Source organism: Mucilaginibacter psychrotolerans (assembly GCF_004519315.1).
Lineage (GTDB): Bacteria > Bacteroidota > Bacteroidia > Sphingobacteriales > Sphingobacteriaceae > Mucilaginibacter > Mucilaginibacter psychrotolerans.
In genome coordinates, this window is the sequence record NZ_SOZE01000018.1 from 55761 (window position 1) to 113431 (window position 57671).

The 57671-nt window shown below is 45.7% G+C and carries 56 protein-coding genes (1 of these 56 only partly in view); 27 read left to right on the forward strand and 29 right to left on the reverse strand.

The annotated features are described in order from the left end of the window. Window positions 1-548: the final stretch of a DNA-processing protein DprA gene (gene dprA / locus E2R66_RS17185; protein ID WP_133232790.1), read on the forward strand. Its footprint begins 553 nt before the window's first position; 548 of the gene's 1101 nt are visible here — the last part of the coding sequence; its start codon lies off the left edge, out of view; its stop codon occupies window positions 546-548. On the opposite strand, the gene E2R66_RS17190 is transcribed toward dprA, so the two are convergent. The 5 genes from E2R66_RS17190 to E2R66_RS17210 form a co-directional block, all read right to left on the reverse strand. Next, on the reverse strand, window positions 545-1021 hold the full coding sequence (locus E2R66_RS17190; protein WP_133232788.1) for a SixA phosphatase family protein: 477 nt from the start codon (window positions 1019-1021) through the stop codon (window positions 545-547). The two genes, dprA and E2R66_RS17190, sit on opposite strands and share 4 nt — an antisense overlap. Before the next feature lie 173 nt (window positions 1022-1194). Then, on the reverse strand, window positions 1195-1815 hold the full coding sequence (locus E2R66_RS17195; RefSeq protein ID WP_133232786.1) for a porin family protein: 621 nt from the start codon (window positions 1813-1815) through the stop codon (window positions 1195-1197). An 85-nt stretch (window positions 1816-1900) separates the two neighbouring features. Next, complete coding sequence (locus E2R66_RS17200) at window positions 1901-2872, reverse strand: glycosyltransferase family 9 protein (RefSeq protein ID WP_133232784.1); 972 nt, start codon at window positions 2870-2872, stop codon at window positions 1901-1903. A 10-nt stretch (window positions 2873-2882) separates the two neighbouring features. Beyond that, window positions 2883-3392: a D-glycero-beta-D-manno-heptose 1-phosphate adenylyltransferase gene (gene rfaE2 / locus E2R66_RS17205; protein WP_133232782.1), complete on the reverse strand. Its 510-nt coding sequence runs from the start codon at window positions 3390-3392 to the stop codon at window positions 2883-2885. A gap of 106 nt (window positions 3393-3498) precedes the next feature. Further along, window positions 3499-5175, reverse strand: coding sequence for a DNA polymerase/3'-5' exonuclease PolX (locus tag E2R66_RS17210; protein ID WP_133232780.1), 1677 nt, complete (start codon window positions 5173-5175; stop codon window positions 3499-3501). 310 nt (window positions 5176-5485) lie between these two features. Here E2R66_RS17210 and E2R66_RS17215 point away from each other — a divergent pair, with 310 nt between their 5' ends. Together E2R66_RS17215 and E2R66_RS17220 are read left to right on the forward strand one after the other, a co-directional pair. Continuing rightward, on the forward strand, window positions 5486-6049 hold the full coding sequence (locus E2R66_RS17215) for a hypothetical protein (protein ID WP_133232778.1): 564 nt from the start codon (window positions 5486-5488) through the stop codon (window positions 6047-6049). A 5-nt stretch (window positions 6050-6054) separates the two neighbouring features. Beyond that, window positions 6055-6627 carry a hypothetical protein gene (locus tag E2R66_RS17220; RefSeq protein ID WP_133232776.1) on the forward strand — a complete coding sequence of 191 codons (573 nt, stop codon included), beginning with the start codon at window positions 6055-6057 and terminating at the stop codon, window positions 6625-6627. A 48-nt stretch (window positions 6628-6675) separates the two neighbouring features. On the opposite strand, the gene sppA is transcribed toward E2R66_RS17220, so the two are convergent. Next, window positions 6676-8475 (reverse strand): signal peptide peptidase SppA, encoded by a 1800-nt coding sequence (gene sppA, locus E2R66_RS17225; RefSeq protein ID WP_133232774.1) that lies wholly within the window; start codon window positions 8473-8475, stop codon window positions 6676-6678. Between the two features lie 90 nt (window positions 8476-8565). Here sppA and folK point away from each other — a divergent pair, with 90 nt between their 5' ends. Next, entirely contained in the window at window positions 8566-9051 is a 486-nt protein-coding gene (gene folK, locus E2R66_RS17230) for a 2-amino-4-hydroxy-6-hydroxymethyldihydropteridine diphosphokinase (protein WP_133232772.1), read from the forward strand. A gap of 16 nt (window positions 9052-9067) precedes the next feature. Next, on the forward strand, window positions 9068-9445 hold the full coding sequence (locus E2R66_RS17235) for an Hpt domain-containing protein (RefSeq protein WP_133232770.1): 378 nt from the start codon (window positions 9068-9070) through the stop codon (window positions 9443-9445). Window positions 9446-9624: 179 nt separating this feature from the next. On the opposite strand, the gene purS is transcribed toward E2R66_RS17235, so the two are convergent. The 3 genes from purS to rho all read right to left on the reverse strand — a co-directional run bounded on the left by purS (window position 9625) and on the right by rho (window position 12381). Continuing rightward, complete coding sequence (purS, locus tag E2R66_RS17240; RefSeq protein WP_133232768.1) at window positions 9625-9882, reverse strand: phosphoribosylformylglycinamidine synthase subunit PurS; 258 nt, start codon at window positions 9880-9882, stop codon at window positions 9625-9627. Window positions 9883-9911: 29 nt separating this feature from the next. Next, window positions 9912-10649, reverse strand: coding sequence for a CDP-diacylglycerol--serine O-phosphatidyltransferase (gene pssA, locus E2R66_RS17245; RefSeq protein WP_133232766.1), 738 nt, complete (start codon window positions 10647-10649; stop codon window positions 9912-9914). Window positions 10650-10740: 91 nt separating this feature from the next. Further along, complete coding sequence (gene rho, locus E2R66_RS17250) at window positions 10741-12381, reverse strand: transcription termination factor Rho (protein ID WP_133232764.1); 1641 nt, start codon at window positions 12379-12381, stop codon at window positions 10741-10743. A gap of 250 nt (window positions 12382-12631) precedes the next feature. Between rho and pyrF the strand changes: the two genes are divergently transcribed. From pyrF to E2R66_RS17280, 6 genes are all read left to right on the forward strand, one after another. Next, window positions 12632-13462 (forward strand): orotidine-5'-phosphate decarboxylase, encoded by an 831-nt coding sequence (gene pyrF / locus E2R66_RS17255; protein ID WP_133232902.1) that lies wholly within the window; start codon window positions 12632-12634, stop codon window positions 13460-13462. A 717-nt stretch (window positions 13463-14179) separates the two neighbouring features. After that, window positions 14180-14623: a hypothetical protein gene (locus E2R66_RS17260; protein ID WP_133232762.1), complete on the forward strand. Its 444-nt coding sequence runs from the start codon at window positions 14180-14182 to the stop codon at window positions 14621-14623. Window positions 14624-14748: 125 nt separating this feature from the next. Beyond that, window positions 14749-15291: a lipocalin family protein gene (locus E2R66_RS17265; RefSeq protein ID WP_133232760.1), complete on the forward strand. Its 543-nt coding sequence runs from the start codon at window positions 14749-14751 to the stop codon at window positions 15289-15291. Window positions 15292-15513: 222 nt separating this feature from the next. Further along, complete coding sequence (locus tag E2R66_RS17270) at window positions 15514-17490, forward strand: alpha/beta hydrolase family protein (RefSeq protein WP_133232758.1); 1977 nt, start codon at window positions 15514-15516, stop codon at window positions 17488-17490. 390 nt (window positions 17491-17880) lie between these two features. Continuing rightward, window positions 17881-18300 carry a hypothetical protein gene (locus tag E2R66_RS17275; RefSeq protein WP_133232756.1) on the forward strand — a complete coding sequence of 140 codons (420 nt, stop codon included), beginning with the start codon at window positions 17881-17883 and terminating at the stop codon, window positions 18298-18300. Between the two features lie 5 nt (window positions 18301-18305). Then, complete coding sequence (locus E2R66_RS17280; RefSeq protein WP_133232754.1) at window positions 18306-19283, forward strand: MBOAT family protein; 978 nt, start codon at window positions 18306-18308, stop codon at window positions 19281-19283. Window positions 19284-19420: 137 nt separating this feature from the next. Here the strand turns inward: E2R66_RS17280 and E2R66_RS17285 are convergent, their stop codons facing one another. The 6 genes from E2R66_RS17285 to E2R66_RS17310 all read right to left on the reverse strand — a co-directional run bounded on the left by E2R66_RS17285 (window position 19421) and on the right by E2R66_RS17310 (window position 27438). Further along, entirely contained in the window at window positions 19421-19954 is a 534-nt protein-coding gene (locus E2R66_RS17285) for a pyridoxamine 5'-phosphate oxidase family protein (RefSeq protein WP_133232752.1), read from the reverse strand. Between the two features lie 332 nt (window positions 19955-20286). Then, window positions 20287-21651, reverse strand: a complete 1365-nt coding sequence (locus E2R66_RS17290; RefSeq protein WP_133232750.1) for an exonuclease domain-containing protein — start codon at window positions 21649-21651, stop codon at window positions 20287-20289. A gap of 117 nt (window positions 21652-21768) precedes the next feature. Continuing rightward, entirely contained in the window at window positions 21769-22347 is a 579-nt protein-coding gene (locus E2R66_RS17295; RefSeq protein ID WP_133232748.1) for a hypothetical protein, read from the reverse strand. Window positions 22348-22448: 101 nt separating this feature from the next. Beyond that, entirely contained in the window at window positions 22449-24269 is a 1821-nt protein-coding gene (gene yidC / locus E2R66_RS17300; RefSeq protein WP_133232746.1) for a membrane protein insertase YidC, read from the reverse strand. Window positions 24270-24345: 76 nt separating this feature from the next. Then, complete coding sequence (locus tag E2R66_RS17305) at window positions 24346-25956, reverse strand: CTP synthase (RefSeq protein ID WP_133232744.1); 1611 nt, start codon at window positions 25954-25956, stop codon at window positions 24346-24348. A gap of 294 nt (window positions 25957-26250) precedes the next feature. Beyond that, window positions 26251-27438: an ATP-binding protein gene (locus E2R66_RS17310; protein WP_133232742.1), complete on the reverse strand. Its 1188-nt coding sequence runs from the start codon at window positions 27436-27438 to the stop codon at window positions 26251-26253. Between the two features lie 220 nt (window positions 27439-27658). Here E2R66_RS17310 and E2R66_RS17315 point away from each other — a divergent pair, with 220 nt between their 5' ends. Continuing rightward, complete coding sequence (locus E2R66_RS17315; RefSeq protein WP_133232740.1) at window positions 27659-28201, forward strand: 3'-5' exonuclease; 543 nt, start codon at window positions 27659-27661, stop codon at window positions 28199-28201. 298 nt (window positions 28202-28499) lie between these two features. Continuing rightward, window positions 28500-30935 (forward strand): outer membrane beta-barrel family protein, encoded by a 2436-nt coding sequence (locus E2R66_RS17320; RefSeq protein ID WP_133232738.1) that lies wholly within the window; start codon window positions 28500-28502, stop codon window positions 30933-30935. A 4-nt stretch (window positions 30936-30939) separates the two neighbouring features. Here the strand turns inward: E2R66_RS17320 and E2R66_RS17325 are convergent, their stop codons facing one another. The 4 genes from E2R66_RS17325 to trpS form a co-directional block, all read right to left on the reverse strand. Beyond that, the gene (locus E2R66_RS17325; protein ID WP_133232736.1) at window positions 30940-32262 is read right to left on the reverse strand and encodes a M23 family metallopeptidase; all 1323 of its coding nucleotides are present in this window, start codon (window positions 32260-32262) and stop codon (window positions 30940-30942) included. Between the two features lie 90 nt (window positions 32263-32352). Next, a complete protein-coding gene (locus E2R66_RS17330) occupies window positions 32353-33054 on the reverse strand; it encodes a hypothetical protein (protein WP_133232734.1) in 702 nt (233 codons plus the stop codon). Between the two features lie 45 nt (window positions 33055-33099). Beyond that, window positions 33100-33714, reverse strand: a complete 615-nt coding sequence (locus E2R66_RS17335; RefSeq protein WP_133232732.1) for a deoxynucleoside kinase — start codon at window positions 33712-33714, stop codon at window positions 33100-33102. Between the two features lie 115 nt (window positions 33715-33829). Further along, window positions 33830-34825 carry a tryptophan--tRNA ligase gene (trpS, locus tag E2R66_RS17340; RefSeq protein WP_133232730.1) on the reverse strand — a complete coding sequence of 332 codons (996 nt, stop codon included), beginning with the start codon at window positions 34823-34825 and terminating at the stop codon, window positions 33830-33832. A 41-nt stretch (window positions 34826-34866) separates the two neighbouring features. On the opposite strand from trpS, the gene E2R66_RS17345 reads away from it, so the two are divergent. The 7 genes from E2R66_RS17345 (at window position 34867) to E2R66_RS17375 (ending at window position 40040) form a co-directional block, all read left to right on the forward strand. Continuing rightward, window positions 34867-35622 carry a lysophospholipid acyltransferase family protein gene (locus E2R66_RS17345; RefSeq protein WP_133232728.1) on the forward strand — a complete coding sequence of 252 codons (756 nt, stop codon included), beginning with the start codon at window positions 34867-34869 and terminating at the stop codon, window positions 35620-35622. Further along, window positions 35597-35884, forward strand: a complete 288-nt coding sequence (gene gatC, locus E2R66_RS17350; RefSeq protein WP_133232726.1) for an Asp-tRNA(Asn)/Glu-tRNA(Gln) amidotransferase subunit GatC — start codon at window positions 35597-35599, stop codon at window positions 35882-35884. The genes E2R66_RS17345 and gatC overlap by 26 nt, the downstream gene beginning before the upstream one ends. An 86-nt stretch (window positions 35885-35970) precedes the next feature. Beyond that, a complete protein-coding gene (locus tag E2R66_RS17355) occupies window positions 35971-36207 on the forward strand; it encodes a hypothetical protein (RefSeq protein WP_133232724.1) in 237 nt (78 codons plus the stop codon). Further along, window positions 36197-36529 carry a type II toxin-antitoxin system RelE/ParE family toxin gene (locus E2R66_RS17360; RefSeq protein WP_133232722.1) on the forward strand — a complete coding sequence of 111 codons (333 nt, stop codon included), beginning with the start codon at window positions 36197-36199 and terminating at the stop codon, window positions 36527-36529. The genes E2R66_RS17355 and E2R66_RS17360 overlap by 11 nt, the downstream gene beginning before the upstream one ends. Window positions 36530-36626: 97 nt before the next feature. Next, entirely contained in the window at window positions 36627-37391 is a 765-nt protein-coding gene (locus E2R66_RS17365) for an ABC transporter ATP-binding protein (protein ID WP_133232720.1), read from the forward strand. A gap of 113 nt (window positions 37392-37504) precedes the next feature. Continuing rightward, a complete protein-coding gene (locus E2R66_RS17370; protein ID WP_133232718.1) occupies window positions 37505-38320 on the forward strand; it encodes a helix-turn-helix domain-containing protein in 816 nt (271 codons plus the stop codon). Window positions 38321-38384: 64 nt separating this feature from the next. Then, window positions 38385-40040, forward strand: coding sequence for a serine hydrolase domain-containing protein (locus E2R66_RS17375; RefSeq protein ID WP_204985944.1), 1656 nt, complete (start codon window positions 38385-38387; stop codon window positions 40038-40040). A gap of 158 nt (window positions 40041-40198) precedes the next feature. Here E2R66_RS17375 and E2R66_RS17380 read toward each other — a convergent pair whose 3' ends face one another. The 4 genes from E2R66_RS17380 to E2R66_RS17395 form a co-directional block, all read right to left on the reverse strand. Beyond that, the gene (locus tag E2R66_RS17380) at window positions 40199-40816 is read right to left on the reverse strand and encodes a hypothetical protein (RefSeq protein ID WP_133232716.1); all 618 of its coding nucleotides are present in this window, start codon (window positions 40814-40816) and stop codon (window positions 40199-40201) included. A gap of 289 nt (window positions 40817-41105) precedes the next feature. Further along, window positions 41106-41717 carry a hypothetical protein gene (locus E2R66_RS17385; RefSeq protein ID WP_133232715.1) on the reverse strand — a complete coding sequence of 204 codons (612 nt, stop codon included), beginning with the start codon at window positions 41715-41717 and terminating at the stop codon, window positions 41106-41108. 28 nt (window positions 41718-41745) lie between these two features. Next, window positions 41746-42780: a cyanophycinase gene (locus tag E2R66_RS17390; RefSeq protein WP_133232713.1), complete on the reverse strand. Its 1035-nt coding sequence runs from the start codon at window positions 42778-42780 to the stop codon at window positions 41746-41748. Window positions 42781-42918: 138 nt separating this feature from the next. Beyond that, window positions 42919-43917, reverse strand: coding sequence for a chitinase (locus tag E2R66_RS17395; protein WP_133232711.1), 999 nt, complete (start codon window positions 43915-43917; stop codon window positions 42919-42921). Window positions 43918-44118: 201 nt separating this feature from the next. Here E2R66_RS17395 and E2R66_RS17400 point away from each other — a divergent pair, with 201 nt between their 5' ends. From E2R66_RS17400 to E2R66_RS17410, 3 genes are all read left to right on the forward strand, one after another. Then, window positions 44119-44667, forward strand: a complete 549-nt coding sequence (locus E2R66_RS17400) for a cob(I)yrinic acid a,c-diamide adenosyltransferase (protein ID WP_133232709.1) — start codon at window positions 44119-44121, stop codon at window positions 44665-44667. A gap of 85 nt (window positions 44668-44752) precedes the next feature. Then, window positions 44753-44974 (forward strand): DUF2795 domain-containing protein, encoded by a 222-nt coding sequence (locus E2R66_RS17405; RefSeq protein ID WP_002996718.1) that lies wholly within the window; start codon window positions 44753-44755, stop codon window positions 44972-44974. A 326-nt stretch (window positions 44975-45300) separates the two neighbouring features. After that, window positions 45301-45450, forward strand: coding sequence for a lmo0937 family membrane protein (locus E2R66_RS17410; RefSeq protein WP_133232707.1), 150 nt, complete (start codon window positions 45301-45303; stop codon window positions 45448-45450). A 36-nt stretch (window positions 45451-45486) separates the two neighbouring features. On the opposite strand, the gene E2R66_RS17415 is transcribed toward E2R66_RS17410, so the two are convergent. The 3 genes from E2R66_RS17415 to queA form a co-directional block, all read right to left on the reverse strand. After that, window positions 45487-46209, reverse strand: a complete 723-nt coding sequence (locus E2R66_RS17415) for a 2-C-methyl-D-erythritol 4-phosphate cytidylyltransferase (RefSeq protein ID WP_133232705.1) — start codon at window positions 46207-46209, stop codon at window positions 45487-45489. A gap of 49 nt (window positions 46210-46258) precedes the next feature. Further along, the gene (locus E2R66_RS17420; protein ID WP_133232703.1) at window positions 46259-46690 is read right to left on the reverse strand and encodes a hypothetical protein; all 432 of its coding nucleotides are present in this window, start codon (window positions 46688-46690) and stop codon (window positions 46259-46261) included. 117 nt (window positions 46691-46807) lie between these two features. After that, window positions 46808-47857 (reverse strand): tRNA preQ1(34) S-adenosylmethionine ribosyltransferase-isomerase QueA, encoded by a 1050-nt coding sequence (gene queA, locus E2R66_RS17425; RefSeq protein ID WP_133232701.1) that lies wholly within the window; start codon window positions 47855-47857, stop codon window positions 46808-46810. Window positions 47858-48062: 205 nt separating this feature from the next. Here queA and E2R66_RS17430 point away from each other — a divergent pair, with 205 nt between their 5' ends. Together E2R66_RS17430 and E2R66_RS17435 are read left to right on the forward strand one after the other, a co-directional pair. Beyond that, a complete protein-coding gene (locus tag E2R66_RS17430) occupies window positions 48063-49310 on the forward strand; it encodes an ABC transporter permease (protein ID WP_133232699.1) in 1248 nt (415 codons plus the stop codon). 142 nt (window positions 49311-49452) lie between these two features. Then, window positions 49453-49662 (forward strand): hypothetical protein, encoded by a 210-nt coding sequence (locus E2R66_RS17435; protein ID WP_133232697.1) that lies wholly within the window; start codon window positions 49453-49455, stop codon window positions 49660-49662. A 313-nt stretch (window positions 49663-49975) separates the two neighbouring features. Here the strand turns inward: E2R66_RS17435 and E2R66_RS17440 are convergent, their stop codons facing one another. Next, the gene (locus E2R66_RS17440) at window positions 49976-53233 is read right to left on the reverse strand and encodes a PAS domain-containing hybrid sensor histidine kinase/response regulator (protein WP_133232695.1); all 3258 of its coding nucleotides are present in this window, start codon (window positions 53231-53233) and stop codon (window positions 49976-49978) included. A gap of 145 nt (window positions 53234-53378) precedes the next feature. Between E2R66_RS17440 and E2R66_RS17445 the strand changes: the two genes are divergently transcribed. Both E2R66_RS17445 and E2R66_RS17450 read left to right on the forward strand, forming a co-directional pair. Continuing rightward, the gene (locus E2R66_RS17445) at window positions 53379-54665 is read left to right on the forward strand and encodes a citrate synthase (protein ID WP_133232693.1); all 1287 of its coding nucleotides are present in this window, start codon (window positions 53379-53381) and stop codon (window positions 54663-54665) included. Window positions 54666-54925: 260 nt separating this feature from the next. Then, entirely contained in the window at window positions 54926-56821 is a 1896-nt protein-coding gene (locus tag E2R66_RS17450) for a RecQ family ATP-dependent DNA helicase (RefSeq protein ID WP_133232691.1), read from the forward strand. An 8-nt stretch (window positions 56822-56829) separates the two neighbouring features. Here E2R66_RS17450 and E2R66_RS17455 read toward each other — a convergent pair whose 3' ends face one another. Next, a complete protein-coding gene (locus E2R66_RS17455; RefSeq protein ID WP_133232689.1) occupies window positions 56830-57102 on the reverse strand; it encodes a hypothetical protein in 273 nt (90 codons plus the stop codon). A gap of 87 nt (window positions 57103-57189) precedes the next feature. Beyond that, on the reverse strand, window positions 57190-57591 hold the full coding sequence (locus E2R66_RS17460; RefSeq protein WP_133232687.1) for a DUF6932 family protein: 402 nt from the start codon (window positions 57589-57591) through the stop codon (window positions 57190-57192). Between the last annotated feature and the right edge of the window lie 80 nt (window positions 57592-57671).

Genomic DNA, 57671 nt, shown 5'->3' on the forward strand with positions numbered 1-57671 from the left:
CCACTGCCGATAAGATGCTGGAGAATGGCGGCCTGCTCACAGAATATCCGTCGGGAACCAATCCCGATAGGGAGAATTTTCCGCAGCGCAACCGCATTGTTGCCGGTATGGCCGATGCTACCGTGGTGGTAGAGGCAGGCCTAAAAGGCGGCGCATTGATAACTGCCGAAATTGCAAACACCTATAACCGGGATGTATTTGCCTTCCCAGGCAGGTTGGGCGATGAGTATTCTGAAGGTTGCAACTTTTTGATACGCAACAACAAAGCGCAATTGCTCACCTGTGTTGCCGATTTAGCTTACAGCTTGGGCTGGGAAAAGAATGGCGAACTGAAGGGTGCACCCGAACAGCTGACATTGGCTATTGATCTATCGCCCGGCGAACGGAGCATTTACGAGATCATCCGCGAGCACAAAACACCGCTGGCTATAGACGACCTCAGCATCAAAACCAATATGCCGGTAAGTCAACTGGCTATGGCCCTGTTGGATATGGAGCTGCAGGGCTTCATCCGCTCCTTGCCGGGCAAAGCTTATTGCATCAATTAAATTTTGGGGTTATCGTAGTAAGTAAGCTTGCCCGAATCTTCATAAATCTCTTCCCAACTATCCAAATCAAACTCAATCAGCGCTACGGTACCCGGCGGCACTTCTTTGATGGCACCGCTTAAACTGTATAGTATTTGTGCAACGGCGGGGTTATGCCCCACAAGTGCAACGAAATCCTGCTCGGCAGGTAACTCGTTGATGATGCGCATTAGGGTAGGTTCGCCTGCATCATAAATCGCCTTGATGATGGTTGAAGGGTTAAGCTTCAACGTATCGGTAAAAATATTGGCTGTAGTATGGGTGCGCAGAGCAGGGCTGGTAACAAAAAGCTGCGGAATGATGCCTTTTTCCAGCAAATGAGCGGCCATGGCTTCGGCCCCTGTGATGCCTTTTTCGGTAAGCGGGCGTTCAAAATCGGTGTAGCCGCTTTCGTGGGTGGCTTTGGCATGGCGTATCAGGAGTAGTTTTTTCATCGGTTTTAAAAGTATAAAAAAAACAGGAGCAAAAACTGAACCAATGAGTTAACACGAATTACACTGATTGAGTCGGACTGTACGAATTTTAGCTTCCGTATTGCGCCTCGAAAGGCCGCTAAAAGCAGGATAATTCGTGAAATTGATCCTCTTTCGTGAAAATTCGTGTTTTTTTAAAATGTAAAACCTATAGCCGCACCCAATACGCGGTTTTTGCTTTTTATGCTGCTATCGTTTGTGATATTGCTCAGCCCGAGATCATAGTTCAAACCTATCAAAAATCCGGAATTGAAGTGGAAGCCGGCGATGCCCTGCACGCCATAGTCCATGCGTTTGATTTGGCTGGCATCATTGCCAAAACTGAGATCTAATGTGCTGGTGTTTGATGCACTTACCGATGTTTTCGACCTGGCAGATATGCCAAATGCCACATAGGGGCCGGCACCTATGTACACATTACCTACAACGGCGGGTAAATGGAATACGAAATCGACAGGAACCTGCAAATACCTCAAATTGAGCGAACCGGATGCTGAACTAATCTGGTTATCGCTTTTAGATCCCTTCCCGGTATAGTATAAACCCGGCTGAACGGACAAGGCGCCCGCCTTAAAATCTAAAAATGCACCTACCGAAAACGTGGTTAATGTGCCGGAAGTTGAGGTGCCGCCGCTGCCATCAGAACCGGATATTTTGGCAATATTAATGCCGCCTTTAATACCCACTGACGGTATTTGTGCAAAAGCGCCGATGGATACGCCTAAAAAAGCCAAGGAGAGAATGAGTTTTTTCATGATGGGATGGTTTATAGTGAAAACTGCATTTAACAAAAAAAAGGAATGGCCAGTATCCTCTTCTTATTGTTTGATTTGCAGCGAATTATTTCTCGCGGGTATTTACGAAGGCGGTTATCGGCGCCTCGGGCATATCAACCATGCATTTAAAATGACCCAGCGGGCATTTCTCCAGCCCAAATTTGGAGCAGGGGCGGCAGCTTATATCCGTACCGGCAACCAGGGCATCCTTTACCATATAGGGTTGTACGCCCAATAAATCGGGCACGGTACCGCCCCAGATAGATACGATGGGCCTGTCGAAAGCTTCAGCAATATGTGTCAACCCCGTATCAAAACCAATAACGCTTTGCGCTTTTGATACCAGGAAAACCGATTCATCCAGCGATGTTACCCCGCAGGCGTTGTAGGCTTTAGGGCCCATTGCGTCGGCCACTTCATCGCCGTTGGCCCTTACGTCCTTACCGCCCAGCAGTACTACAGGTAGGTTTATATCCCGGCAGATGCTGATGATTTTTGGGTTGGGCAGGCGTTTGGTGAAGTGCGTTGCGCCTATAATAAAGGCTACAAAGCCATCTTGATGGCTGGCCGGAAGCAAGTCTTTTAACTGGTGCTCGCCCACATAATAGTCTATCGGCTTGCCATCGTTTACAACGCCTAGTGGTTCGGCAGCTTTTAAATATCGGTCAACAATATGGGTATTGGGCACCAGTTTAAGGTTTAGCTTCAGGCTGAGCCATTTGCGGATGGTGTATTTTTTAAAGGTGTATGATTTAACTCCCGTTCGCAGTTTGATGATGGCCGTGCGCAGGTTGTTATGCAAATCGATGATGTAATCGTACTTTTCCTGTTTAATATCGGCAATGGTTTCGGCCAGGCTGGGCTTCAGCAGCAGGAGTTTATCCAGGTAGGGGTTGTTATTGTATATGTACTGAAAGTCTGGTTTGGTGATGAAATGCACTTCGGCATGGGGCACCTGCTTTTTGATGCAGCGTACCACAGGGGTGGTATAAATAATATCACCCATCGAACTGAAGCGGATAACCAGTATTTTCATCTTGGTATGATTACCCGGTTACACTATTTGCCCGTATCTTGTTGATAATAGAGGTAGATGAGTAACCCTCTACCAGGCTAATGGTTTTTACCTCGCCGCCATTGGCCAGTACTTCTTTGGCCCCGGCAATATTTTCGATGGTATAATCGGCACCTTTTACCAAAATATCGGGCATCAGGGTAACGATAAGGTCGCGGGGGGTATCTTCTTCAAATAGTACGATGCCATCAACAAAAAACAGGGCCGCCAGTACCGCAGCGCGGTTGCTTTGGTCGTTAACGGGGCGGCTTTCGCCTTTCAAACGTTTTACCGATGCATCGGCGTTGAGCCCGATAACCAACTTGTCGCCTAGTTCTGCTGCTTTGGCCATGTAGGTAATATGGCCCAAATGCAGCAGATCGAACACGCCGTTGGTGAAAACTATCTTTTTGCCTTCCGCTTTCCAGGTCTGTATGCGGGCCGCAAGGGTAGGGGTATCGGTTATTTTATCTAAGAGGGTTTGTTCGAGGTTGTGTCGCATAGGGTGTTTACTGTTATCGCCTGAGTAATTTCTCGCAAAGGCGCAAAGTGGTTATAATCTTGGCGCCTTTGCGTCTTTGCGTGACAACGGATTCAGGGTTGTCTGTTTATTTTGGCTTCTTCGTTTCAAAAACCTTTTTAATTTCGTCCAAAGATAAGGCATTCAGGCACATTTCTTTGCTGAGGCCACCTTTACGGGCCACATTTACGCCGTATTCCATATCCAGGAAACCGCTGGTGCGGTGTGCATCGGGGTTAATGGATAGCATAACGCCCTTTTCCAATGCGTATTGGTGCCAGCGCCAATCGAGGTCGAGGCGTACCGGGTTGGCGTTAATTTCGATGATTACCTTGTTAGCGGCGCAGGCATCTATTACTTTTTTGTAATCGATATCGTACCCTTTGCGGCTCAGTAGCAGCCTGCCGGTGGGGTGGCCCAATATGGTGGTGTACGGGTTTTCGATAGCCTTTATCAATCGGGCTGTCGCCTTGTCTTCGGCCATCTTGAGGTTGCTGTGTACCGATGCTACGATAAAATCGAATCGTTGCAGTATCTCATCGGGGTAATCCAGCGAGCCATCGTTCAATATATCCGATTCGATACCCTTGAATATATGGAATCCCTCCAGCTTTTTGTTGAGGTGGTCTATTTCTTCCTGTTGCTGCAGCACTCGCTCTATGCTGAGGCCCTTTGCGTAAAAGGCGCTCTTGCTATGGTCGCACATGCCCAGGTATTGCAGTTTCAGCACGTCGCGACAGTAAAGGGCCATTTCTTCCACGGTGTTAACGCCATCGCTCCAGGTGCTGTGGTTGTGTAGGGTGCCTTTCAAATCGTGGTAAGTAATCAGCGTTGGCAGCTTTTTGGTAGCCGCGCGGTCTATAAAAGTATCACCTTCGCGCAGTTCGGGCTGCATCCAGGCCAGCCCGGCTTTTTGATAAATGAATTCCTCGCTCGATGGTTCATCCAGCTCTTCAGTCATCAGGGCCATCACGGCTTCTACGTGTTCGTCTGTACCGGTGTTGATGAAAAGTTCTTTATAATACTGCGCTTTATCTACACATATAATATCAACCAGCAGCCCGTTTTTCAGTTCGCCGCCAATATGGTCGCCGTTCAAGCTCACATTCTGTAAAATATTCGATTTGGCAAGCGCGTCAAACGCAACCTGCTTGTTCAAGCTGCCCACAACAATCACCAATTCGGTAATGATTTCGTTCAATCGACGGAATTCCCCTGCGAAATGTTTCAGTGCCTCCGGGAAAATGCCTTTTATCTCATCCATCAGCAGTTTGCCTTCTTCCTCTACCTGTGCGTACAGGAATTTGCCGTTCCCCGCCATCCGGAACTCGATGAGCCTGCGTATCTCGTCCTGCGTTTTCAGTCCGAAGCCTTTAGCTTCTATCAGGCGGTTTTCGTTGCAGGCGTAGTACAATTCGCCTACGTTTTCTATACCCAGGTCTTTCCAAATGGTGGCCACTTTTTTGGAACCGATGCCCTTGATGCCCATCATTTCTACGACGCCTTCGGGGGTTTTATCCAGCATTTCCTGCAGTTCGGTCATGGTGCCGGTTTCCAGCAGTTCGGCAATTTTGGCGGCGAGGCTTTTGCCTATGCCATCAATCTTCTCCAATTCGGCAACGGTTTTACCGGCAATAGGGAAGGGCAGCTTATCTACTTTAAAAGCCGCATTGGCTATTGATTTTATTTTGAAGGGGTTAGCCTCGTGCAATTCCATCAATTGCGACAACAGGCGGAGCGTACGGGCTACGGGCTTATTTTCCATAAATTGGTTTGCGGTAAAAATACAAAAGGCAAGGGCAAAAATGCCTTTTATTATTGAACAACATTATCGCATATCTGTTTTTAACCACAGAGAACGCGGAGGTAGGCGCAGATGGGCATAGCGGTTTTGTTGAGTGAATAAGAAATGAGTGAACACGAATTCCACGAATTAAGCTCAATTAACACAAAACCGGCTCATGATTATTTCTAACTATCTGAGCTAAAAATTCGTGGAATTCGATTTAATTCGAATAAATTCGTGTTAACTCAAATCTTTACGTACTTTTTTGGTTGATACATCGCCGCCTGATATGCACAACATCGACAATGAAATATTCACCCAAAACCTATTGTTAACGCAAGCCTATTGCGAAATGCAGTTAGTCAATACGGATAAACATGTTTCGGAAATATTGCGTAGCATTAATCCTGAATATGATGGTAAGCCAATGTTTCATTTTTTGGACGGGCCTTATACATACCTGGAATACAATACAGACCCACTCAACGAGAGTTTGTTTGATAAGTTTTTGGAACTCCAATTAGAATATAAACGTAATGCATTGGCCGGTGTTCAAAAAATAACTTCCGTGAAAGGCCAAATTTTGATGGCCGACATTTACGAAGCACTTCCGGATGGTGCTTCAGAAGCGGAGACTGAAGGGTTTATAGATGGTAATGATTGCCCACCTATAGATACTTGGTTTTATATAGGGCAGGGTGATAAATGGCCGATTTTATTTGCCTGGATACCGGAACCATTTGTTGAAACGGTTGATCAAGGCATTGCTGTGAACGCACTCGAGGTATTCGATTGGATGGAGAACCCTAAAGGTGTGCTCAACACGGGCAGGTTTAATGCCGGTAGGAGGTGAACCAAATGACTGCTAGAAAGATGCCTGAAATTAACCATGAAATATTTGCCCAAAACCTACTGCTAACGCAAGCTTATTGCGAAATGCAGCTGGCCAATACGGAGAAATCTGTAGCTGAGATATTGAGGAGTTTTAACCCGAAATGTAATGGTCAAAAGGTATTTACCTTTAAACCGGGAGAACATGAAGGGGAAACCATGACTTATTTTGAAGCGGGTTGGTCGGTCGATCCATGGAGAGACGACGATATGGTGATTTATAACGATTTGTTTGACCAACAATTAGCCAATAAAATGCATGTGGTGAAGTTGGATAAACGGCAGACTAGTTTTAAAGGTAAAATACTGATAGCAGAGGTTGATAATACTGTAGTGGATGGATGTTCCGAAGCTCACTCGGATGGACTAATTGACATTTTTGACTGTCCGCCTATTGATACTTGGTTTTATTTCACGAAAAATGAATATAGTAGGCTGATATATTGCTGGATCCCCGAGAAATTTGAGGGGCAAATAAATATTGCTGTGGCAGTAAACGCTACTGATTGTCTAAGATGGTTTGAAGGTACGCCCCAATAAGAAAAGCCACCCTCGCAGGCAGCTTTTCCATCAAAATATTTAACAAAATTATCTTATTACCACTTCGTAAGGCATACGTGCCTGCGGGGTGCGCATCATTTGGGTTACGCCTTTTATCTGCTGGTAGTATTTATAGTTTTCGCCTAGCTCGGCTTTTACTAAATGGGCACTCATTTGTGCGGAGAAACCCTGGCCTAATTTGCTCAATACACTCTTTTGCTCGGGGTAGCTTACCAGTTGGTAATCTTTCAGGTTCGCCTTTTTTGCGGCAGATGCAACGGCATCGCTGATATTTCCCAGGCGGTCAACCAAGCCGATCTTTAAAGCTTGCTGACCAGTCCACACACGGCCCTGGCCAATAGAGTTGATATAGGCCTGTGTTTTTTTGCGGCCATCGGCAACAGCTTTAGTAAAAGTATCGTAACCACGGTTCACGCTTTTTTGCAGCATGGCGCGTTCTTCTGGAGTAAGGGGACGGCTTACATCGCCCAAATCGGCATACTTGCCGGTTTTTACGCCATCGAAAGTAACGCCTAATTTATCGTTAAAGAATTTCTGCATATTAGGCAGCACCGCAAAGATGCCTATAGAACCGGTGATGGTATTCGGCTCGGCAAAAATAGAATCAGCTGCGCAAGCGATGTAATATCCGCCGGATGCTGCCACATCGCCCATAGAAACGATGATGGGTTTTACCTTTTTGGTTAGCATCACCTCGCGCCATATCACGTCAGATGCCAGCGAACTGCCACCGGGTGAGTTCACGCGCAAAACAATCGCTTTTATCTTATCGTCGGTACGGGCTTTGCGTATGGCCCTTGATATCTTTTCGGAACCGATGCTGTTATCGTCGCCATCGCCGCCACTAATTTCGCCCGAGGCGTATATCACCGCAATACGGTTTTTGGAGTAGCTCTTTTTATCGTCGTCATCTTCCTTACCATCGTCTTTAGGGCTGCTCTTTAAGTATTCGCCCAGTTCAACGCTGTGCAGGTCGTCTTTCTCGTTGATATCGGTACGGTTTTTCAGGTCGCTTAAAATTTCATCTTTGTATTTCAGACCGTCAACCAGTTTGTATTTCAAAGCATCTTCCGGCTCCTGTATGCGGCCGGTGTTGGCGTAGTTGAATAACGAATCTTTGTTGATATGGCGGCTCTTGCTTATGCCGATAAGGAAATGATCGTACATAGAACCGAGGTACGAAGTCACCTGCTCGCGGTTGGCATCGCTCATTTTGGTAAGGAAGTATGGCTCTACTGCACTTTTGTAAGTACCTACTTTAATAATCTGCGCCTCGATGCCCAACTTATCCAGCGCACCTTTCAAAAAGGTAACATCCGAACTAAAGCCCTTGAATTCGATGATGCCCTTGGGGTTTAAGTACACTTTATCGGCAACGGAAGCCAGGTAATAAAAACCCTGGGTGTAAATTTCGGAGTAAGCCACCACAAATTTGCCCGACTTTTTAAAGTCGAGCAGTGCGTTGCGCAGTTCCTCGGTAGTAGCCTGGCCCTGCATCATGTAGCTTTCATCTAAAAAGATGCCTTTGATGTTGTTGTCGTCTTTTGCTTTTTTAATGCTGGCGAGGATATCGTTCAATCCCAATGATTTTTCACCATCGAAACCCAGAAAACCAATGCCGGCAAGCGGGTTATTGGCGGTACGTTCGTTTATCTGGTAATCTATTTTTACGTGCAGGATAGAGTTGGAGTCAACATCTACGGTTTTGTCTGAACCGGCCGCGCTAACCAGGCCCACAATGATCAGGACGAATACCACCCCAAAAATTACGGTAGAAATGATGATGCCCACAACCGTGGCGAATACAAATTTGAAGAATTGTTTCATTAACTGTTATAAATCATTTATATATGCAAACTTACTAAAATAGCCCTGCTTAACCTTATTAAGAGCCGGGGATATGACATTTGTTACAACATGGTTAGCGTTTTTTTACTCTTGGGTACCAATTTGGGCAACCGGCAATTGCATTTGCAACAGGCTATTGAGCACGTGCGGCAGCAAATTTCGGAGGTAATCAACGCTTCGGCAGTTTACGAAACGCAATCATGGGGCAAAACAGATGAACCAGATTACCTTAACCAGGTTATACAGTTAGAAACAGACCTGCCGGCCAGAAACGTGCTGGAAAAGATATTGACTATAGAACTGCAGATGGGGCGCACGCGAGAGGTGAAATGGGGTTCGCGTATCATTGATATCGATATATTGTTTTATGGAAATGAGGTGATTGACGAGCCGGGCCTGGTAGTGCCGCATCCGCAGCTGCATAATCGCCGTTTTACGCTGGAACCCCTGGCCGAACTTGCGCCGGATATGCTTCACCCTGTGCTGAATAAAAATATTTTAGTGCTCAAAAACGAGTTAAAAGACAGCTTGATTGTAAAAAAATTATACTTTTGACATATAAACCAGTACAATGGCCTATAACATACCAGCGCAAGACCTTGATCTTGCCTTTTTATACGAAATTGCCGATGGCAGCGATGAATTTATTGTAGATTCTATTGGCATGTTTTTAGAGCAGACCCCGCAATTGCTGGCCAGCATAACTGCTGCTATTGATGCGCAAGACTGGGTAGTAGCCGCACAGGCTTCGCACAAACTGAAACCCAACCTGGGCTTTTTTGGCATGCCGTGGTGCCAGGCCACCATACAGGAAGTTGAGATTGCCTGCAAGCAAGGCGCTGCTAACCCGCCCGAAATTATCGCAACATTTAACATGGTAAAAACCATGGTGAACAAAAACCTGATAGAACTAGATAAAATTAAGATTGAGAAGGAAGCGAACCTTTAAAGACACAAGACTATTAGATTCAAGATTCAAGAGTCAAGAGTCAAGAGTCAAGAAAAAAGAGGAAATTCACAAAATAGAAGAGGCGACCATTTATATGATCGCCTCTTTTTATTTACGACAAACTATCCGCAGACACCCTGTCTTCTATCTTGATTCTTGTATCTAACAGTCTTGCTTCCTTAAGCAACTTCTTCCAGCTTAAAGCTGTAGCTTTCCATAATCAGGTTGGCAAGCAGGTTTTTACAGGCCTGGTCTACTTTTTCGCTCGCAGTTTCGGTGCTGTCGGCTTCAATTTCCAGCGTAATGTGTTTGCCTATACGTATGTTCTGTATTTCTGATAAACCCAGGTTTTTCATGCTGCCAGTTACGGCTTTGCCCTGAGGGTCCAGAATTTCTTTTTTCGGCATTACGTCTATTTCGGCCAGGAATTTTTTCATCTGTGTACTTGAGTTAGGAAGATACTTAGCTAAGCGTGTTTGTTTCTGCTTAGGATGGTATCGTCGGCAAATTTTAGTTGAATTAAAGATAAGGTGATATACATTACAATAACCACCGGAACTGCCGCAAATTTAAAAAATAGTATCAGTATTGCCGAAAACAGCAGCAATAAATAACGGTAAAAGTTTTTGTTGAAATCACTGTTCTTAAATTTGAGCGACATCAGCGGTATCTCGGCCACCAGCAGCGTACACATCAAAGCAATAAAAACCAAAATGGCGTAAGGGTTGAGTATGTAACGGCTTAAGCCATCGTACTGCAGCATAATAAGCGGAATTGATGCAATGAGGATAGCATTAGCCGGGGTAGGCAGGCCTATAAAGCTATCTGCCTGGCGGGTATCGCTGTTGAATTTGGCCAGCCTCAACATAGAGAATACGGCTAACAAAAACGCTGCGTAATTAACATATTCGCCAATACCGGGTATTTGCGGCGAGCGCGAAAGCAACTCGTAAACGATGGCCGATGGCAATACGCCGAAGCTCACCATATCCGATAGCGAATCCAGATCCTTGCCTATGCACGATGTGGAATTGAGTACCCTTGAGGCAAACCCATCAAAAAAATCGAAGATCGCCGCCAAAAAGATGGCATAAGCCGCTATAACCAGGTTATCCTGAAACGCAAATACGATACCAACGCAACCGCTGAACAGGTTTGCGCAGGTAATGGCATTTGGAAGATGTTTTTTTACTCGCCTCCTCATAATTGGTTATGAAGGTATAATAATTTTAGTTAAAAACATGGAATTATAGATTAAGCTTGTGCTAAATTATAACTCCATATTTATAAATATATTATGAATTCATCGAAATCAGGAACTCTTCGTTGGTTTTTGTACCCCTTATCTGGGCCTGTAAAAACTCCATGCTTTCCTGCGAATTCATATCGGCAAGGTGATTACGTAGTATCCATATACGCTGTAACGTATCGCGATCCAGCAACAAATCGTCGCGGCGGGTGCTCGATGCAGTGATATCGATAGCCGGGAAGATACGTTTGTTAGACAGTTTACGATCCAGTTGAAGCTCCATGTTGCCGGTACCTTTAAATTCTTCAAAGATAACCTCATCCATTTTAGAGCCGGTTTCGGTAAGAGCAGTAGCGATAATGGTAAGCGAACCGCCATCCTCGATGTTACGGGCCGCACCAAAGAAACGTTTTGGTTTGTGCAATGCGTTGGCATCCACACCACCCGATAATATTTTACCTGATGCCGGTGCAACAGTATTGTAAGCACGTGCCAAGCGGGTGATAGAATCCAGCAGAATAACCACATCGTGGCCGCACTCTACCATGCGTTTTGCTTTTTCCAGTACAATGTTGGCAATTTTTACGTGGCGCTCTGCGGGCTCATCAAAGGTAGATGATACCACTTCGGCGCGTACGCTGCGGGCCATATCGGTAACCTCCTCGGGGCGTTCGTCTATCAGTAAGATGATCAGGTAGACTTCGGGGTGGTTTTTGGCTATTGCGTTAGCCACATCCTTCAGCAACATGGTTTTACCTGTTTTTGGCTGCGCCACAATCAAACCACGCTGACCTTTACCAATAGGAGAGAACAAGTCCATAATGCGGGTAGAATAATTACCGGCATCAGTAAACAAGCTTAGTTTCTCCGAAGGGAAAAGCGGGGTAAGGTGGTCGAAAGGTACGCGGTCGCGCACTTCGGCAGGTATGCGGCCGTTGATGGCCTCAACGCGTACCAGCGGGAAATATTTTTCGCCTTCTTTTGGCGGGCGTATGCTGCCGCGTACGGTATCGCCGGTTTTAAGGCCGAAAAGTTTTATCTGCGATTGCGATACGTAAATATCATCCGGAGATGTGAGGTAGTTATAATCAGAAGAGCGGAGGAAACCGTAGCCATCGGGCATAATTTCCAGTACGCCCTCGTTTACGATAACGTTATCAAAATCGAGGTTGATAGCGGGTTCCTGGTTTTTTTGCGCAGGGCCGTTGCCTGTGTTGTTTACACGACGTTCGAATTTCTGGGGGCGGGCTTCGGCAGGCAGCTGTTCTGCCCTTATCGCCTGTTCCTCATCGGTTTCAACGGTAGTAGCCGAAACAGCAGGCGTAAAGTTGCCGCGGTTGTTGTTTTCCAACTCGTCTTCTTCCTGCTCAAAAATGTTTGTATCGTTTAAAGGTACTTCTACCCTTGGTTCGTTTTTGGCTTTTACAACACGCGTTCTTTTGCGTGTTTTTTCGGCTGGTTCCGCTTCGGCTGGTGCTTCAGTATCTTCGCCTGTAGGCTTAGGCGCGTAATTGTTCTCGGTGATGCTTTGTTGGTTCCTGGCGGCTTCTATTAATTGCTGTTGTTCAACTATTGCAGCAACAAGCTGGGCTTTCCTAAGCTCATCAGCAGTGGCAATACCCAAACTCCTAGCAATATCGCGCAACTCAGAAACGAGTTTGTCGTTCAATTCTATTGTATCGGACATGATATGAATTATAGTTCAAAAGGATTTTTTAGTTGAAAGATTGTTTTGCAAACCCTGTATATGCAATATTTAAGCCAGGTAAGTATCAACAATAATGACGTGGTGATAAAAATTGTTTCTTGTAAGCAAGAAATGCAGAGGAAAACGATGCAATTTTAATGAAATATTCTTGAAATGCAAATTTAATAAAAAAATAACAGGTTGTGTGGTTTTTTTTAGATTTTTGGCATCGAAACAAAACATTAAGATGATATCCCGCCAGCAACTTATAGCCCAGATAAAACAAAAGAAAACTTTTTTATGTGTGGGATTAGATACAGATGTAGAAAAAATTCCCGATTTCCTGAAAGAATACCCCGATCCGGCGTTCGAATTCAACAAGCGCATCATTGACGCTACCAGGGATTTATGCATAGCCTACAAGCCCAACGCCGCCTTTTACGAAAGCAGGGGCATGGCGGGCCTGCAAAGCCTTATTTCTACTTATGAGTACCTGCCCAAGGATTGTTTATCTATTATAGATGCCAAACGCGGCGATATTGGCAATACTTCTGATAATTATGCCAAAGCTTTTTTTAACGAAGATGTTACCGGGATGGGCTTTGATGCCATAACCGTTACGCCCTATATGGGGAACGACAGCGTTACGCCTTATTTAAAATATGAGGGCAAATGGGTGATTATCCTGGCGCTTACGTCATCGGTAGGGAGCAAGGATTTTCAGTACCTCAACACCGGCGAGGGTTTCCTTTACGAAGCCGTAATACAGAAGGCCAATACCTGGGCCGGTGCCGATAGGCTGATGTTCGTAGTGGGTGCTACCAAAAGCACCGAGTTTGCCAATATCCGTAAGTACGCGCCTGATAACTTTCTTTTAGTTCCCGGCGTTGGCGCACAAGGCGGCAGCCTGGAAGATGTGTGCAAATACGGCATGACGGCAGATTGCGGGCTCATCGTAAACGCATCACGCTCTATTATTTACGCCAGCAAGGGTGAAGACTTTGCCGAAGCAGCGAGGGCAGAGGCTTTGAGTTTGCAGCAGCAGATGCAGGTGGAATTGGAGAAGGCGGGTATTATATAATTTCCCGTTGGCTAAAGCCGAACGGCAATGAAGGTGGATTGATAGTATATGTTATTCAGATACCCATCTTCATTGCCGTTCCTTTCAAGGAACGGTTGGCTAAAGCCGAACGGCAATGCAGGTGGATTAATAGTATATGTTATTCAGTTACCCATCTTCATTGCCGTTCCTTTCAAGGAACGGTTGGCTAAAGCCGAACAGCAATGCAGGTGGATTAATAGTATATGTTATTCAGTTACCCATCTTCATTGCCGTTCCTTTCAAGGAACGGTTGGCTAAAGCCGAACAGCAATGCAGGTGGATTAATAGTATATGTTATTCAGTTACCCATCTTCATTGCCGTTCCTTTCAAGGAACGGTTGGCTAAAGCCGAACGGCAATGCAGGTGGATTAATAGTATATGTTATTCAGTTACCCATCTTCATTGCCGTTCCTTTCAAGGAACGGTTGGCTAAAGCCGATCGGCAATGAAGGTGGATTGATAGTATATGTTACTCAGTTACCCATCTTCATTGCCGTTCCTTTCAAGGAACGGTCGGCTAAAGAATAACGGCACTGAAAGCGGCTTGGCGGTTGTTATTTTTAAGCTCCCATCTTCATTGCTGTTCCTTTCAAAGAACGGCGCTTAGCGGTAAAACAAAATAAGCCTTCTTTGCCAGTTGGATGTTAGTTCGCTGCCAACCTGCTATTTTCAACAATTGTTATCTAAATACACATATGATTACCGAAATTGAACAGCAAACCTCAGATATCGATTGGTTTTTTACAGATGGAGAAAATATTGCTTTCGTTGCTTCCGGAGGTGGTAAGCTACCCTCATCCGTATCATCTTCGAAACACGATACTGAATTATTAGCAGATTATTTTTGGAACGATGAAATAAGAAGTGAATTTATTATAAATCCATCTTTAAAAGAAATCGTTGGCAAAGCTGATGACTTATACTTATCTGATTTTGTCACAATGGCATGCAAAGGCTTATTTGCGTTTGACCGTACCGTGCTGAATCATTTTGCAGATTTAAATTATCATTTGGTAGCGGTGCCCACAATCCCCTTAAAGTTATCCGATTTACCGTCCGCCATAGCCGCCATCGTCATTAAAACGAAGATAAAGGGGACTGTAGACAGGGATTTCAACTTAAATCAATTTGAAGCATAACCCCGCGCCTGTACAAGTGGCTATACTTGGATGAGTGTAGAGAGATTAGAGTTTATCCATCGATACGGTTTTAAACGTTTACTTTCTTCCTACAAACAAAACCCGCACTACACAGTTGCTAAAGCATGAAAATACAAAAGTGGCAAATAGCGCTTGCCGGCATTGGGGCCGCAGCTTTAATCGTTAGTTTTTCTTCATGCGTGTCCATCCCCAAAGGCGCTAAAGCGGTAAAGCCTTTCCAAAAAGATCGTTATTTGGGCAAATGGTATGAGATATGCCGAATGGATTTTAAATTCGAAAAAAACCTGAATAACGTTACGGCCAATTACACACTTAAGGATGACGGATCTATAAAAGTGGATAATAAAGGTTATAACTACCTTAAAAAAGAATGGAAAGAGAGTACAGGCAAAGCTAAATTTGTTGAAAATGACGATGTCGCACGCCTGAAAGTTTCGTTCTTTGGGCCATTTTATGCCGGGTATAATGTTATCGCTATTGACAAAGATTACAAATATGCCATGGTAGCCGGGAATAACCTGGAATATTTGTGGCTATTATCAAGGGAAACAACCATCCCGCCAGCCATCATAACAGAGTATTTAAAACAGGCAAAAAGCCTGGGCTACGATGTGAACAAGCTGGTATGGACCAAACACGATAAATAATACAACCCCCTGATAAGATAAATCGGCAAGGTAGTGTAAAAAACGAATGCGGGGCCTGCGTACAGGCCTCATGTTCGTTTTTTTGGTTAAAAGATGGTTTGCAGATAACGATTGTAGAATATTTTATAATCTAATCTCTATGCTCCAAGCTCTACCAACTAACTATCAACCCTTGCCTTTCTATCAATAATTTTATACATTACATGCAGATATTCCTTCAGCATGAAAATAACTTTACCATTTTTACTTTTGGGCTGCTTAGCCACAGCGGCTTTTGCCCAAACAGATAAAAAAACATTCAAACCCGCCGATTTTTACAAAATCCCAACCGTTAGCGATGCCCAGGTCTCGCCCGATGGCAAATGGGTTGCCTATGGCGTATCTACGGTAGATACGGCCAAAGATAAACGCGTATCGCACTTGTGGATGCAAAGCTGGGATGGCAAATCGTCCATACAACTTACCTTTGGCGATCAGCCCGCCTCACGCGCACGCTGGAGCCCCGACGGTAAATACCTGGCGTTTTTGTCCTCGCGAGATTCTAAGAACGGCTCGCAGCTTTGGCTGCTGGACCGCCGCGGCGGCGAAGCCCAAAAGGTAACCGATATAAAAGGCGACCTGGGCGATTACGAATGGAGCCCCGACGGCAACAGGTTGGTTATGGTTATTGGCGACCCGGAAAATGCCGGCAAAGAAGCGCCAAAAACGCCTAAGCCAATAGTGGTAGACCGCTACCATTTTAAGCAGGATTACCAGGGCTACCTGGAGCATGATCATAACCACCTTTACCTCTTCGATATCGGCACCAAAAAACTGGATACCTTAACCAAGGGCAACTTTGACGAAGGCTCGCCAACATGGGCTCCCGATGGCAAGAGCATCGCATTCGTAAGCAACCGCGATGCCGATCCCGACAGGAGCGAGAACGCCGATGTTTTTGTGGTAGAGGCTAAAGCCAATGGTGCCGTAAAACAACTCACTACCTGGAAAGGGCACGATGTGAGCCCCAAGTACAGTCCCGATGGCAAATACATCGCCTACCTGCGCCAAAACAGCGAGGGCTACAACATGTACAGTCAGAACGTGCTATGCCTGATGAATGCCGACGGCAGCGCTACGCAGTTGCTAACCAAAGACCTCGACCGCCCCGTAGATAGCCCGGATTGGAGCAAGGATGGCAAAACTATTGCCTTTTTGGTAGATGATGACCGGGAACGTTATGCAGCAACTTATACCCTCGCCAATAAAAAGATAAACATTATACCCGCAACCCGCGGCAAAGTAAACCTGGGCGATATTGCCGCGCAGGGCGCAGGTAGTTGGGTGATTACGCTGAGCGACCCTTATATGCCTTATGAGATATATGCCCTGGAAGCAGGTAAGTTACGTCGCCTCACCTATCAGCAGCGGGATTGGCTGAGCAAGGTTACGCTGGCGCAGGTTACGGGTTTCCGCTCAACAAGCAAGGATGGTACAAAGGTGTCGGGCGTATTGTACAGACCCGATAGTACCAGCACCAAAAAAATGCCTTTTATTTTGTTTGTACACGGCGGCCCGGTAGCACAGGATGATTATAGCTTTGATGCTACCTGCCAGGTTTTGGCCAGTGCCGGCTATGCGGTGGCGGCGGTGAACTATAGGGGAAGCTCGGGCAGGGGGATTGAATACACCCGCGCCATTGCCGCCGATTGGGGCAATAAAGAGGTGATAGACCTGCATGGCGCGGTTGACGAATTGGTGAAACAAGGCATTACCGACCCCGATAAGCTAGGCGTAGGCGGCTGGAGCTACGGCGGTATCACTACCGATTTTTTGATAGCCAGCGACACCCGCTTCAAAGCCGCAGCAAGTGGTGCCGGCAGCGCGCTGCAAATTGCCAACTACGGTATAGACCAATATATTCTTCAGTACGATAACGAACTGGGACAGCCATGGAAGAACATTGATGTGTACAACAAAATATCATACCCCTTCTTACATGCCGACAGGATAAAGACCCCGGTGTTGTTTATGTCGGGCTTGAAGGATTTTAACGTGCCAACCGCCGGCAGCGAGCAGATGTACCAGGCATTAAAATCACTTGGCGTACCTGCCGAGCTGATACTTTACCCCAACCAAAACCACGGCATCAGCATTCCCAGCTACCAGGTGGATAGGGTAGAGCGTTATATTAAATGGTATGATAAGTATTTGAAGTAGAGGTGTATTTGTTGATTTTTTTACCACAGAGACCACAGAGAAAAAAACTGAGGTTCACAGAGGTATTTGCGTGGTGGCGATGAGTGTTATTCATTATCACCACCACGCAAAAACTCAATAGTGAACATCCTGGCTCTGCGCCACCCCGGCTAAACCTTTGCGAACTCGCTGGTTGAATAACCAGCCGACGACTCTTCTTTGCGCCTTAGCGCCTTTGCGTGCAAAACTCGCCAATAATGATTCGTGAAATTCGATTCAATTTGAGAAAATTCGTGTTAACCCCCTACGCCATAACTACGGCTCTGTGGTTAAATAACCAATACTTAATTTTCAATATATTTTGAAAGTTCAGTATTATAATTACTTTTGTCGTGTTAAATAACAAACACAATGGATAAAGTATTAGCACATCAATTACTGCAATTGGCGGGTTTGGCGCAAATAGTGCTGGCGGTTGTCAGCATAGCCATACCGAAAGTATTGGGTTGGCAGCCCGAACTGGCGAAGCTAAAGACCGTTGTCAAACAAATGGTTTGGGTTCACGGAGCTTACATTTTAGTCATAAACCTTTGCCTGGGGCTGGTTTCGTTTTTTGCGACAGGAGACCTGCTCAACTGCTCCCGACTGGCGATGTTGCTTACCGGTTTTATTGCAATTTACTGGATATCCCGAGTGCTTACTCAATTCTTTTACTTCGATAGGAGCGCTTTCCCTAAAGGAGTACTCAACTTGCTGGCCGAGGTAGTTTTAACTACGCTGTTTATAGTGCTTAGCCTGATTTACAGCTGGGTGTTTTACTTAAATTTTTAAATAGCATGGATACGCCGTTAATTGTTCGCCTGCTATGTTTTGCGGTTATCAACTTGGCGGTAGTACTGGTTGGCTATGTTTTTATTAAACGGACGCTGGTTTTTGCGGGTTGGATCATGCTGGTGCTGAGCATCACCGGCGTTTTCTTCATATTCGTCAATGAGCATCCCGTTTTCAAGATGCTGGCTATTATTGCCACCACTTTCAGCGCTATGAAAGTGATTGCTGTTACCGAAGGCTATAAGAACCGGCCGCTTACCTTAACTTTTAAGCAGTGGTGTACCTATGCCGCCGGCTGGGTAGGCATGCGTGCGCAACCGTTTGAAACGCTGGGGCAAAAGGCCGTACCGGGTGGCGGGGAGATGGTCCGCTTTGGTATTAGTCGAATTATTGTCGGTGCTCTACTGATTCTACTGGTGCACGGTATCGTCGCTTTACATTTAGATGCCGAGCTTACTTACATTTTAATGAGCCCAATACTGTTGGTGGCCTTAAGCCTTATCTTACACTTTGGCTTATTGAGCATCAGTGCAGGCATGTGGCGGTTTTCGGGCGTGAATACCTATTACCTGTTCCGCCAGCCAGCGAAAGCCCTCAGCTTGACCGAACTCTGGAGCAAACGCTGGAACATCGCTTTCAGCGAAATGACCTCAGTTGCTATCTTTCGGCCTTTGAAAAATAGTGTTGGTGCAACGGTGGCCTTGATGGCTTCATTCATTTTCTCGGGCGTGCTGCACGAATTAGCGCTTAGCTTGCCGGTCAATAGTGGTTATGGCTTGCCCACGCTTTATTTTGTAATACAAGGGATATTGGTGTTGGTTGAGAAGTTAATGGCCAGCCGCGGTGTTTTCTTTTTGAGGAATAAATTGGTCGCCAGGATTTGGGTGTTCTTCTGGCTCATTGTGCCAATGCCACTGCTTTTTCATGAGCAATTTATCAAGCAAATTGTGTGGCCCTTGGTGGGGCTGTTAGGAAGAGATTAGAGGTTAGTTGAACTGAGGTTAGTTTTAGTAGAACTTAGTTGAGTCAGTGCTCAATGTCTGCATACGAATCTCTGGGCATTGACTATCGCCATCACATCTAACCTCCAATCTCCAGCCTCTAATCTCTTAACGCTAATCTACGGCTTCAGCTTCCCTTCTATCGAATCATCCAGTGTTTGGCCTATGGCTGCGCCTACCAGTTGTTTTACAAAGGCAACGGCGTTGCCGTGCTTGTTATCCCAATAATAACCTTGTGTCGGGCTCACTTTGATGATGGAGATACGCGGATCGTCCACGCCACCGGTAAACCAGGTTTTCAACAGCGGTTCCCATAATTCTTTTATTTTTTCCTTGTCGGCGCTTACTTCGGCTATGCCGTAAACATTCAGGAAATCGGAGTATTTAGAGCCCTGGAACAGGAGCTGCACCATCGGATCTACCAATATTTCCGCGTTTTTGTGGCTGTCGTTTGCGCTCAGGAACCACAGGTCGCCGTTATCATCTACCTTTTGGGGCGACATCGGGCGGGTAGAGAAAGGTAGCCCGGTTTTAATGTTGCTGCATAAAAAGCAGCTGGTACCTTCGGCCATTTCTTTTAGTTTTTTCCAGGCATCGTTGCCTTCCAGGTTCTTAAAATTATCTTCGGGTTGTTGTTGATTGATGCTATCCATAATAGGTTTTATATTTTAGAATGATAATATGTTAACCTGTGGGAAATTTATTTGTTTGGTGGGGGAGTTAGAATTGTTAGAAAGGTTGGAGTGGTTAGAAAAGTTAGGAAGATTGTAAGTTGGCCGAATCAAGCCACATCGTCTTTGCGAGCCGCAGCGGTTGAGGCGGTGCCGGGGGCGGCGTGGCAATCATCGGTGATCAGAGCGAGTTGCAAGGCATCTTCTGCTTCTGATATGCAGGTTGGAATTGCTAACGTTACCTTAAAACCGATGGTTGCCGCGCTTCGCTCGCAATGACGATGGGGTTAGTTTGGTGGCTTTCCAACAAATTTCTACGCAAAACTCACTTTCCGTTCCGGATGCCGGCTGGCGTAGCCGGTTACGATGTTCTTAATGTAATCGTTGCCCGGGTAGGGGGTAAGGTGGTTTTTAAGCTGCTGTATATTATCTGCCTCGAAGTAATGGGAGATGTAGCCCATACCATAAAAGCGGCCTTCCTCTATCAGTATGCAGCTGTGCTCGTCGCCGGTGCGGCCTTCATCGCGTATGGCAAAGGTGGGCAGGGCTTTCTTCAGTTCGTCCATGGCTGCGGTAACCTTTAGGTTGTATTCCTCGGGCGTCTCGTGGCCTTCGCAGGCGCAGGCGTTTACGTTGTTGCCGCTGCAGGGCTGGTCGTTCTTTTGTATGAAACACAGTTTGGGGCACAGGCTGAAGGTATCTATCAGCGTATTGAGCAAGTTATAGCCCTCCAGCAACGAGTTGCAGGCATATACCGATGGCATGTGCTTGCGGTGTTTATCAACTGCCAGGCGCAGGTAACCGCGCTGGTCCTCATAGGCATAAAGGCCGTACTTGTTTTCGAAGCGTTTGAGCGAGCGGTTATATTTTGGCCAGAGGCGTTTGATCTCCACGGCTTCCAGCACGAAGGCGATAAGTTCTGTGCCGCAGGCCTGGTAGCTGATGCGGTGGATGCTTTTCAAAAACTCCTGGCGCTGCTGACCGGGGTTATTGCCGGTAAAATGGCTGCAAACGCGTTTCTTGAGGTTTTTGGCTTTCCCCACGTACACCACCTTTCCCTTTTCATCGTGGAAGTAATATACGCCCGGGCACCAGGGCAAGGCATCTATATCGGCTTTTGGCAGGTTGGCGGGCAGGCGTTGTTCCTTGGAATTGATTTTTAAAGCCTGGCCAATGTGGTTGGCTGTATCGTTTTTGAGGTACAGCGAGAACAATTCCGCAGTTGCTTCGGCATCGCCCATAGCGCGGTGGCGGCTGTTGTTGCTGATGCCTAAATGGCTGCAAAGCTTGCCCAGGCTATACGACACCAGCCCCGGCATGATTTTGCGCCCCAGCCGTACCGTGCAAAGTTTATTAGCATTCAACTCGTAGCCTGCGGCATTGAGGTGATAACGCAAAAAGGAGTAGTCGAAATTTACGTTATGTGCCACGAATATCTGCCCCTTCAGCATATGGAATATCTCATGTGCAACATCCTCAAAAAGTGGCGCTGTGCTCACCATTTCGTTGGTGATGCCAGTTAAGGCGCGGATATACACCGGGATATCGCGCTGCGGGTTCACCAGCGTTTCAAAGCGGCGGGTTATCTTTTTACCATCGTGTATGCAAATAGCAATTTCGGTAATACCATTTGCGCTGGCATGCCCCCCGGTAGTCTCGATATCCACAATTGCGTACATAAATCAAATGTAGGATATTTTTGCTAATATATTTAGTCTGTAAAAGTTAAAAAAAGTTGGAGAGGTTGGGAAAGGTTAAAAAAGTTGGAGAGGTTAGAAACGTTAGAACGCCTGTAGTTATAGTTTTCCGGCATCACTAATAATTTTACCATTTTCATCTAAAACGTATTCATAACCCTCAAAATCGACGAGACGTATTGTATTACCGATTATCTCGAAACCTTTTCTACGCTCTCTACCGACGAAAATATCTCTCGCTCCGAATTGCCATTTAATGATTCCATCAGCACTAACTCTTGATATTTCAAGTTCTCCATGAACAAGAAAGTCGTTTCTAAATTTATAGATACCAAAACAAGTCGCAAAATCGAGTTCTTTTTGCCAGCTTAATGATAAAAGTGGTAGATGTAACGCGTATACCAGATTGCTACAGCAAATCAGAATCAAGTCATTGTCAATGATAAAAGCATTTTCAGAAACCAGTGTTCTCCCTTTACCGCCTAAAACCACGGCACTTGCAATTTCTTCCCCGTATTGGCTTACGCGTACTCCATGTTTAGAGTGATATCGGTAACGGTCATTACCTTCGTCAACAGAAAATACATAGTTATACTTGTGGTAATTATCAACAGAAGTCGGATCAAAATTGTCATCATCAACTACTTCAATATCAAAATCTTTATACTTGGTTAGCATAACGCAATGTAAATCTTATTCAACAAAAAAACCCACAGCGTTTAATCTATGGGTTCGTTATTAAGGGGGCTAAAAATCGCTAATCAACCAATGTCTATTCTCTATTTCAATTTCTTCGGCTGCACTTTTTGTTGCTCGCGCATCATTTCTTCCAGTTTGGCACCGAAGCCTGATTTTTTCTTTTTGTCTTCAGGTTTCTTTTTATTCTCTTGTATCTGGGCATGTATCTTCTTGTCATCAACCATGAATTTGATCAGGTATTGCTGTAAGAAAGTGAGCATGTTAGCCAGGAAGTAGTAATAGTTCAAACCTGACGGATAGCTGTTCAGCGTTACCAGGAATATCAATGGCGTAATATAGCCAATGTATTTCATCTGGCCGGTTGCACCCGATATCTGGTTGTTGAAGTAGGTGTATATCAACGTAGATATCGTCATCAATAAACACATCAAACTGATGTGGCTCACGCCGAATATGGGGGCGAAGGTGATCACCGAATCGTAGGTAGATAAATCGTGCATCCACAGGAAGCTTTGGCCGCGCAGCTCGAACAAGCTTGGGAAGAAGCGGAAGAAGGCGATGACGATTGGCATCTGTATCACCAGGGGCAAGCAGCCACCCAACGGATTTACGCCTGCTTTTTTGTAAAGCTTAAGATATTCCTGCTGTAAAAGGGTAGGGTTATCTTCGCCAACTTTTGCCTTTATCTCATCCATCTCAGGCTTCAATACGCGCATTTTGGCCATGCTGAGGTACGATTTATACGTAAGCGGCGATAGCACCAGCTTCAGGATAACAGTAAGCGCCAATATGATGATACCGTAGTTCCAGTTGAATTTATTCAGGAAGTTGAAGATAGGCAACGTGGCAAACTGGTTGATGTATTTCAACGGGCCCCAGCCCAGGTTAACCAGTTTCTGCAGATCGTAACCCTGATCTTTCAAGGTAGAAAAACGGTTTGGCCCGAAGTAGAATATCAGCGGAGTTGCGCCCAGAGCATCGCGGCCCAACGACAAATCTGCTTTCATTTGTTTTACATCGGTAGTGTCGGCAATGTCGTGGCTAACGGTCAAAGTAGCTTTGTTGATACCACCAGTGGCTATCAAGGCATTTGAGAAAAAGTGCTGTTTAAACGCAATCCATTGCTGTTTTTTATCGGTAATAGATTTTGTATCATCCTTAGTTTCCGCTAAGTAATCAACCTCGTTGTCGGTGTTTTTATAGTAAACGGTGGTGTACTGGCGTTCTTGCGCAATATCTTTCTCCTGTTTAAGCAGGCTGGCAGCCCAGCTTAAATTAAGCGTTCCGCTGTTAGCGATTACCTGATCGAGCCCAACAGGTTTAATGGTAAGGCCTAATTTGTAGCCGGTACCTTTTAAGGTGTAGATGTAATCGATATATTGGGTAGGGCTGTAGCTTAAACGCATCGTTAGCGAAGCAGAATCTTTGGTCGCAACTTTCAATTCTTTGGTACTTGGGGCAAAAAACAGGTCGTTGGTGTTGATGGTTTTGCCCAGCGCGCTAAAGTTTAACCCGAAGGTGTTTTTATCGCCGCTGAATAGTACCAGCGGTTTTTTATATGCTGTTTTAAACTTTTTTAACTCGGCCGAGTAAACGCGACCGCCTTTGGTAGAAAGCTTAAGCGAAAGTTCGTCGTTCTCTATAGTAACGAATTCCTCGTTACCCACGCTTGCCGCGCCAAAAGGCGATTTAAGTACAGCAGAATCTACCACGGTAGATTTCTTTGCTGTATCGAACTTTGCGGTGCTGGCCGGTTCTTTTACGCCGGCTTTTTTCAACGAATCGAGGTGTGCCCGTTGTTGTTCTTTTTTGATGTCGGCATCCGAAGGCTTCATAAAGTATATCGAAGCCCCCATGATCACCATGATCAGGAATAATCCTGTAAACGTATTTCTATCCATTATCTAATATATCGTATGATTACCGCCGGCGGGTTTTGTTACAACCGTGTGCTAATCAACATACTGTTTTTAAGCGTTATTTCTTGCGGGCATAGGCCAGCGAAGCGGCGACAAAGTTAATAAAAAGTGGATGCGGATTTGCAACAGTTGATTTTAATTCGGGGTGGAACTGCGCACCCACAAAAAACGGGTGATTTTTAAGCTCAACTACCTCTACCAAACCGTTTTCGGGGTTAATGCCCGATGGCAGCAAGCCAGCAGTTTCGTACTGTTTAAGATACTCGTTGTTGAACTCGTAACGGTGGCGGTGGCGTTCGGTGATGTGGTTTTTGCCGTAAATAGCAGCTGCTTTGCTGTTCTTTTTCAAGTCACAAGGGTAAGAGCCCAGGCGCATGGTACCGCCCATGTTTACAATATTTTTTTGATCCTCCATCATGGCGATAACCGGGAAGGGTGTATTGGGGTTCATTTCGGTGCTGCTGGCATTGGCCAGGCCCAAAACGTTACGGCCAAACTCAACCACGGCGCACTGCATGCCCAGGCATATACCGAAGAAGGGGATATTATTCTGGCGCACGTAGCGTATGGCCTCTATCTTACCCTCAAAACCGCGCTCGCCGAAACCAGGGGCAACCAATACGCCATGCAGGCCTTTCAGTTTATCAACAGCGTTCTCAACGGTAAGCTGTTCTGATGGAATGTATTGTACTTTTACCTTACACTCGTTTGATGCGCCGGCATGTACAAATGCTTCGATGATGGATTTATAGGCATCGGGCAGTTCTACGTATTTACCTACCAGGCCGATGTTCACTTCGGAAGTAGGGTTTTTCAGGCGGCCCAAAAATGCCTTCCAGTTATCCAGGTTTGGCTCATTTTTGTGGCTCAGCTTCAGTTTGGTCAGCACGGTTTTATCCAGTTGCTCTTTCAGCATCAGCAGGGGTACATCATAAATGGTAGATGCGTCCATCGATTCGATAACTGCATTGATATTTACGTTGCAGAACAGGGCTATCTTTTTACGGATATCCATATTGATGTGGTGCTCGGTACGGCAAACCAAAATATCGGGCTGGATGCCATATTCTAAAAGCATTTTTACCGAGTGTTGCGTAGGCTTGGTTTTGAGTTCTCCTGCTGCAGCCAGGAAAGGGATCAGCGTAAGGTGTATCACCAATGCGTTGCCGCTTCCCGCTTCCCATTTAAACTGGCGTACGGCTTCCACAAACGGAAGGGATTCTATATCGCCCACGGTACCGCCAATTTCGGTGATCACGATGTCGTAATCGCCGGTTTCGCCAAGGATACGCATGTTGCGCTTTATCTCGTCGGTTATGTGCGGTACCACCTGCACGGTTTTGCCCAAAAACGCACCTTCGCGTTCGCGGTTGATCACATTTTGATAAATACGACCTGTGGTGATGTTATTGGCTTTGGAGGTAGGGGTGTTCAGGAAACGCTCGTAGTGACCAAGGTCGAGGTCGGTTTCGGCGCCGTCTTCGGTAACGTAGCATTCGCCATGCTCGTAGGGGTTAAGGGTTCCCGGGTCGATATTGATATACGGGTCGAACTTTTGGATGGTAACGCGGTAGCCGCGGGCCTGAAGGAGTTTAGCTAATGAGGCGGAAATGATGCCCTTGCCCAACGACGAGGTAACGCCACCCGTAACAAAAATGTATTTAGTCATGAGATTTTTTTGAAATCCCGGCAGCGGAATATGGTCGTTGCCGAATGTTTGTGTACGGGGTACAAAAGTAGGAAAATTTACGGGCTTTGGGGTATGGAAAATGTAAATGTGGAAAAGGTTTGGGGAGGTTGTTGTAATGTTGGGAAGTTGAAAGGTTTGAAGGTTGGAATGTTGTAATGTTAGGCGTTTCGTATCGGTTCGACCGTCGAAGGTTGTATAAAGCGGAAAGGGATTAAAAAAATCCCCTCCCGTACAAATGCATTGCCACCACGAATAGGCGGACGCTTTAGACCCTCAGAATATATTACCTCCCCAGGTAAAATCGCTGAAATTATTGAGTGGCAGGTATCGCCCTGCAACAAGGTGCTTATCTATCCCGATTGCATTCGCTCGCTGACTAATGGTTTGCAGATCTTGCTGGGCGGGTGTTTCTTTCACTTCAATTGCTGTGTCGCCGTTGAAAATAAAGTCGATTTCTTGCCCGGTTTTCTTTTGGTAATATTGAATTGTACCCTGGCTTTTTAATTGAATTGCGATAGCATTTTCGAACACCTGGCCGCTCCCTAACTGATTTCCTGCTAATACATTGAGAATGCCTGTGTCGGCAAAGTATAGCTTGGTCTGCTGTGAAATTTCTTTATCAATATTTTTGGTAAATGGCGTGGCCAGATATATAAGGTAGGTGTACTCGAGCAGTTGTATGTAGCTCGCTATTTTTTGCCTGTTGATACCTGTTACGCTGGCAATCTTTGTATAATCTATCTTATTTCCCGACCGTGCAGCCAATACCTTTATTAATTTATAAAGGTCCTCGCTCAGGGAGTAATCGGCCAGTAATTTTACATCGATCTCGATATAAGAATTAACAATGTCTTTTAACAGTTCTTCTTTATCTATCTCATTATCTTCCAGCACCACTTCCGGAAAGCCACCAAAGCGGATGTATTCTGCGTATGCCGTTGAAAATCGGTTGTACCAGCTTTTGTCAAAGCTCTTCCACGCATATTTATTGATGGTGGTTGGTGCTATATCTTTAAAAGAAAGGAATTCGCTGAAACTTAGCGGGTACATTTCAAATATCCGTTTCCTGCCTGCAAGGCTCTCGGAAAACCGGTTCTTCATGTAATATGAACTTGAGCCGGTTACTATAAATTTAACTTCGTAGGTGTCATAAAAATATTTGATAACGCTTGGAAGATTTTCTACTAATTGTATCTCGTCTAAGGCTATAACAGACGGGCGCGAAAAGTCAATTGTGAGCAATTCAAGTTCATTTTTAATACCCTCATAATTGCCGGAATTGAATAACACGCGTATCTCGATTCTCTCACAATCGAGATATATCTGGTTATCACTTGCCAAGTGTTTTAAAATGTATTTTACGGCGGTGCTTTTGCCCACGCGGCGCATACCGGTGATGACGGTTACTTGCTTTTTTTTGCAGTGCTCAAGTAGCGATATATAGATGTTCCGTTCTTTCATGACGTAAAATTAATCATAAAGTATTACTTTATGATATAAAATTAATCATAAAGTGATACTTTATGATTAAAAACTTATCAAATAGTAATGAAATCATTCCAAAATCACCCTCAATTTCATTTTAAATTCTGCGGTTTTTTTCGTATATTAAGGGTAAGGGGCTTAAGTACCGTCGCTTAAGCTTTAAACAAATTTTTAATATGTAAAAAACACAAGTAAAATGAAATCAGGAAAAATTTTAGTGGTCGATATTGAGGCCACTTGCTGGGAGGGCAGGAACCCGCCCGGCCAGGAGAACGACATTATTGAAGTAGGCGTGTGCCTGCTGGATGTCGACACCGGCGAAATCAGCGCCAACCGGGGCATTTTGGTCATACCGGAACGCTCGCAAATAAGTAAATTCTGCACCCAATTAACTTCCATTACGCCGGGTTTAATTGAAGATGAAGGTATTTATTTCGACGATGCCTGCGACATTCTGGAGCGCGAGTACGATGCTGTGAATCGCGTTTGGGCCAGCTACGGCGACTACGACCGCAACCAGTTTCAGCGCCAATGCAGCGAAACGCGGTTAGCTTATCCTTTCGGGCCCTCGCATATCAACGTGAAAACCATGTTTGCACAAAAGCGCAGGATGAAACACAGCGTAGGTATGGCAAGCGCCTTGGAAATGCTGAAATTGCCGCTGGAAGGTACCCATCACCGCGGTGTAGACGATGCAAAGAATATCGCTAAGATATTGCGCTGGGTACTCAATAACTAACGCAAACGCTTACCGCCCGGTAAGCGCGTTAAAAATAAAACCGGATGTTTACCGTCCTATCCAACCGGTTTTCCCATCAATTTCAACAACCAGAAACAGGTAAACAGCCAAAAGCTTACCAGGTTTCTTCAATGTATCATACACAAAAAGTTTTATTTCAAATAGGTGTAACAAATCTATTTAGGCTGTTGTCATATGTTTATAGTACTATGTATTGCATGGTATTATATAAATTAGTATCCTATGAGCCGATTAAGGCGGCTCGTATTTTTTACTGTAAACATCTAATGCAACAACTATGAAACTAAAACTTTTATTCATCATCTTTTTCGCTCTCATGATCAGTCCGTGTTTTGCACAAACCACGCCGACGTTATTCTCTTTAAAGGGAGTGACTACCGACTCGGCAACAAACAAACCGTTAAACTATGTAACCATAAACCTACGTAACGAAGCGAAGCAACTGGTACGCACGGCAGCAACTAAAGAGGGAAAATTTAGCTTTGATAAAATACCCGCAGGGAAGTATATCATCTCTATCGTTAGTGTTGCCTATTTCCCCAAAACCCTAAAGGTTGACCTTACCGATAACGCCAAACCCGTTTTAGACCTGGGAAACATTGCGCTTAGCGAAAAGGTAACCCAGCTTAAAGCAGTATCTATTACAGCAGATAAGCCAATCGTAAAACAGGAAGTGGACAAACTTACTTACGATCTTAAGGCGGATCCGGACAGCAAGAGCAGCAATGTGCTGGATATGATGCGGAAGGTGCCACTGTTATCTGTGGATGCAGACGATAATATCCTTTTAAAGGGGCAAGCCGGTTTTAAGATACTGGTGAACGGGAAGCCATCGAGTATGATGGAGCGCGATCCAAAGAATATCCTGAAAAGCATGCCCGCCTCCACTATCCAGAGCATTGAAGTAATTACCAATCCATCGTCGAAATACGATGCAGAAGGCATAGGCGGCATCATCAATATCGTAACCAATAAAAAAGTCGACAACGGATACAATGGATCTATAAATGTGAGTCACGTATTCCCGGTGGGTGGCCCAAGGGCAGGTGGGTCATTTTCTTCTAAACAGGGCAAGCTAGAGCTGTCGGCATTTTTCGGCGGTAATGTTTCAAATTCGCCTGCGGTAACAAATTCAATAGAGAGGCTGACTACCGGAAGCAACCCAACTAATCTGAGGCAGAATAACTCGGCCGAATGGGATGGCAAAAACGGCTATGCAGAGGTAGGGTTGAGTTACGAAATTGATAGCCTTAACCTCGTTTCAGGCCAATTTAATGTTAATGGCAATAACCAGGATGGTACTAACCTGCAAAACTCTATCCTTAATGGCACAGGCGGCGTTATCCAGCAGTATGATTTGTTTAATAATAATCAGGACGGCGGCAAGGGGATAAATGTCGCTTTGAATTACCAGCTCGGCTTTAAAAGCAGCAAGCAAAGGCTGCTTACTTTCTCTTACCAGTATTTCACGTTCAATAACACCCAAAATGCCGACTTAATGGCATCGAACCGGGTGAATTATACTACGCCGGACTACCGCCAACACAACGAAGGGGAATCTTCAGAACAAACCTTTCAGATAGATTACGTACACCCCGTAAATAAGCTGAATATAGAAGCCGGGGTTAAGGCCATTATCAGGGATAATAACAGCGATTTTCAGTACTTGTCCTTTAATTCGGCGAACGGTGGTTTTGAAACCGACCCAGCACGGAGCAATAAATTCGATAACAACCAAAAAGTATTGGGGGCATATAACAGCTATACTTATACCTTAAGCAACTGGGCCTTTAAGGCCGGGGCACGCATTGAAGAGACCATTATAGATGCCGACTTCATTTCAACCTCGTCGCAGTTGAGCAAACATTTCTTCAATATAGTCCCTTCGGTAAGCATCAATAGGAAATTTAAGAATATGAGTACCCTTAACCTGGGGTTCTCGCAAAGGATACAACGCCCGGGCATTTATCAGCTCAATCCATTTGTAGACCGCTCGAACCCGAATTTCGAATCATCGGGTAATCCAAACCTCAGGCCCGCCGTATCAAACAGTTTGCAGTTAGGCTATAGCGTATCTAAGAAAGCTTCCTTAAACCTAATGCTCGGCTATAATTATTTTAACGACCTTATAATGCCGGTGGTGGTTTTTGATCCTGTTACCAGCATTACCCGCAGTAGTTTTGATAATACAGGTAAAGCCAGGCTGTTTACCTTAAACGCCAATATCAGTTACCCAATCACCAAAAAATGGAGTTCATCCTTTAACGGCAGGATAGCCCACGGGCGGGTACAGGGAACAGTAAACGGCGTGCTGGTGAAGAACCAGGGCTTTATGTACGGCGCATCGGTAAGCAGTGGCTATAATTTTGAACAAGGCTGGCGTGTTAGCGTCAACGCGTTTTTAAACGGCCCCAATTTGTCTATCCAGGGTACCTCGAACCCGTATGCCAGTACCTCAATCAGTGTTAATAAAGACATTGTGAAGAGTAAGCTTTCGTTTGCGGTATCGGCAAATAACCCCTTTAGCAAATACAGGAATAACATCAAGGATTCTTTCGGACCCGATTTTACCCAGACCAACATCAATCGCACCTATTTCAGAGGGTTTACCGCCAGCCTAAATTACCGTTTCGGTAAGCTAAAAGAGAGTATGAAGAAAAACAAAAGAGGCATTAGTAATGATGATGTGCAAGGGGCTTCTTCGGGGAATTAGCATCTTACTTCGTTATCCAACCGGTCTCACCATCATTTTGTACAAGTAGGTAATTGTTATACACACCCCGCAGGCTTACTTTTTCGCCTGCATTTAGTAACTTTTTACGTGGAGCGTTGGCGCTGTCGGGTGCATTATAAAGCGGCTGGTTTGTTTTGAGGGTGATGTTGCGGATATGATCTGCCCCGGTTACGTTTTTACTGCTGATGAAGCCCTGCTGCCCGTCGGGCAGGGCCACTTTGTACCAGCCATCGGTAGCTGCGTTCACGCTAAGGGCAGTATTGATGCCAAGGGTTTGCACCGCCAGGGCTTGGTCTGACGGCAGGTTGTACATTTTACTATTTTTACCGGTTGTGCGAACTGTTGCGTTCAGGTTTATTAGCGGGGCCGAGATGGGCAATGCCGGTTTTACTTCCCTATCTACAAAAGCTAAAGGGTCTATAGCGCCGCTGTTGGTGTAAATGCCAAAGTGCAGGTGCGCTGGTGTAGTGCGTGCGTTGCCGGTATTACCCACAAGCCCTATGGTATCACCGGTTAATACATTTTGCCCCGGCTGTACCAGCTGCACATCCAAATGGGCATAGTAAAGGTTGTAATCTTCGTTATCGGGCCGCATAAATACCACGTTGCCGCCCAGATTATTTACTGTTACGCTGGTGACTGTGCCGTTTGCAACGGCGATGGCGGGAGTACGTTTCGGCGCGAAGATATCCACCCCTTCGTGCTTGCGGCCGCCTTCATCGCGCCCGTCGCCCCAAAAACTGCCAATGCGGGGCTTTCCTGATGCCGCTACGGGGAAGCCCAGCGTTGGCCCGGCAGTAATGGTAAGCGTGTATTCGCCGCTGCGTAAAAGCTCCGGCTGCAGGCGCAGGATGTATTTGCCTGCCTGTTTTACCTCAAACTCTAGCATGGCACCAAGCGTATCTGCAGATGCTGCCAACTTTGGCGGCTGGGGTAATTGCTCCTGGAAAATATCGAGGTATATAGTAAAATTAGCAACAGGCTTTTTGCTGATGGCAATGCGTAGTTTTTGCCCGCGTTTGGCGTCGAAACGCAAGGCGGTGCCGGCTGGTTTTTCGGCGGGGAAGTAGCCGGTTTCTTTGTAAGGGATATTGATGTTGAGTGGGTTGTTTAAGGTTTCATCCGCCTGCCGAAGCCAGGCTGCGCCCATGGCTGTATTGCCAAGCCCGGCATCCTGTAGCTTTTGCGCGTAAGCATCGTGCGGGGAAAGCTTTTTAAACAGAGCTAACGGCCCGCGTTTGCTACAGGAGGTAATGGCTATCGCGAGAAAAGTAAATAGCAATAATTTGTATGTTGGTTTTAGCATATCGGCTTCTTTATCTTAAAGAAACCTGCGGGGGATGGGAAAGTTTTTTCTATTTAAGTCCTTGTTTAATAATCATTATTCAAAATGAAATCAATGTTGAAAAGGAAGCGGCGGCGAACTACCTTCAACTTTTATTTTGATAGTTTTAAACGCTTTTAAAGCCAATTCTTGTTGCTCTTTCGGCAGGTCTTCACCACTCATTTGCAGGTTTAAGCTTGTTTTGCGGCTCTGCATGTAAATTCCTGTCATTCCCTTACCAGCTGCTTTTGGCCAGATGGTTTTAATGATGTACAGTTCGGTGCTATCAACAACAATGTTATGCGTTTTGATTTCTGCTGGAATTTCTATAGGAATTTGGAAAACACTATCCACATGGGTAACATATGCCATCAAATCAGCCTTGGGAAACTGTAATTTTTGCGCGGCAGTTGGTTCCGCGAACGTTTTTTTATCTGTCTGGAAATGATCTGCCAAATCAACCCGCGTAGATAACCGCTGGTCAAAATACCATTCCCCTCTATTTAAATATTGTTGTTGGCTCGATATTAAATGATTGGCGTAACCCATTGTACTAAAATCGAAAGAAAGCGAAACCTTTGGCCCTTCTATAGAGCCGATAAGAGAATCTTTCTGGTCTTTGGGAATGTTTGCCTTCCAATTTGCGGGCGCGTTGATGGTGAATGGGCCAACGTTCAATTCGTTGCCTTTTGCACCAGTCGAATGTCTTTCTTTTGCCGATTGGCAAGAAAGGGATAGTGGGATAATCAAAAGCAAGAATTTGAACTTTTTCATACATCCGAATCTGAATGCTATTCCCTCTCCCGGAAGCCGGAGAGCCTAAAACAACCCGTTTATTTCCCGCTCTATCTTCTCCACAATGGTGGCCATATCTTCGGTGTTGTTGGCAAAATCGAGGTTGTCTTTATCCAATACCAGTAATTTGCCCAGTTTATAGCCTTTTATCCATTTATCATACTTCTCGTTTAGTTTTGAGAGGTAATCTATCCTGATGCCTATTTCATATTCGCGGCCGCGGCGTTGGATGTTGTTTACCAGGGTAGGTACCGATGCTTTAAGATACACCAGCAAATCCGGCGGTTTGATAAACTCGGTAATGTTATCAAACATGCTTTCATAGTTCTGGTAATCGCGCGTGGTCATCAGGCCCATATCGTGCAGGTTCTCGGCAAATATGTAGGCATCCTCGTAAATGGTACGATCCTGAATAATGTTGCGCCCGCTGCTCTGTATTTCGCGTATCTGGCGGTAGCGGCTGTTGAGGAAGTATATCTGCAGGTTAAAACTCCAGCGTTTCATTTCGCTGTAAAAATCTTCCAGGTAGGGGTTGTTATCAACCGCTTCGTAAAGCGGCTCCCAGCCGTAATTTTTCGCCAGCATTTCTGTGAGGGTGGTTTTACCCGCGCCAATATTTCCTACAATAGCTATGTGCATGTTTATGAGTTTGTCTGAATCAGAATTTCCCTAATTTACAGAATTAACAGAATGTTTCTAGACCGAAATCAGAATTCTGAAAATTTTAAAATTCTGTCAATTCTGATTCAGATAATTAAAACTTCCTGAAACCGATAATTTCCCTTACCTCCCTGATGGTCTTTGAAGCGCTTTCGCGGGCCTTTTCTTCGCCCATTTTGGCAACCTTCCTCAGGTATTCGGCATCGTTGGCTATATCGTTTATCTTTTCGCGGATGGGCGCGGTGGCTATAGTCATGTCTTCGGCAAGCTGCTTTTTCAGGTCGCCGTAGCGGATGGCCATGGTATTGTATAGGTTATCAAAGTGTGCCAGCGTATCGGGCGTAGATACTACTTTCATCAAATCGAACAGGTTTTGTATCTCCTGTGGTTTTGTTTGATTTTCAACGGTTGGGCCACCATCGGTTACCGCACGCATCACTTTTTTGCGGATAGCCTCGGGTGTGTCTGACAGGAATATAGCGTTGCCTTCGCCCTCGCTTTTGCCCATTTTGCCTTTGCCATCCAGTCCGGGTATCTTCACCAAACTTTCGCCGAAGCTGAATGCAAAAGGCTCGGGGAAGTAATCGTTATTATAAAGGCGGTTAAAGCGGTTGCCAAAGGTGCGGGCCATCTCCAGGTGTTGTTCCTGGTCTTTACCCACCGGTACTTTGGTAGCCTTGTGTATAATGATATCCGCAGCCATTAAAACCGGGTAGGTTAAAAGGCCAGCGTTCACGTTATCGGGGTTGGCACGCACTTTATCTTTAAAAGAAGTAGCGCGTTCCAGTTCGCCCATGTAGGCGTTCATGTTGAGATACAGATATAATTCCGTAACTTCAGGCACATCGCTTTGTACGTAAATGGTTGATTTTTCAGGGTCGATACCTGATGCCAGGTACTCTACCAAAACCTGCTTCACGTTACCATGCAGGTTGGCAGGGGTAGGGTGGGTGGTTAAGGAGTGCAGGTCGGCAATAAAAAAATAGCAGTTATATTCGTCCTGCATCTTCACGAAGTTTTGTACAGCCCCGTAATAATTGCCCAAATGCAGGTTCCCGGTAGATCTTATGCCACTAACAACAGTTTCCATATAGGGGGCGAAAGTAAGGATTTTTTATATTTTTGAGGGCGATGAAAATGATATTGAAGAAAGTGCACGTGTACCTTTACGCTTTTAGCGTGGGGTTTTCGTACCTGTTGTTGTTCCCCTTCTTCTATTACTTTTCGCGCAAAACATCCCGCTATAAGTATATGAATGCGCTGCGGCGTTTTTGGGGGCACATCAGTTCGTTGGTAGTAGGCATACTGTATAGCTTTGATGTAGAGCAACCTATAGACTGGAGCAAAACCTATATCATTTGCCCTAACCACACCAGCAACCTGGATATTACCGCCATGAGCATCTTCGTTAAGACTAACGACTACTGTTTTATGGGCAAACAGGAACTGGCAGATTTCTTCGTGACGAGCTTGTTTTTCCGAACGGTAGACATACCTGTTGACCGCCAAAGCAAAATCGCCTCTTTCCGTGCGTTTAAAAAGGTAATGGAACGTTTACAAAGCGGCGTTACCACCATCATCTTCCCCGAAGCCACTATACCCGACCATTACCCGCCCCAGCTGAAAGATTTCAAGAACGGCCCCTTCCGCATGGCCATAGAGCTTAAGTTGCCCATAATACCCGTAACATCTTTAAACACCTGGGAAATTTTATGGGACGACGGGCTGAAATATGGCTCGAGGCCGGGGATATGTAATATATTTGTACATAAGCCGATTGAAACGGCGCATTTAACCATTGACGATGCCGATGCCCTGCGCGACGAGGTACACGCCATCATCAGCCAAAAATTAGCAGACTATGACCATAGACGAACAGACAGTTGATAAGATAGCCCACCTTGCCCGCCTGGAACTTGCCCCAGGCGAAAAAGCAGAAATGATAGCCGATATGAACAAGATACTAGGCTTTATGGATAAGCTGAACGAGGTGGATACCACCGGCGTTGAGCCCCTGGTGTACATGACGGATGAGCCTAACATCCTACGTGAAGATGTGGTGAAGCAGGTTATCACTACCGCCGAAGCATTGGAAAACGCGCCGAATCATGACAACGCCCACTTTTTGGTAGCGAAGGTGATAAAGTAAGTCTTGAGTGGAAAGTTCGAAGTTATAGTTCTGATTGTCAGATCAGCGTTTTAAAAATTAGTAAAACAATCGTAAATTTGTTTAAGATGACAACTCTAACCGTAAATATCGATAACAAGAAATCTGAAAAGGCTATTAAAGCCGTTTTGGAGGCTTTGGGTTTGGATTATAGTGTAGCGCCGACTACTGACAAAATGCGTCCGCTGAATAAAGCCGAGCAGCGTATTTTTGATAATATGAAAAGCACTTTAGAATATGTTAAACTTTACGAGAAAGGGGAGGTTAAATTAAAGACTGCGAGGGAATTGCTGGATGAGTTATGAAATCGTAACAACGCCGGAGTTTGACAGAGAGGTTAAAAGGATTGCCAAGAAACACAAAGCAATTAAAGCTGATATTGCCAAGTTGATTACCGCCCTTGAATTGAATCCGACAAAGGGGATAGATTTGGGCGGGGATTTTTATAAGATAAGATTATCTATTTCGGGTACCAACAAAGGTAAATCCGGTGGTGCTCGGGTAATTACATTTGTAGTGTTTGTAAAAGAACTTGTTTTCCTGTCGGATATATATTTAAAAAGCGAGGTTGACAGCATCGATACAAGCATAATCGGTAAACGGCTAAGCGACCAAGGCCTGATATAACCATTTTAACTTCCCCCCCCCCCCCGACTGCTTAAAATCTTTTGTCCTTCCCTCTGTAACATTTCGCCCTGCGCTATTGTCAAAGAAAGAAAAACGGATGATACCACTAGCTAAAGCCAAGGAAGAGCCACTAATCATTTTAAAGGATATTGGGCGTAAATACGTTATCGGCGCGGAGATTATACACGCTATCAAGTCGGTTTCGCTTACCATCAATAAAGGCGAGTTCGTTGCGCTGATGGGGCCCTCAGGTTCGGGTAAATCCACATTGATGAACATTCTGGGCTGTCTGGATACGCCAACCAAAGGCGTGTACATCCTGAACGGACTGGACGTAAGCCACATGACAGATAACGAGTTGGCCGAAGTGCGTAACTCGGAAATCGGCTTCGTATTTCAAACTTTCAACCTTTTGCCGCGTAACAGCGCTTTAGATAATGTTGCCTTGCCGCTGGTTTATGCCGGTATCAGCAAAGAGAAAAGACGCGACCGTGCCAAAGCAGCCCTGGAAAATGTAGGCCTAGGCAACCGTACCGATCACCGCCCCAACGAATTATCTGGTGGGCAACGCCAACGCGTAGCCGTGGCCCGTGCCTTAATCAACAATCCATCCATCATATTGGCCGATGAGCCTACCGGTAACCTGGATACCAAAACATCTATCGAAATTATGGGGCTTATTGAGGATATCCACTCCAAAGGTAATACCATTATATTGGTAACGCACGAGGAAGATATTGCTTTGCACGCCCACCGTATTGTACGCATGCGCGATGGTTTGGTAGAGAACGATTACCAAAACACCAATATCCAAACCGTACGCCAGCATAGTGCTGCTGCCGGGATTGATTTGGGTAAGTAAGTTGTTTCAAGTTATTTTTTTACACCCTCTTTGCGCAGCATAGAGGGTCGACAAGCGAAGCAATGTCGGGGTGAGTCCACTCTCCGCGAAGTGTACCAATAGACCATGCATCTGTGGAGAATCTGAAAACCGGCCGCTTTTACGGGCAAACTAACAGCACCATCCACCTGGATTTTGCTACCATTACCGATACCGAATATACCCACGATAAGGTAGATTGGCACTACCACGATAATGCTTACTTCACCTTTATCCTCGATGGCAAAGTAATAGAGGGCAATAAAAAGGAAGTATATAACTGCACTGCGGGCAGTCTGCTGTTTCATAACTGGCAGGATGCGCACTACAACATCAAACCCAAAGGCTTCACACGCGGCTTCCACATCGAATTGAACCAAAGCTGGTTTGATAGCTTCAAAGTTTATCGCGATCATTTGCAGGGCAGCTTTGCGGTGGCTAACCCCGACGTTAAATTTCTGTTCTACAAAATATTCCGCGAGACCAAAGTGCAGGATGGCCTCACCGCGCTTTCTACCGAAGCCTTGCTGCTACAGGCATTGGCCCGTATGCAGGGCGACCATGCAGCGGCTACCAAACAAACACCGCTGTGGGTGGGGAGGTTAAAGGAAATACTGAACGACAACGTTGCCGTAAAATTTACCCTTGCCGAAGTATCAGCGTTGTTGAACATCCACCCGGTGCACCTTTCCCGAGATTTCTCAAAGTACTTCCATTGTAACATGGGCGAATACATCCGCAAGCTGCGCATAGAAAAAGCCTTCGGCTTATTGCCCGATAGTAATTTGTCGTTGACGGATATCGCCTTAACCTGCGGTTTTGCCGACCAAAGTCATTTCCTGCGTAGCTTTAAAAGCTTTAATCAGGCAAACCCTACCGCTTACCGTAAACTTTTAATGCGGGCATGTTAATCCTGTTCTATTTTGCGGGCCTAACTTATCGGAGATTTGCTTGCATCATCATAAAACAGAAAACATGTCTATCAACATAAAACACCTGCTACTTGCCGCGCTTTGCTTCATCGCTTTTAAAGCATCGGCACAAATCACCAACATCGTAGCACCTGCGCCCATTACCGCGCCAATCCATCATGCTAACATCGGCCGTATTGTTTTTTTGAACGATACTATCCCAGTTACACAGATCACAGATACTGATCTTGTAAAAGAACTGGTACTGAACCCTAAGAATAACCTCAGTATGTGCGCCTTCATGGGTAACTCGCTTACCAATTACCAGCACCAGATGGCCCCGGAGCTCACTGTAGAGCAACTGAACCAGGGCAATTTTCAGTTTTCTTTTTTTATAGATGATAAGCTCATTTACCAGGAAAACCTGAATAAAGGCGCAGGGTATGCTTATCTGAAAAATAGCCGTACCGCCCTCCGCATCAAACTCATCAGCACCCTGCACGAAGATATGTGGAGCCGTTACCTGTTTGCCCGCATGATGGTGCGCGGCGGGGAGGATGCCTTAACTACCGGTACACACACTTTGCGGATGGAGTTACGCCCCTACATTACTATCCCCGCATTGAAGGTGGGCGATATCATATCCAAAGGCGATTTGAAAATAATCGTACAGCCTGCCGAGGTTAAGGACAAAGAGATACAAGCAATAAGGCCCGGCAGTGGATGGCCGTTATCTACAGAGTTATATGATAAAAAACTCATCATGGCCATGAACGAGAAGATTGCCCAGAATAAATTCAAGAATATCAGCAGTGTAGTGGTCATTAAAAACGGCAAGCTGCTGATAGAAGAATATTTTAACGGCGAAGGCCGTGATACCCTGCACGATCCACGCTCCGTTGGCAAAACATTCGCCGGGGCGGTGATGGGAATCGCTATAAAGGACGGTTACATCAAATCGGAACAGCAAACATTAGGCGATTTTTATAGCCTGAAAAATTACCAAAACTACTCGCCCAAAAAAGACAGCATCACCATCAAAAGCCTGCTCACCATGAGTTCGGTCTTCGATGCGAACGATAATGACGACGACTCGCCAGGCAACGAAAACAATATGTACCCCATGGAAAATTGGGTCAAATTCGCGCTGGACTTAAAGGTAGATAGCAGCAAGCGAGCCTACAAAAGCTGGAATTATTTTACAGCAGGAATCGTAGTGGTAGGGGATATCCTCAACCAAAAAGTACCGGGCGGCCTGGATAAATATGCCGATGTAAAACTGTTCAAGCCCCTTGGCATCAGTAAGTATAAATGGCCATACACCCCGCAGCATGTGCCCAGCACGGCAGGCGGCGTCAGGCTAAGAGCACTGGATTTTGCCAAATTCGGGCAGTTATACAAGAACAACGGCGTATGGAAAGGCAAGCAGGTAATTCCGAAGGAATGGGTAGCAAAATCTCTCACCAAGCAAATGGCTTTACCTGCCGATGTAGTTGGCCCCGGCAATTATGGCTACCTGTTCTGGAACAAAACCTACACCATTGGCGATACAGCTTACGAAACCTGGTACTGTACCGGCAACGGCGGCAATAAGATCTTTATTTTTAAAGATCAGCCGCTGGTGGTAATCATCACCGCAACCGCTTATAACGAAAGCTATGCACACCCGCAAGCTGATAAAATGATGCAGCAATATATATTGCCGGCGGTGGGGAAGTAGCGCATCAATTACATTAACCGTCATGTTGGACTTGTTTCAACACCCCATCATTAAAGTCGCGACAGTGAAAGGCCGCTTTGCATATCGTTTACCTGCCGTGTGGGGTGCCGAAAAGATTTCGGCATGACGTTTTTATATTTGCCGCGAGCAATTAACTCTTAGCACACCTCCGCCAGTTTACAAACAAACTCCGCCATATAAATTGCCCGGGTGGGTGTGATGGGTTTTTTGTTGCCCACGATGAGGGTATGGTTTACGATCTCTATTACGAAATCGTCTTCACGGATATCCATAACCGCGTTGCGGAAGTGGCGGTCCATACAGCTGATGGCTTTAGCGTGGTCGTTCACCATCACGTAGAAAGTATCGCTAAAGGCTTTGTCTTCCTTAAAGTCCAGTTCCAGTGGGTGTATCAGTTCGGCTAATTTATCGCGCAGGGTTTCGGGGCGTATTTTCACCCGGCCAAAATCGCGCTTTAAGTAAGCCAAGGCCCAGGTTTGGTATTCAAAATGGTCGGTTATGAGGCCCTCGTGGGCTTTTTTTGAATGGGTATCTACAAACAATACGTAGCAATCGCTATGACCGTTCTTGATCACGTAGGAGCCAAGCAGGTTATAATCATGATACTGGTTAAACGCATCAAAATCTTCGAGATGGAAGTTGATGTGCCCGGTGAGCTGCATATTGAAACGCGCCCGCAACTCATCGTAGGTAGCCTGGAAACTGTCTATCGTATCTTGCGAAAGGCCCTTGGTATCGAATAAAAAACTGCTCATTGCTTAAATTTCTAACACCCTAAAGATAACAACAACGGGCCATATGCATCGCGGTATTTTGAAAGTGCGGTGAATTGTGATGGCTGGCTCAGGCTACACGTAGACACGGTAGAAAGGAGCGACAACTACGAATAAGATTACGAAACGCTTTCTGCTTTTTGGGCTATTTTTTATCGGCAGGCCAGGGAGCGTTTAGGTCTTCCCATCCAAAACGCAAGTATTTCTCGTTTGGTGAAAAATCGCCAGCTCCAATATCTAAATCTTTGGAATTAGGGATCCGGTAATCGCCTCAATTGCAGGTTTTTATGGTCTTTTTGTCGTAGCTAACCCATTGCCCCATAAATTGGTTATTTGCAAAACTATCGGAGTTTATGTCGATGTCATCATATTGCACAACGTTGTTTTTGTCGATATAAACCTTCGCAGTAACTATGCCCTTAAACACGCCCGAATGCTCATCATTACCGGTTTCTGAAAGCACATAGGCCCCCCACAATGTGTATCGGACTTTGATGCCTTTGTCTTTATATTCATCGTCAAGCCCGTAAAATTCAGGGGACGAAATGCTTGCAACGTTTAATGTTATCCGACCGGTAAAACTCCGGATGTTGTTTTTTACCAACGATTTCCCGGTAACGATATAAGTATCCGGCTTTGCAGGGTCTTTGCGTACCGACTGGAATTTTATCCGCAAACGTTGAAAGTTATCGCCGATAAAGCCGAATACTTGTTTGTTATCGGTATGTGTAAATATGCCCGATAGGTCATATTTCAGCAATTCTTTCTTGGCTGCTATTCGTTTTTCTAATGTGTTGTAAGGCGGCGGGTCAGCTTGTGCCGAGGCAGTCCCGTGATAAGCTATGAGACAAAATAACAGCAGTATTTGTAGTGATATTTTCATGATGGTTTAGCTGCCAGCAAAATAGCGATTATTTATGCAAAACGCCATCCTGTACCCACCACCGCAGCCAATTGCCGCCACTGGCTTTGCTTAAATCGAACTTTGCCAAATCGAAATGGCCTGCACCGGTTTCAGAGCCTTGTATCTCGTAAACCTTTAAGGCCTGCTGGTTTTGATTCCAGGTTAACGCCGTGCCGGGGGCTAGGGTTTCGGGCGGTTTCTTAGCATCGGGCAATATAAAATAAGCTTTGCTGCTACCGAAGACCACGGCTTGCCCATCCTCATACATGCAAACGGCGGTGCGTTCATCGGCGGCTATGCCTTTGATGTTGGCCTGCCAGTCTTTTGCAATGCGGGCCAGGAATACCACGTGGCGACCCTGACGGTTGCGGGTGAGGTAGTGCTGGTCGGTTATTACATTTTGCAGGTAGGGGGCATGCACAAAATCGTTGTCATATAGCTTTACCAAATTGTGGTAGGGGTTAGCCAAAGCAGTATCGGCTGTTAGACTGGCAATTTCGCCGCTGTAGTAGAAGCCGCCCAGGATGGCGCAGCCGGCGCTGGTGCCGCCAACGGGTACGTGTTTTTTATTGAGCAGGTAGTTGATGGCAGCCATGGTTTTGGTGCCACGCCAATACTTCATGTAATTGCTTTGGTCGCCGCCGGCAATGAACAGCATCTCGGCATTGCGTATGATATTTGCCACAGTATCATTATCAGCCAGCTCGCGCGAATCTATCTTTAGCGTTTCCACCGAGTTTACTTTACCCAGCTCAAAAATATAGGGATTATACGCCGCCGTGCCCGAGGCGCGGATAATCACCACATCTCCGCCGCCGCTGCGGCTAATCATCCATTTAAAGGCCGCATCTACATCTTTACCGCCACCCATCATGACTACGCCAAGTTTAGTTGCCGTTTTTACATCGGCAGTATCGCCGATGATGCCTAGGGAGGCAGGGCGGTTGGGATATCTTTTGGTGGTATCGAGGATTGGGGCAGCATTAGACACGTGACTATAGATTGACAGACAAGTAATCAAAAGTGCTTTAAATAGATTCATCAAGTGCGTTTTAAGCAATATTATTGAGCATTTTTCCTCGTAGTCTGTAATTTGTTCTCGCGCAAAGCCGCTAAGGCCGCAAAAGGTCTTGCGTGATAGCTTGGCGTTCTTTGCGTCTTTGCGTGAAATATAACCGCATCAATACTTATAAGCAGCCATATTACCGCAACTACAAGCGCAATTAGGGTCAGTTATACCCAGTTTCTTTAAAAAGAACTGGTAAAAGCCAATGCGGTCGTTCATGCTGTAGTTGTCCTCGCCTTTATTGCACTCCAATTCGCCGTTCACGATCACAATGGTCATCCCGAAGCCGGGGGTGCGGCCTGCGGCTTTATCTTTGGCGTTCGGCTGCCACCGGCCTACCATTACATCATGTGCGCTTGGTTTATGGGTTTCGGGTGTCATCCAAAAATAGATAGCGGTTTTAAAGGCCACAACAGGGTCGGTTTCTACTAATGCGGGGTTATCCAGAAGTATGTGTTTGTTGCCAAAGATGCAATCAGACGCGTAGCCGTAGTTGCCATTATAACTCAATTGTATAGGGCCGCGGCCATAATACTTCTGTCCTTTAACGGGCGGGTACTCGTCGCTGTCGCTTACATAGGTGCGGGTTGTATCGGCCTCTCGTTTTAGCATCAGGCCATCGGTATAGCTGCCGTTAATGCCGTGGCGAGTTTCGTGGGAAATTTGAGCGAAGAATGCGGCTAACTCGCGTTTGTTTGTTATGGCATCTTTGTCTGTACAAAAGCTGCCATAATCAACCGTAAAAGTGCTGTCGGGTTTTACTTTGGCCCACTCTTCGTTCCAGTCGCCGTCCTGTCGCACAATACTGTCTTTGCCGGTGCGTTTATCGGTACGGATGAACTGGTAAACCGATACCGCACGCCGGGTTACCTTTACTTTTACCTGCGCCATATCATCAACGGCTTTAATAAATGCGTGGTAGGTATAGAATTGATCGCGCTGCGGGAAAAGATCGTTATACTCCTTCTCGCTCAGAAATTTACTGAAAGAGGGGAGTGGCGGTGGAGTGGATGCCACCTCCGTGCTTTTGCCACTATTGCATTTAAAGCTGAACAATGGGATAGCAAGCAAACAAATTAAAGTAAGCTTAGCGGATGATATGATGAGTTTCATGGCAGCAATGATATATATTTGAACAAACACCACGCTGGTATTTAAGTTCGGATTGTTTTACCACAAAGAACACAAAGATGTGCCGCTTTATTATCACAAAGTGCACAAAGTTTTTTAAAACCGATAATAAGCAAACAAAAAAATCTTTGTGAGCTTTGTGTTTTTATCTTAGCGGCCTTTGTGGTTAATCATAAACATGAGATGAAGATATATACTAAAACCGGCGATAAAGGCTACACTTCTTTAATTGGCGGTACCCGTGTGCCCAAGCACCACCTCCGCATAGAAAGCTACGGCACTGTGGATGAGCTGAACAGTTGGATAGGCCTCATACGCGATCAGTCCCTGGCAACGCATGATAAGGACATACTGAAAGAAATACAGGACAGGTTATTCACCATCGGCTCCTCGCTGGCGGCCGACCAGGAGAAATCGCGCATGATAACGCCCGACCTAAAACCCGGCGACGTGGAGCTGTTGGAGCAGGAAATGGACCGTATGAACGAAACTTTGCCCGAATTGCGCCATTTTATTTTGCCGGGCGGAAATAATGTTATATCTTACTGCCACATAGCCCGCTGTGTTTGCCGTCGCGCCGAGCGTTTAAGTGTGCACCTGGCGGAGGAAAGTACAGTTGATGAACTGGTGAATATTTATCTTAACCGGTTGAGCGACTACCTATTTACGCTGGGGCGGATGGTAGGGTTTAATGCAAAAGTTACTGAAAATCAGTGGTTACCAAGGTTGTAAAAAAAATTACAAAAAAATAGTAAAAATCAATTTAAAAATATTATACTTTTGCGAAAAAGGAAATTTACCCAACTAATATAAAAACATGTATTGGACACTTGAATTAGCATCGCACTTAGAAGATGCGCCATGGCCGGCAACAAAAGATGAATTAATTGATTATGCAATCCGTTCTGGCGCGCCGGTAGAGGTTATAGAGAACCTGCAGGCGTTGGAAGACGATGGCGAACCGTATGAGAACATAGAGGAGATTTGGCCGGATTACCCTACTAAAGACGATTTCTTTTTTAACGAAGACGAGTATTAACTATACTTGTATAATACTTAGGGCCTCTGCATTTTGCGGGGGCTTTTTTGTTTTAAGCCTGTTGCGAACGATTTTGGAGTTGCTGTCTATTTATACTTGTATGCGTATCTGTCAAAAACAAAGCATTGCGAGAGGTTATCGGTTACTATAACCGTTATCCCGGGTAATTGGAAATCTATCGGGGTTTTTCCATACCGCCCCTCTGCTTTATGATACATGAGGATACATTAATGCATCAAATTTTTATGTCCATCACTTTTTGGAATGATTTTGGTATTAGGCCAAATACAATCTACTGAAGTATTAACATATAAAAACACTACAACATGAGAAGCTTATTGTACCTTATCGCAGTTATCCTGGTCGTTATCTGGATTTTTGGCGCGTTCGTTAGCCCCTTCGGCGGCAATATTATCCACGTATTATTGGTAATTGCTATTATCGCTTTATTGCTTGGCGTTATCAGGAGAGCCTGATTAGTCTACCTGTAAGTAAAATAATTAACCATCGGCTTATCGGGCCGGTGGTTTTTTGTTTATAAGCGTTTCTGCGATAGCAATATCATCAGGGAAAGTTATTTTAATATTGCTGTAGTTGCCCTCAATAAGCTGTATTTCAAAGCCAAGCTGTTCTACTACCGATGCATCATCGGTAAACTTAGGATCGAAAGGTTGTTGGTAGGCTTCCCTTAGCAATGCCGAGCGGAACGTTTGCGGGGTTTGTACCAGGTATATGTCATCGCGGTTTAAGCTTTGCGAGGTATCCCCACGCAACTGCCGTACGGAGTCGCGACTTTTAACCGCCACCACAGCGCTGCCTTGTGCCTCGGCGCAGTTGTAGGCCTCATCTATCACCGCAGGGCTTATCAGCGGTCTAACGGCATCGTGTACAGCAATTAGCACATTTTTATCGGTAATCTGGTCAATGGCATTCTTTACGGAATGAAAGCGTGTTTCGCCGCCCGCAATTAATGTATGTATTATTGCGAAGTTATGCACAGCGCAGAGCTCTTTCCATAGTTCATGATAGCTCGCATGTAGTACCACAACCAGCTGCGGTTGCAAAGTGCTGCCGGCAAAAGCCTCCAGGGTATGCATCAACACCGGCTTGCCGTTCAACTCAATGAATTGCTTCGGCAAAACCGACTGCATCCGCGTACCCGAACCACCGGCTACGATGACAGCGTAATATTTAGATTTTAGATTAGAGATTTTAGATGAGGGATTGGAAGCCATGTAACTGTAGATATGAGATGTCAGATTTAAGATGTGAGACACTGTGTTATCAGTTAACTCCCTCGTTGCTTGTCCATCTGGTTTTTCTGTAATTAATAGTGATGCCAAATATTGTAGTACTGGTGGTATAAATCTCACCGTGTATCCAACGGTCGTATTTGTCATTAGGGTTAATGCATACCGTTATTTCATCACCCACGTTGGGCTGGGTGCCGTTTAAAAAGGATTGCGTTACCATTACCGTCTTCGATGTTCCCTGGGCTTCAGGTATTTCTACCTTAAAGTCAAATTGCCGCTCGTTATTGATATGTATACCTGTAGCGGTAACATCTAATACCATAGTTTTTACTTTAATTGCCGCAGCATCTCGTTTGGTTCTGCGCTTTGCTATCCAATTGTTAACGAGGCGGACCACTGCAATTACGGCAGCTATTTCTAAAATAAAGAAAAGTAGCGATAATATAATGTGGAACACGCTCATAGGTTACCAAAGCTATAAAACAAAAATGAGATATAAACTTTCGTCCATACCTCATTCGTATTTCTAGCGAGATTGAGCTTCCTGTCTCAAATCTCATATCTAATGTCTCAAATCTAATTAGATTATCAGCATCGCATCGCCGTAGCTGTAAAAGCGGTATTTCTCTTTCACGGCAACTTCGTAGGCATTCATTACGTGCTCGTAACCGCCAAATGCGCTTATCATCATCAATAAGGTAGATTCCGGCGTGTGGAAGTTGGTGATCATGCTGTTGGCTATGCTGAATTCGTACGGCGGGAAGATGAACTTGCTGGTCCAATCGTTTGCTGCTTTAAGCGTTTTGTTGGCCGATACAGCCGACTCAATAGTACGCATAGAAGTAGTACCTACGGCGCAAATACGGCTTTTACGCTCTATGCCGCGGTTTACGATATCAGCTTGTTTCTGCTCGATAATGAATTGTTCGCTATCCATCTTGTGTTTGGTCAGATCCTCCACCTCAACCGGGCGGAAAGTACCTAAACCAACATGCAGGGTAACCTCGGCAAATTCAACGCCTTTTAGTTCCAGGCGTTTCATCAGCTCGCGGCTAAAGTGCAGGCCTGCGGTAGGGGCAGCAACTGCACCTTCGTGCTTGGCAAATATGGTTTGGTAGCGTTCTTTATCGTCGGCAGTGGCTTTGCGTTTGATGTATTTTGGCAGCGGTGTCTCGCCCAGTATCTCTACGTTACGGCGGAATTCTTCGTCGGTACCATCGAATAAAAAGCGGATGGTGCGGCCACGCGATGTGGTGTTATCCACAACCTCTGCTATCAGCAAGTCGTCGTCGCCAAAATATAACTTGTTGCCTACGCGTATTTTACGAGCCGGGTCAACCAAAACGTCCCAAAGGCGTAGTTCTTTATTAAGTTCGCGCAGCAGGAAAACTTCGATGGTGGCACCGGTTTTTTCTTTGTTGCCATACATGCGCGCAGGGAATACTTTGGTGTTGTTCAGGATCATTACATCCTTATCGTCAAAATAATCCAATATATCCTTGAATATTTTATGCTCAATTTTGCCCGAATCGCGGTGAAGCACCATTAAGCGCGATTGATCGCGTATATCTGATGGCGAATGAGCGATAAGTGACTCGGGTAAATTGAATTTAAACTGGGATAATTTCATGCTTTATATATGAATTTTCAGGGCGCAAATGTACGGATTTTTTATTAGTTTAACCGATTTTTCTAACATTTCGTTTTGATTATTAGAAAAATACTTTTATGTAGATTGCTGTAACTTAAAGCCGCAGCCGCAGTCTAAAACCCATATCGCCCGGCACAGCTATAAAAGCGCGGGGCGGATTGCTTGTTACTATAAAGATACCGATATGATCATATTAAAACTTATCCGCGAGAGCTTCCTGTTTGCATACGATGCGCTTAGGCAAAACAAGCTGCGCACGTTGCTGTCCCTGTTGGGCGTGACCATTGGTATATTTACCATTATAGCGGTTCGTTCTGCTGTTGATACCTTGCGGAATAACTTGCAGGCAAGCGTAAATAAGCTGGGCAACAACAGTATTTACGTAGAGAAATGGCCTTGGGTAGGCGAAGATAACTTCCCCTGGTGGAAGTATATGCAGCGTCCGGTGCCCAAACTGCGCGATTTCGAGCAGATGCGCCGCCGCAGCCAAACTGCCAAGGCTATTACCTACGAAATAAGTATCGATAACCGAACCGTAAAATACGGGAGCAACACGGTAGATGGTGCACAGATCGGTGCCGTGTCGCACGAGCATGATAAGGTAATCAGCTTCGATTTTCAGGACGGGCGTTATTTTACGGATATGGAATCGCGCACGGGTTCCCCAATTACTATCATAGGCTATGATATTGCCGATAACCTTTTTCCTGCAGGCGATGCCGTGGGCAAGCAAATAAAACTGATGGGCCGTAAGGTTACCATAGTGGGCGTTTTTAGCAAGCAAGGCGACGATATGCTGGGGATCTCTACCGATAAGCAAGTGTTGGTGCCTTTGAATTTTGCCAAGAACGTTATCGATATAGAAAACGAAAAATATTCGCCATCACTCGTAATACGGGGTGCGGATAACCTTTCGGAAACGGAGGTGGAGAGCGAAGTGCGCGGGCTGATGCGCTCTATCCGGAGCATTCGCCCCGGCGATGAAGATAACTTCGCGCTCAATAAATCAAGCGTTATCTCCAACCAGCTGGATAGCGTCTTCGGCTTCGTGAACGTGGCTGGCGCCATCATAGGCGGCTTTAGCGTATTGGTTGGCGGTTTCGGTATTGCCAATATCATGTTCGTATCGGTAAAAGAGCGTACCAACATCATTGGCATACAAAAATCATTGGGTGCCAAAAATTACTTCATCTTATTACAGTTCCTTATCGAATCTGTTGTGCTTTGCTTGATGGGGGGGCTTATCGGGCTGGGGCTGGTGTACCTGGGTACCATAGGGGCCAAGGCAGCTTCGGGGCTCCAGATTGTTTTAGACGCAACCAATATTATCAGAGGGCTAAGTATCTCGGTAATCATCGGCATTATCGCAGGCATTGTGCCGGCCTGGTTTGCATCCCGTATGGACCCTGTTGAGGCTATACGTACCAATTAATAAGCACCAGGCGGGCAATGCAAAAGCATTTTAAACTACTGCCGCCTGTTGCTTCAGACCATTTCACGTATGCCATCAGTTTTGCGCTGGTGTTCGATTTTGTGTATTTGCCGCAGATTCAGGATGCAGCCAAACGAGGGGCATGTTCCTGCTCGTCTCGGTACTGATGGCCCTGGGCTTTCTTGCCTGTTCTTTCTTATTCTATTATTTCGCTGCAAACAAGCTCAAGCACATCGCAGCCTATTGCATCATGATGTACCTGCTATCAGAACTGTTTGCAGCTTTTGTATTGGGCAGGCTTTGCGTGTTCGGGCTATTTATCGCGCCGGTGTGTCGTGGAAATCGCTTTTAAATTTTTGATTCCCCTCTCGAGAGGGGGCGTGCGGGGCTGTGCGAGAGCAGGGGTGTGTTAGCCGCAATGCATAACGTACAAACACACCCCTCCACCCTCTAGAGGGGAATCGCGCAATCCGTCGCGCGCATTATTTAAAAAAGCGATTTCCCTGGCCGGTGGTGTACAATGGCACGCCATATCCGGATATCTATATTTTCCAGAAACATACAGCCTTTGGCTTATCTATGTCGTTTATAATAGCGGCAGCAATCTGTTTTTCCCGTAAAGCCCTCGTTTCTTACAGATCAAAGGTATAAGCATCAAACCACTATTAAATATTCTCAGGTATTACCGGTTTGCAGTGCTTTGATATCATCTCGAAGAGCACCTCGGGCACGAAGGGCTTAGTCAGGAAATCTGTCATGCCGTGCTCAAAAGCCTTAGTATGAGTTTCTGGCATGGCATCGGCCGTAAATGCTATTATCGGCAGCGAAGGTTGTTTTTCTTTGATGATAGCCGAAGCCTCAAAGCCATCCATCACGGGCATTTGGAGGTCCATAATAATTAAGTCGTAAGCCTTTTCGCTTGCCATTTGCACGGCTATTAGTCCGTTGGCAGCATCATCTACATTAGCCTGCCATTTTTTGAGAAATTTGGCGGCTATCATAATATTCATCTTATTATCATCTACCACCAAAATATTCATCCCATACAGGTTGGGCGGCAATGGGGTAGCGGCAGGTTTTTCGGGCACCGCAAGGGCCTGCTCTGCCACTTGGAACCATACCGAAAAAATAAACTGGGTTCCCTTACCCAGCTCGCTGGTAACGTGTATGCTGCTTTTGTAAAGCTCTACCAACCTTTTGGTTATGGCCAACCCAAGCCCGGTACCTCCATAATCTGCATTGATAACCTGGTCTTCCTGTATAAAAGGGTCGAATATGATCCCGAAGTTTTCGGCTGCTATGCCAATGCCCGTATCGGTAACTTTAAATGTGATAAGTATCTCTTTATCGGTAGCCTGTTCTTGTTGCAGCACTATACCTACCTTGCCATGTTTGGTAAATTTCACGGCGTTGTTCACCAGGTTAATCAATATCTGGCTAAGGCGGGTTTGGTCGCCTATGATATACTCGGGGATGTTTGAGTCTGCAATGAGCTCTATTTCCAGGTTTTTCTCTACCGCCCGGGCGTAGAACGATTGCCTGATGTTTTGCGCCAGGTGATGAATGTTGAAAGGCGTGTTATTGAGCACCAGTTTGCCGGCTTCGATCTTATTATAATCTAATATATCGTTAATGATAGCCAGCAGGTTCTCTCCGCTGAATTTGAGCGTGTTGAGGTATTCCAGCTGTTCGGGTCGCGGGTCTTCGGCCAGCAGCAGGTTAGTGGTGCCTATCACCGCATTCATGGGTGTGCGTATCTCATGGCTCATGATAGAAAGGAACTCCGATTTAAAGCGCGAGGCGCGTTCGGCCTGTTCTTTTGCCGTAATTAACTCTTGCCGGGCAATTTGCTGCCGGGTAATATCTTCGCCAATGCTGGTTGTGCCTTTAAGGTTGCCATCGTCATCATAACTGATGGTGTTTTGCCAGCTGATGGTGCGCTGCTCGCCGTTGCGGCAGATAACCGGGTTTACATAATGCGCTTTTACACTATTGTTTTTAAACCAGCCGGTCATCATTTCGCGCAGATCTTCGGGCACAAACTTTTGCATCCAGTTCATACCCAAAATTTCTTCCTGCTGGTAGCCCAGCAAATGGGCTAAATAGTTGTTGCAAAATATCACGTGCCCCTTTTCGTCCAGCGAAATAGCGGCCAGGTTAATGGTTTGCAGTACCTGGCGAAATTTATTTTCGGTGCTTTTGTGTTCTATTTCGGCCTGTTTGCGCTGGGTAATATCCTGCAGGGTGCCTACGATCTTGCGCAGGCTACCATCATCGCGCAGTATCAAATTGCCGGTATTTACGCTGATGTACTTTAAAGTGCCCCTTGGCGTAATGATGCGGTATTCCACAGCGATATCTGAAGCGGGGCTAAACAAGTTGCGTATAACATACCGGTCGTCGGGGTGGATGTATTTGATTAAGGCGCGGCCCGCGTGCGAGAGCGATGCCTCGTGCTCCTCCAACTCATAAATGGCGTTTACCTCATCGCTCCAGCTGAGCAGCTTGGTTGCGTTATCAAATTTCCAGTTGCCTATCTTGGCTATCTTTTGTGCTTCTAAAAGCTCTATCTGGCTCACTTTGATGGCTTTTTCGGCAAGGCGGGCTTCGGTAACATCTTGTATAATGCCTATAATTCGCTTCAACAGACCGTTTTCATCGTATTGCAAATCGCCGCGCAGTACTTTGATGTACTTGAGATTGCCTTTTGGGGTAACCATTTTATGCTCATGCGCCGGATTGGTAACCTGGGTGATATTGTTAAAATATTCAGTAGTGCGCTCCAAATCGTCCGGGTGTACCATGCTCATATAATATTGAAACATGGTGAGTGTGCCAGGTATAGCGTCAACCTCTAGTACATTAAATAAGTTGTCCGACCAATAGCTCTCCCGTGTCAGGGCGTCAAACCACCAGTTACCGGTTTTGGCAATGCTATGCGCCTGTTGCAACAGTTGCTCGTTCTCTTTCAAGGCATCAGCACGCTTTTTTTCCTCGGTAATATCGGTAACCGATACCGATATACGGTGTAGATAGTTGCCGTTTACGTCGAACACGGGTGCGGCCTTGGCCATAAACCATTTGGGCTGCCCATACAGAGAGGGAAACTCAATGGTGTACGGTTCGCGGTATTTCATTACGTAATCATATGCCCTTGCAAATGGTTCGGCCTGGGTTGGGCCCATTGCATCGAACAGATGTTTATGCAGGAATTGTTCGCGTGTGAGGTAAGGCGGGCTGTGCGGGCCAAACCACACGTTGAGGCATATGATGTTCTCGTCGAGCTCGAAAATGGTATCGTTCATTGAACTGATGAGCGCGTGGAGTTGCTGGCGGCTTTCCCGCAGCGTAATGTCGTTGGCTACCAGGGTTTCGTTCAATAGCAATACATCGTTTATGGCCTTCCTGAACTGCTGCTGATAGCTGATCATCACAAAGAACGATACATAGGCAATCAAGGTAAATATTACCATCAACACCACGAGTACGGTGCCCGAAATAAACAGCTTTGGCGCGGTATAATAGGCGCTAAGGATAACCGCAAGGTTCAAAACGCTGATGGTGATGAACTCCCAACGTTTGTTACAAAAGAAAGTAAGCGAGATAAATATGGTAACAGAGCTGAACAGGTACACATGCTCAAATCCATTTCTGCTCAGCAGTATGCCATTGTTGATGGCCAGGTAGCCTATTATAGTTGCATAAACCGCGTATTTGTAGGCCGTTTTATAGTTACTGAACGACAGCGCAAGCGCTACCGCACAAAACAGGCAGTTAATAGCCCTTAGCCAAATAGGATCGTAAGAGTTGTAATAACACAAATAGTGTAGCGATGGGCCTGCTATAAGCAAACCCAGCAGAAGCAGGCGGTAAACCGTATGGTCATTATCTATCTTCAGCAGGGGTTTTTCTTTAAACGCCATGCAAGGAGTATTTTTTTAACATTAGCAAACTAATATACGGCAAAAATGTATGCACAGGCATAAGAATTTTACAATTAGTAAATTGTATCTTACAGCCTGTTTATACGCATATTTACTTACATTTGTTGCAAATACTATATTTTCCATGTCTAATACCGCACAACTAAAAATTGGTGATAAAACATACGAACTGCCTGTTATTGAAGGCACCGAGGGCGAAAAGGCGATAGATATTTCTAAACTGCGCGACTTAAGCGGCTACGTTACCCTGGATGTAGGGTATAAAAATACCGGCGCCACCAAAAGCGCCATTACATTTTTAGATGGCGAGGTAGGCATATTGAAATACCGCGGTTATCCAATAGAAGAGCTGGCCGAAAAATCGACTTTTATAGAGGTGGCCTACCTGCTGATATATGGCGATTTGCCCACTACGGAGCAATTGGAAAACTTTGGCCGCGAAATTAGCCGGCATACCCTGGTGCACGAGGATATGAAGAAGTTCTTCGATGGCTTCCCGTCCGGTTCGCACCCTATGGGGCAGTTGTCGTCGTTAATTGGCGCTTTGGCGGCTTTCAACCCGGCATCGCTTAAGCAGGGCCAAACTGCCGAAGAAGTAAACCTGGAAATTATCAAGCTGATTGCCAAGATGAGCACCATCGTATCGTGGATATACAAAAAATCGTTGGGCCATCCCATGATGTATCCGCAGAATAAGCTGGATTATGTAACCAACTTTTTGCACATGACCTTTGGGCAACTTACCGAAGATGTGGTAATAGACCCGGTTGTGGTAAGCGCTATGAATAAGTTGCTGATACTGCATGCAGATCATGAGCAAAACTGCTCGGCCTCAACTGTTCGCATCGTAGGTTCTTCAGATGCTAACCTCTATGCGTCTATTTCGGCAGGTATATCTGCGCTTTGGGGACCGCTACATGGCGGCGCCAACCAGGCGGTGATAGAGATGCTGCAGCAGATAAAAGAAGATGGCGGCGATACCGATAAATGGATAAAGAAAGCCAAAGATAAAAACGACCCTTTCCGTTTGATGGGTTTTGGTCACCGTGTTTACAAAAACTTCGACCCGAGGGCAAAGATCATCAAAAAAGCCTGCGACGATATATTAGAAAAACTGCACATACAGGACGAAACCCTGGAGATTGCCAAAAAGCTGGAAGAAGTTGCCCTTAGCGACCCATACTTTGTAGAGCGCAAATTATACCCTAACGTAGATTTTTACTCGGGCATTATTTATACTGCTTTGGGCTTCCCTACAGAAATGTTTACGGTGTTGTTTGCCCTTGGCCGCTTGCCGGGATGGATAGCCCAGTGGAAAGAAATGAAAGCTAACAAAGAACCTATCGGTCGCCCGCGCCAGATATACGTTGGTGCAACGGATAGGGAATATACCGATATTGAGGGAAGGTAGATAAGCCTTTTTGCATCATAGCGATGGGTTTAAAACCCTTCGCTATGATGCAAATCCCAAACCACGTCATGCCGAACTTGTTTCGGCACCCCACTTGCAAGGCTCGCGAACATGCAACGCGTTTTAGCATAGTGGCTGCTTTTATGATGGGGTACCGAAACAAGTTCGGCATGACGGTTGATTTCTTTCTAACAGATTGAACACCGCGATAAATACTATAAAAGCCCGCCATTTGCCGGGCTTTTTTTATAACCAGCCAGATGACCACACGCGAACTGCTTAAGCAATATTGGGGGCACGATACCTTCCGGCCAATGCAGGAAGAGATCATTGCGTCGGTATTGCAGGGGCACGATACGCTGGCCTTGCTACCTACAGGAGGGGGAAAATCCGTATGTTTCCAAATACCCGCATTGGCGAAGGACGGCATCTGTATCGTGGTATCGCCACTCATCGCGCTGATGAAAGACCAGGTGGAGAACCTGAAGGAAAAGGGCATCGATGCGGTTTCTATCGTATCGGGCATGAGCCGCCGCGAGGTGGATATCGCGCTGGATAATTGCATTTACGGCTATACCAAGTTCCTGTACCTCTCGCCCGAGCGTTTGTTATCCGAACTGGTTCGCGAGCGCATCAAGTACATGAAGGTGAACCTTTTTGCGGTAGATGAAGCGCATTGCATATCGCAATGGGGTTATGATTTCCGTCCGCCCTATCTTCATATTGCCGAACTGCGCGATCTGCACCCCAATGTACCTGTATTGGCCCTCACAGCAACGGCCACCGCCGATGTTCGCGTAGATATTCAGGAGAAGCTATTGTTTAAGCCAGGCAGCGCGCTTTATCAGCAAAGCTTTGCCCGTAAAAATATAAGTTATGTGGTGCGCCACGCCGAAAATAAGAGCCGCGCCCTGATGGATATCGTTAGCGGGGTAAAAGGTAGCGGCATTGTTTATGTGCGCACACGGAAAGGCACTGCCGATGTGGCCAAATTCCTGAACGAACACAACTACAAGGCTGATTATTACCACGGCGGCCTTAGTGCCGATGAGCGCAGCGAAAAACAAGAGGCTTGGAAAAACAACCGCACCCGCATCATTGTAGCTACCAATGCTTTCGGCATGGGGATAGATAAGCCGGATGTGCGTTTCGTGGTACACCTGGAGGCTCCCGACAGTCTGGAGGCCTATTACCAGGAAGCTGGTAGGGCGGGGCGCGATGAGCAAAAGGCTTATGGGGTTTTACTTTACGATGGTATAGACAGGCTGCGCCGCGAGAAAGTGTTTCTGCAGAGTTTTCCCTCGGTTAACGAAATTAAACAAACCTACCATTACCTGGCCAATTACTGCCGGGTGGCTTACGAGAGTGGCGAGGGCATGAGCTTCGACCTTGATCTCGGCGATTTTTGCGGTACCTATAAGCTCGATGCCATCAAAACCCTGAACGCGCTGAAGTTTTTGGAGCAAAACGAATATGTGGCCTTTAACGAGAGTGTGTTCCTGCCCTCGCGTTTCAGGTTCGAGGTGGCGAACGAAGAACTTTATAACTTTCAGATACAGAATCCCGGCTGGGACACATTCATCAAAACGCTGCTGCGCTCGTACGGCGGCTCGTTCGAGAATTATGTGCGGCTGAAAGAGTTCGATCTGGCGCGTCGTACGGGCATGAGCGTGCAGCAAGTGGTAAATGGGTTGACCCAACTAAGCGGCTACCAGTTGTTAAGCTACCTGCCCCAAACAGATAAGCCGCAGATAACCTGGCTAATGCCACGACAGCACAACGATAATGTATTTATCAACAAGGCCGATATAGATGCCCGCAAGGCTACCTACCGCAACAAGATGGAAGCTGTTTTCGCTTATGCCGAGCACAAGCGTTGCCGCAGCCAGATGCTGCTGGCCTATTTCGACGAAACCAACGCAGCTAAATGCGGCATATGCGATGTATGCCTGACCGAAAAGCGGCAAAAGAACGCTTCGGAGATATTCGAGGACATCACCAACGAAATAGTAGAACTGTTAAGCGCAGATGCACACAACATCGGCCAGCTGATAACCAGCCTGAAGCGCGGCACCGAAAAAGAAAAGATAGAAACCTTAAGGCTGCTGCTGGATGCCGGCAAGATAAAAACAGACGGGGAGAAGTATTATTTGTAGGAGGGGGGCTAAATTGCTAATGCCAATTCCTTCAATTCCTTTTGTTCTACTTTGTCGGATGGGTAATATTTATTGATCATTAATTTTATCAAAGAAAAGCTCTCAACAGATTGAAAAGGCGGTTTTGCCAACTCGTCAATAAATTCAGCAACTTGCTTTGCTTTTAAAATTTCGTATTGAGCAGACATCAAACCAAGGTCATCCTGCCTGTGCAAGGAAATCATCTCTTCAGTTTTTTTGATATTTTCAATCAATTCTTTTAAATGATGAATGCGCCTCATAATTCAAATTTAAACATTTATTTCTAAAAAACCTTTTGGCACTCTTTTTCGCTGCGCGGTTGGTTTTGTTTTACCAAAATGGTCTAATCAGTATGCCTTGTCGGCTTCGGTGATATAAAACAACTTGCTTTCGGAAGAATGCACAACCACAATATAGCCATCAATTCCATAACCATGCACGCTATTTGGATAGATGAATTGTTTTAACGCTTTTTCTTTAGCTTTTACGATGTCGTAATCTATAAAGGAAACGATATCAATATCCAGTGGATTTTTATTTTTGGTAACGTAGGATCCATCTATCCATTGTTTTATATCGCTATTACCGCAAACAACTTTCAAATCGTTGCAATACAATTTGTACTGTTCAAATAAATAGCGGCGCTTTTCAATATTTGGTCTAATAACAAATTCCGCTTCAAACGCTGCCAAACTGCACGCTATCGTGGTTTCGGGAATAAGAAGGCCACGCTGATTAAAATCAAACATTTTTATAACACTTGGTTCGTAAATATATATCATTTCTGAGTACCGCTAATCAGCTAGTTCGCCATGTAGATTTCTTTTCT

Excerpts from the sequence above, each read along its gene's own strand:
- E2R66_RS17195 (WP_133232786.1), bottom strand. The coding sequence starts at position 1,815 with ATGAAAAAACTCATTCTCTCCTTGGCTTTTTTAGGCGTATCCATCGGC.
- rfaE2 (WP_133232782.1), bottom strand. The coding sequence starts at position 3,392 with ATGCGACACAACCTCGAACAAACCCTCTTAGATAAAATAACCGATACC.
- E2R66_RS17410 (WP_133232707.1), top strand. The coding sequence starts at position 45,301 with ATGAGAAGCTTATTGTACCTTATCGCAGTTATCCTGGTCGTTATCTGG.
- yidC (WP_133232746.1), bottom strand. The coding sequence starts at position 24,269 with ATGGATAGAAATACGTTTACAGGATTATTCCTGATCATGGTGATCATG.
- E2R66_RS17335 (WP_133232732.1), bottom strand. The coding sequence starts at position 33,714 with ATGCACATAGCTATTGTAGGAAATATTGGCGCGGGTAAAACCACCCTC.
- E2R66_RS17435 (WP_133232697.1), top strand. The coding sequence starts at position 49,453 with ATGTTCCTGCTCGTCTCGGTACTGATGGCCCTGGGCTTTCTTGCCTGT.
- purS (WP_133232768.1), bottom strand. The coding sequence starts at position 9,882 with ATGAAAAAATTCCTGGCCGAAATAGACGTAATGCCGAAAAAAGAAATT.
- E2R66_RS17405 (WP_002996718.1), top strand. The coding sequence starts at position 44,753 with ATGTATTGGACACTTGAATTAGCATCGCACTTAGAAGATGCGCCATGG.
- queA (WP_133232701.1), bottom strand. The coding sequence starts at position 47,857 with ATGAAATTATCCCAGTTTAAATTCAATTTACCCGAGTCACTTATCGCT.
- folK (WP_133232772.1), top strand. The coding sequence starts at position 8,566 with ATGGTTAGCGTTTTTTTACTCTTGGGTACCAATTTGGGCAACCGGCAA.
- E2R66_RS17285 (WP_133232752.1), bottom strand. The coding sequence starts at position 19,954 with ATGGATAGCATCAATCAACAACAACCCGAAGATAATTTTAAGAACCTG.
- E2R66_RS17280 (WP_133232754.1), top strand. The coding sequence starts at position 18,306 with ATGGATACGCCGTTAATTGTTCGCCTGCTATGTTTTGCGGTTATCAAC.
- E2R66_RS17260 (WP_133232762.1), top strand. The coding sequence starts at position 14,180 with ATGATTACCGAAATTGAACAGCAAACCTCAGATATCGATTGGTTTTTT.
- E2R66_RS17265 (WP_133232760.1), top strand. The coding sequence starts at position 14,749 with ATGAAAATACAAAAGTGGCAAATAGCGCTTGCCGGCATTGGGGCCGCA.
- E2R66_RS17395 (WP_133232711.1), bottom strand. The coding sequence starts at position 43,917 with ATGAAACTCATCATATCATCCGCTAAGCTTACTTTAATTTGTTTGCTT.
- E2R66_RS17385 (WP_133232715.1), bottom strand. The coding sequence starts at position 41,717 with ATGAAAATATCACTACAAATACTGCTGTTATTTTGTCTCATAGCTTAT.
- E2R66_RS17310 (WP_133232742.1), bottom strand. The coding sequence starts at position 27,438 with ATGAAAGAACGGAACATCTATATATCGCTACTTGAGCACTGCAAAAAA.
- E2R66_RS17295 (WP_133232748.1), bottom strand. The coding sequence starts at position 22,347 with ATGCTAACCAAGTATAAAGATTTTGATATTGAAGTAGTTGATGATGAC.
- E2R66_RS17215 (WP_133232778.1), top strand. The coding sequence starts at position 5,486 with ATGCACAACATCGACAATGAAATATTCACCCAAAACCTATTGTTAACG.
- E2R66_RS17210 (WP_133232780.1), bottom strand. The coding sequence starts at position 5,175 with ATGGAAAATAAGCCCGTAGCCCGTACGCTCCGCCTGTTGTCGCAATTG.
- E2R66_RS17235 (WP_133232770.1), top strand. The coding sequence starts at position 9,068 with ATGGCCTATAACATACCAGCGCAAGACCTTGATCTTGCCTTTTTATAC.
- rho (WP_133232764.1), bottom strand. The coding sequence starts at position 12,381 with ATGTCCGATACAATAGAATTGAACGACAAACTCGTTTCTGAGTTGCGC.
- E2R66_RS17345 (WP_133232728.1), top strand. The coding sequence starts at position 34,867 with ATGAAAATGATATTGAAGAAAGTGCACGTGTACCTTTACGCTTTTAGC.
- E2R66_RS17365 (WP_133232720.1), top strand. The coding sequence starts at position 36,627 with ATGATACCACTAGCTAAAGCCAAGGAAGAGCCACTAATCATTTTAAAG.
- E2R66_RS17400 (WP_133232709.1), top strand. The coding sequence starts at position 44,119 with ATGAAGATATATACTAAAACCGGCGATAAAGGCTACACTTCTTTAATT.
- E2R66_RS17380 (WP_133232716.1), bottom strand. The coding sequence starts at position 40,816 with ATGAGCAGTTTTTTATTCGATACCAAGGGCCTTTCGCAAGATACGATA.
- E2R66_RS17275 (WP_133232756.1), top strand. The coding sequence starts at position 17,881 with ATGGATAAAGTATTAGCACATCAATTACTGCAATTGGCGGGTTTGGCG.
- E2R66_RS17220 (WP_133232776.1), top strand. The coding sequence starts at position 6,055 with ATGACTGCTAGAAAGATGCCTGAAATTAACCATGAAATATTTGCCCAA.
- E2R66_RS17320 (WP_133232738.1), top strand. The coding sequence starts at position 28,500 with ATGAAACTAAAACTTTTATTCATCATCTTTTTCGCTCTCATGATCAGT.
- gatC (WP_133232726.1), top strand. The coding sequence starts at position 35,597 with ATGACCATAGACGAACAGACAGTTGATAAGATAGCCCACCTTGCCCGC.
- pssA (WP_133232766.1), bottom strand. The coding sequence starts at position 10,649 with ATGAGGAGGCGAGTAAAAAAACATCTTCCAAATGCCATTACCTGCGCA.
- E2R66_RS17360 (WP_133232722.1), top strand. The coding sequence starts at position 36,197 with ATGAGTTATGAAATCGTAACAACGCCGGAGTTTGACAGAGAGGTTAAA.
- E2R66_RS17330 (WP_133232734.1), bottom strand. The coding sequence starts at position 33,054 with ATGAAAAAGTTCAAATTCTTGCTTTTGATTATCCCACTATCCCTTTCT.
- E2R66_RS17445 (WP_133232693.1), top strand. The coding sequence starts at position 53,379 with ATGTCTAATACCGCACAACTAAAAATTGGTGATAAAACATACGAACTG.
- sppA (WP_133232774.1), bottom strand. The coding sequence starts at position 8,475 with ATGAAACAATTCTTCAAATTTGTATTCGCCACGGTTGTGGGCATCATC.
- E2R66_RS17420 (WP_133232703.1), bottom strand. The coding sequence starts at position 46,690 with ATGAGCGTGTTCCACATTATATTATCGCTACTTTTCTTTATTTTAGAA.
- E2R66_RS17305 (WP_133232744.1), bottom strand. The coding sequence starts at position 25,956 with ATGACTAAATACATTTTTGTTACGGGTGGCGTTACCTCGTCGTTGGGC.
- E2R66_RS17440 (WP_133232695.1), bottom strand. The coding sequence starts at position 53,233 with ATGGCGTTTAAAGAAAAACCCCTGCTGAAGATAGATAATGACCATACG.
- E2R66_RS17270 (WP_133232758.1), top strand. The coding sequence starts at position 15,514 with ATGAAAATAACTTTACCATTTTTACTTTTGGGCTGCTTAGCCACAGCG.
- E2R66_RS17455 (WP_133232689.1), bottom strand. The coding sequence starts at position 57,102 with ATGAGGCGCATTCATCATTTAAAAGAATTGATTGAAAATATCAAAAAA.
- E2R66_RS17460 (WP_133232687.1), bottom strand. The coding sequence starts at position 57,591 with ATGTTTGATTTTAATCAGCGTGGCCTTCTTATTCCCGAAACCACGATA.
- E2R66_RS17415 (WP_133232705.1), bottom strand. The coding sequence starts at position 46,209 with ATGGCTTCCAATCCCTCATCTAAAATCTCTAATCTAAAATCTAAATAT.
- E2R66_RS17325 (WP_133232736.1), bottom strand. The coding sequence starts at position 32,262 with ATGCTAAAACCAACATACAAATTATTGCTATTTACTTTTCTCGCGATA.
- E2R66_RS17190 (WP_133232788.1), bottom strand. The coding sequence starts at position 1,021 with ATGAAAAAACTACTCCTGATACGCCATGCCAAAGCCACCCACGAAAGC.
- trpS (WP_133232730.1), bottom strand. The coding sequence starts at position 34,825 with ATGGAAACTGTTGTTAGTGGCATAAGATCTACCGGGAACCTGCATTTG.
- E2R66_RS17355 (WP_133232724.1), top strand. The coding sequence starts at position 35,971 with ATGACAACTCTAACCGTAAATATCGATAACAAGAAATCTGAAAAGGCT.
- E2R66_RS17390 (WP_133232713.1), bottom strand. The coding sequence starts at position 42,780 with ATGAATCTATTTAAAGCACTTTTGATTACTTGTCTGTCAATCTATAGT.
- E2R66_RS17375 (WP_204985944.1), top strand. The coding sequence starts at position 38,385 with ATGTCTATCAACATAAAACACCTGCTACTTGCCGCGCTTTGCTTCATC.
- E2R66_RS17200 (WP_133232784.1), bottom strand. The coding sequence starts at position 2,872 with ATGAAAATACTGGTTATCCGCTTCAGTTCGATGGGTGATATTATTTAT.
- E2R66_RS17315 (WP_133232740.1), top strand. The coding sequence starts at position 27,659 with ATGAAATCAGGAAAAATTTTAGTGGTCGATATTGAGGCCACTTGCTGG.
- E2R66_RS17430 (WP_133232699.1), top strand. The coding sequence starts at position 48,063 with ATGATCATATTAAAACTTATCCGCGAGAGCTTCCTGTTTGCATACGAT.
- E2R66_RS17290 (WP_133232750.1), bottom strand. The coding sequence starts at position 21,651 with ATGTACGCAATTGTGGATATCGAGACTACCGGGGGGCATGCCAGCGCA.
- E2R66_RS17450 (WP_133232691.1), top strand. The coding sequence starts at position 54,926 with ATGACCACACGCGAACTGCTTAAGCAATATTGGGGGCACGATACCTTC.